The organism is Geodermatophilus bullaregiensis, assembly GCF_016907675.1.
Classification (GTDB): domain Bacteria; phylum Actinomycetota; class Actinomycetes; order Mycobacteriales; family Geodermatophilaceae; genus Geodermatophilus; species Geodermatophilus bullaregiensis.
This window is the reverse complement of the sequence record NZ_JAFBCJ010000001.1, coordinates 4,960,047-5,017,717: the sequence shown is the minus strand read 5'-3', so window position 1 is coordinate 5,017,717 and position 57,671 is coordinate 4,960,047. Positions and strand designations below refer to the sequence as shown.

The 57,671-nt window shown below is 76.4% G+C and carries 47 protein-coding genes and 1 riboswitch (2 of these 48 cut by a window edge); of the genes, 17 read left to right on the top strand and 30 right to left on the bottom strand.

Translation table 11 applies throughout. The annotated features are described in order from the left end of the window. Both JOD57_RS27145 and JOD57_RS27140 read left to right on the top strand, forming a co-directional pair. Window positions 1–838, top strand: partial view of a hypothetical protein gene (locus tag JOD57_RS27145; RefSeq protein WP_204694332.1) — the 3' portion only. The gene continues 686 nt to the left of window position 1, outside the view; only the last 838 of its 1,524 coding nucleotides appear in the window; its start codon lies off the left edge, out of view; the stop codon is at window positions 836–838. Beyond that, window positions 835–1,578 carry an AAA family ATPase gene (locus JOD57_RS27140; protein WP_204694331.1) on the top strand — a complete coding sequence of 248 codons (744 nt, stop codon included), beginning with the start codon at window positions 835–837 and terminating at the stop codon, window positions 1,576–1,578. The genes JOD57_RS27145 and JOD57_RS27140 overlap by 4 nt, the downstream gene beginning before the upstream one ends. A gap of 57 nt (window positions 1,579–1,635) precedes the next feature. Here JOD57_RS27140 and JOD57_RS24055 read toward each other — a convergent pair whose 3' ends face one another. Beyond that, complete coding sequence (locus tag JOD57_RS24055; protein WP_204694330.1) at window positions 1,636–3,414, bottom strand: PKD domain-containing protein; 1,779 nt, start codon at window positions 3,412–3,414, stop codon at window positions 1,636–1,638. Between the two features lie 309 nt (window positions 3,415–3,723). Between JOD57_RS24055 and JOD57_RS24050 the strand changes: the two genes are divergently transcribed. Beyond that, window positions 3,724–4,938, top strand: a complete 1,215-nt coding sequence (locus JOD57_RS24050; protein ID WP_204694329.1) for a glycosyltransferase family 4 protein — start codon at window positions 3,724–3,726, stop codon at window positions 4,936–4,938. On the opposite strand, the gene JOD57_RS24045 is transcribed toward JOD57_RS24050, so the two are convergent. The 9 genes from JOD57_RS24045 to JOD57_RS24005 all read right to left on the bottom strand — a co-directional run bounded on the left by JOD57_RS24045 (window position 4,922) and on the right by JOD57_RS24005 (window position 15,435). Beyond that, a complete protein-coding gene (locus JOD57_RS24045; RefSeq protein ID WP_204694328.1) occupies window positions 4,922–6,400 on the bottom strand; it encodes a flippase in 1,479 nt (492 codons plus the stop codon). The genes JOD57_RS24050 and JOD57_RS24045 overlap by 17 nt on opposite strands. 43 nt (window positions 6,401–6,443) lie before the next feature. Further along, window positions 6,444–7,781, bottom strand: a complete 1,338-nt coding sequence (locus JOD57_RS24040) for an O-antigen ligase family protein (RefSeq protein WP_204694327.1) — start codon at window positions 7,779–7,781, stop codon at window positions 6,444–6,446. Window positions 7,782–7,790: 9 nt separating this feature from the next. Then, a complete protein-coding gene (locus JOD57_RS24035) occupies window positions 7,791–9,065 on the bottom strand; it encodes a GumC domain-containing protein (protein WP_204694326.1) in 1,275 nt (424 codons plus the stop codon). A gap of 76 nt (window positions 9,066–9,141) precedes the next feature. Then, window positions 9,142–10,617 (bottom strand): sugar transferase, encoded by a 1,476-nt coding sequence (locus JOD57_RS24030; protein ID WP_204694325.1) that lies wholly within the window; start codon window positions 10,615–10,617, stop codon window positions 9,142–9,144. Next, window positions 10,614–11,588, bottom strand: coding sequence for an NAD-dependent epimerase/dehydratase family protein (locus tag JOD57_RS24025; RefSeq protein ID WP_204694324.1), 975 nt, complete (start codon window positions 11,586–11,588; stop codon window positions 10,614–10,616). Before JOD57_RS24025 ends, JOD57_RS24030 begins: the two co-directional genes overlap by 4 nt. 210 nt (window positions 11,589–11,798) lie before the next feature. Next, on the bottom strand, window positions 11,799–12,446 hold the full coding sequence (locus tag JOD57_RS27135; protein WP_204694323.1) for a response regulator transcription factor: 648 nt from the start codon (window positions 12,444–12,446) through the stop codon (window positions 11,799–11,801). Then, window positions 12,418–13,158: a response regulator transcription factor gene (locus JOD57_RS24015; protein ID WP_204694322.1), complete on the bottom strand. Its 741-nt coding sequence runs from the start codon at window positions 13,156–13,158 to the stop codon at window positions 12,418–12,420. The genes JOD57_RS27135 and JOD57_RS24015 overlap by 29 nt, the downstream gene beginning before the upstream one ends. Window positions 13,159–13,165: 7 nt before the next feature. After that, window positions 13,166–13,798, bottom strand: a complete 633-nt coding sequence (locus tag JOD57_RS24010) for an ATP-binding protein (protein WP_204694321.1) — start codon at window positions 13,796–13,798, stop codon at window positions 13,166–13,168. 317 nt (window positions 13,799–14,115) lie between these two features. Beyond that, a complete protein-coding gene (locus JOD57_RS24005) occupies window positions 14,116–15,435 on the bottom strand; it encodes a UDP-glucose dehydrogenase family protein (RefSeq protein ID WP_204694320.1) in 1,320 nt (439 codons plus the stop codon). 197 nt (window positions 15,436–15,632) lie between these two features. Between JOD57_RS24005 and JOD57_RS24000 the strand changes: the two genes are divergently transcribed. Continuing rightward, entirely contained in the window at window positions 15,633–16,526 is an 894-nt protein-coding gene (locus tag JOD57_RS24000; protein WP_204694319.1) for a sulfotransferase family protein, read from the top strand. A 53-nt stretch (window positions 16,527–16,579) separates the two neighbouring features. Here the strand turns inward: JOD57_RS24000 and sat are convergent, their stop codons facing one another. Further along, on the bottom strand, window positions 16,580–18,253 hold the full coding sequence (gene sat, locus JOD57_RS23995) for a sulfate adenylyltransferase (protein WP_204694318.1): 1,674 nt from the start codon (window positions 18,251–18,253) through the stop codon (window positions 16,580–16,582). A 38-nt stretch (window positions 18,254–18,291) separates the two neighbouring features. Continuing rightward, window positions 18,292–19,635: a cation:proton antiporter gene (locus JOD57_RS23990; RefSeq protein ID WP_204694317.1), complete on the bottom strand. Its 1,344-nt coding sequence runs from the start codon at window positions 19,633–19,635 to the stop codon at window positions 18,292–18,294. Between the two features lie 409 nt (window positions 19,636–20,044). On the opposite strand from JOD57_RS23990, the gene JOD57_RS23985 reads away from it, so the two are divergent. Further along, window positions 20,045–20,710 carry a histidine phosphatase family protein gene (locus JOD57_RS23985; RefSeq protein WP_204694316.1) on the top strand — a complete coding sequence of 222 codons (666 nt, stop codon included), beginning with the start codon at window positions 20,045–20,047 and terminating at the stop codon, window positions 20,708–20,710. Window positions 20,711–20,801: 91 nt separating this feature from the next. Here JOD57_RS23985 and JOD57_RS23980 read toward each other — a convergent pair whose 3' ends face one another. Then, a complete protein-coding gene (locus tag JOD57_RS23980; RefSeq protein ID WP_204694315.1) occupies window positions 20,802–22,115 on the bottom strand; it encodes a serine/threonine-protein kinase in 1,314 nt (437 codons plus the stop codon). A 302-nt stretch (window positions 22,116–22,417) separates the two neighbouring features. Between JOD57_RS23980 and JOD57_RS23975 the strand changes: the two genes are divergently transcribed. Further along, entirely contained in the window at window positions 22,418–23,503 is a 1,086-nt protein-coding gene (locus JOD57_RS23975; RefSeq protein ID WP_204694314.1) for an FHA domain-containing protein, read from the top strand. A 9-nt stretch (window positions 23,504–23,512) separates the two neighbouring features. Here the strand turns inward: JOD57_RS23975 and JOD57_RS23970 are convergent, their stop codons facing one another. The 3 genes from JOD57_RS23970 to JOD57_RS23960 form a co-directional block, all read right to left on the bottom strand. Further along, window positions 23,513–26,632: an FAD-dependent oxidoreductase gene (locus JOD57_RS23970; protein ID WP_204694313.1), complete on the bottom strand. Its 3,120-nt coding sequence runs from the start codon at window positions 26,630–26,632 to the stop codon at window positions 23,513–23,515. Window positions 26,633–26,714: 82 nt separating this feature from the next. Further along, on the bottom strand, window positions 26,715–27,350 hold the full coding sequence (locus JOD57_RS23965) for a DUF6529 family protein (protein ID WP_204694312.1): 636 nt from the start codon (window positions 27,348–27,350) through the stop codon (window positions 26,715–26,717). Between the two features lie 89 nt (window positions 27,351–27,439). Beyond that, window positions 27,440–28,150, bottom strand: a complete 711-nt coding sequence (locus JOD57_RS23960; RefSeq protein WP_204694311.1) for a hypothetical protein — start codon at window positions 28,148–28,150, stop codon at window positions 27,440–27,442. 209 nt (window positions 28,151–28,359) lie between these two features. Between JOD57_RS23960 and JOD57_RS23955 the strand changes: the two genes are divergently transcribed. The 3 genes from JOD57_RS23955 to JOD57_RS23945 all read left to right on the top strand — a co-directional run bounded on the left by JOD57_RS23955 (window position 28,360) and on the right by JOD57_RS23945 (window position 30,122). After that, window positions 28,360–28,830 (top strand): heme-degrading domain-containing protein, encoded by a 471-nt coding sequence (locus tag JOD57_RS23955; protein ID WP_204694310.1) that lies wholly within the window; start codon window positions 28,360–28,362, stop codon window positions 28,828–28,830. Window positions 28,831–28,899: 69 nt separating this feature from the next. Then, the gene (locus JOD57_RS23950; protein WP_204694309.1) at window positions 28,900–29,382 is read left to right on the top strand and encodes a hypothetical protein; all 483 of its coding nucleotides are present in this window, start codon (window positions 28,900–28,902) and stop codon (window positions 29,380–29,382) included. 89 nt (window positions 29,383–29,471) lie between these two features. After that, window positions 29,472–30,122, top strand: coding sequence for a maleylpyruvate isomerase family mycothiol-dependent enzyme (locus JOD57_RS23945; protein ID WP_204694308.1), 651 nt, complete (start codon window positions 29,472–29,474; stop codon window positions 30,120–30,122). A 19-nt stretch (window positions 30,123–30,141) separates the two neighbouring features. On the opposite strand, the gene JOD57_RS23940 is transcribed toward JOD57_RS23945, so the two are convergent. From JOD57_RS23940 to JOD57_RS23930, 3 genes are read right to left on the bottom strand one after another with little or no spacing between them, the layout of a single operon-like run. Next, window positions 30,142–30,510 (bottom strand): nuclear transport factor 2 family protein, encoded by a 369-nt coding sequence (locus tag JOD57_RS23940; protein WP_204694307.1) that lies wholly within the window; start codon window positions 30,508–30,510, stop codon window positions 30,142–30,144. 13 nt (window positions 30,511–30,523) lie between these two features. Further along, entirely contained in the window at window positions 30,524–31,786 is a 1,263-nt protein-coding gene (locus JOD57_RS23935) for an RNA polymerase sigma factor (RefSeq protein ID WP_204694306.1), read from the bottom strand. Window positions 31,787–31,789: 3 nt separating this feature from the next. Then, window positions 31,790–32,134 carry a YciI family protein gene (locus tag JOD57_RS23930; RefSeq protein WP_204694305.1) on the bottom strand — a complete coding sequence of 115 codons (345 nt, stop codon included), beginning with the start codon at window positions 32,132–32,134 and terminating at the stop codon, window positions 31,790–31,792. Window positions 32,135–32,482: 348 nt separating this feature from the next. On the opposite strand from JOD57_RS23930, the gene JOD57_RS23925 reads away from it, so the two are divergent. Beyond that, a complete protein-coding gene (locus tag JOD57_RS23925; RefSeq protein ID WP_443667591.1) occupies window positions 32,483–32,872 on the top strand; it encodes a WhiB family transcriptional regulator in 390 nt (129 codons plus the stop codon). A gap of 91 nt (window positions 32,873–32,963) precedes the next feature. Continuing rightward, window positions 32,964–33,536, top strand: coding sequence for a dienelactone hydrolase family protein (locus JOD57_RS23920; RefSeq protein ID WP_204694304.1), 573 nt, complete (start codon window positions 32,964–32,966; stop codon window positions 33,534–33,536). Here the strand turns inward: JOD57_RS23920 and JOD57_RS23915 are convergent. The 4 genes from JOD57_RS23915 to gdhA all read right to left on the bottom strand — a co-directional run bounded on the left by JOD57_RS23915 (window position 33,499) and on the right by gdhA (window position 37,588). Further along, complete coding sequence (locus JOD57_RS23915) at window positions 33,499–34,374, bottom strand: DUF6807 domain-containing protein (protein WP_204694303.1); 876 nt, start codon at window positions 34,372–34,374, stop codon at window positions 33,499–33,501. The two genes, JOD57_RS23920 and JOD57_RS23915, sit on opposite strands and share 38 nt — an antisense overlap. After that, the gene (locus tag JOD57_RS23910) at window positions 34,367–34,531 is read right to left on the bottom strand and encodes a hypothetical protein (RefSeq protein WP_204694302.1); all 165 of its coding nucleotides are present in this window, start codon (window positions 34,529–34,531) and stop codon (window positions 34,367–34,369) included. Before JOD57_RS23910 ends, JOD57_RS23915 begins: the two co-directional genes overlap by 8 nt. 112 nt (window positions 34,532–34,643) lie before the next feature. Then, entirely contained in the window at window positions 34,644–35,651 is a 1,008-nt protein-coding gene (locus tag JOD57_RS23905; protein WP_204694301.1) for a VldE C-terminal domain-containing protein, read from the bottom strand. Window positions 35,652–35,929: 278 nt separating this feature from the next. Next, window positions 35,930–36,079, bottom strand: a riboswitch (cyclic di-AMP (ydaO/yuaA leader). A gap of 159 nt (window positions 36,080–36,238) precedes the next feature. Then, on the bottom strand, window positions 36,239–37,588 hold the full coding sequence (gdhA, locus tag JOD57_RS23900) for an NADP-specific glutamate dehydrogenase (protein WP_204694300.1): 1,350 nt from the start codon (window positions 37,586–37,588) through the stop codon (window positions 36,239–36,241). A 163-nt stretch (window positions 37,589–37,751) separates the two neighbouring features. Here gdhA and JOD57_RS23895 point away from each other — a divergent pair, with 163 nt between their 5' ends. After that, complete coding sequence (locus JOD57_RS23895) at window positions 37,752–39,158, top strand: MFS transporter (RefSeq protein ID WP_204694299.1); 1,407 nt, start codon at window positions 37,752–37,754, stop codon at window positions 39,156–39,158. 4 nt (window positions 39,159–39,162) lie between these two features. Here the strand turns inward: JOD57_RS23895 and JOD57_RS23890 are convergent, their stop codons facing one another. Together JOD57_RS23890 and JOD57_RS23885 are read right to left on the bottom strand one after the other, a co-directional pair. Next, window positions 39,163–40,818, bottom strand: a complete 1,656-nt coding sequence (locus JOD57_RS23890) for a bifunctional 3'-5' exonuclease/DNA polymerase (protein WP_204694298.1) — start codon at window positions 40,816–40,818, stop codon at window positions 39,163–39,165. Window positions 40,819–40,883: 65 nt separating this feature from the next. Then, on the bottom strand, window positions 40,884–41,477 hold the full coding sequence (locus JOD57_RS23885) for a helix-hairpin-helix domain-containing protein (protein WP_204694297.1): 594 nt from the start codon (window positions 41,475–41,477) through the stop codon (window positions 40,884–40,886). 184 nt (window positions 41,478–41,661) lie between these two features. On the opposite strand from JOD57_RS23885, the gene JOD57_RS23880 reads away from it, so the two are divergent. After that, a complete protein-coding gene (locus tag JOD57_RS23880; RefSeq protein WP_204694296.1) occupies window positions 41,662–42,669 on the top strand; it encodes an alpha/beta hydrolase in 1,008 nt (335 codons plus the stop codon). Window positions 42,670–42,717: 48 nt separating this feature from the next. Here JOD57_RS23880 and JOD57_RS23875 read toward each other — a convergent pair whose 3' ends face one another. Then, window positions 42,718–44,595, bottom strand: coding sequence for a protein kinase domain-containing protein (locus tag JOD57_RS23875; protein ID WP_307824903.1), 1,878 nt, complete (start codon window positions 44,593–44,595; stop codon window positions 42,718–42,720). A 277-nt stretch (window positions 44,596–44,872) separates the two neighbouring features. Next, a complete protein-coding gene (locus JOD57_RS23870) occupies window positions 44,873–48,247 on the bottom strand; it encodes a pyruvate carboxylase (RefSeq protein ID WP_204694295.1) in 3,375 nt (1,124 codons plus the stop codon). Window positions 48,248–48,359: 112 nt separating this feature from the next. On the opposite strand from JOD57_RS23870, the gene JOD57_RS23865 reads away from it, so the two are divergent. Together JOD57_RS23865 and JOD57_RS23860 are read left to right on the top strand one after the other, a co-directional pair. After that, window positions 48,360–49,328 carry an NADPH:quinone oxidoreductase family protein gene (locus tag JOD57_RS23865; RefSeq protein WP_204694294.1) on the top strand — a complete coding sequence of 323 codons (969 nt, stop codon included), beginning with the start codon at window positions 48,360–48,362 and terminating at the stop codon, window positions 49,326–49,328. Between the two features lie 108 nt (window positions 49,329–49,436). Further along, window positions 49,437–49,580 carry a hypothetical protein gene (locus tag JOD57_RS23860; protein ID WP_204694293.1) on the top strand — a complete coding sequence of 48 codons (144 nt, stop codon included), beginning with the start codon at window positions 49,437–49,439 and terminating at the stop codon, window positions 49,578–49,580. Between the two features lie 213 nt (window positions 49,581–49,793). On the opposite strand, the gene JOD57_RS23855 is transcribed toward JOD57_RS23860, so the two are convergent. Beyond that, window positions 49,794–50,303, bottom strand: a complete 510-nt coding sequence (locus tag JOD57_RS23855; RefSeq protein ID WP_204694292.1) for a GNAT family N-acetyltransferase — start codon at window positions 50,301–50,303, stop codon at window positions 49,794–49,796. A gap of 257 nt (window positions 50,304–50,560) precedes the next feature. On the opposite strand from JOD57_RS23855, the gene JOD57_RS23850 reads away from it, so the two are divergent. Then, window positions 50,561–50,953 carry a nuclear transport factor 2 family protein gene (locus JOD57_RS23850; RefSeq protein WP_204694291.1) on the top strand — a complete coding sequence of 131 codons (393 nt, stop codon included), beginning with the start codon at window positions 50,561–50,563 and terminating at the stop codon, window positions 50,951–50,953. Window positions 50,954–51,219: 266 nt separating this feature from the next. Here JOD57_RS23850 and JOD57_RS23845 read toward each other — a convergent pair whose 3' ends face one another. After that, the gene (locus JOD57_RS23845; protein WP_239568767.1) at window positions 51,220–55,785 is read right to left on the bottom strand and encodes a cation-translocating P-type ATPase; all 4,566 of its coding nucleotides are present in this window, start codon (window positions 55,783–55,785) and stop codon (window positions 51,220–51,222) included. Between the two features lie 80 nt (window positions 55,786–55,865). Then, complete coding sequence (locus JOD57_RS23840; protein WP_307824902.1) at window positions 55,866–57,095, bottom strand: PucR family transcriptional regulator; 1,230 nt, start codon at window positions 57,093–57,095, stop codon at window positions 55,866–55,868. A gap of 117 nt (window positions 57,096–57,212) precedes the next feature. On the opposite strand from JOD57_RS23840, the gene JOD57_RS23835 reads away from it, so the two are divergent. Then, window positions 57,213–57,671, top strand: partial view of a flavin-containing monooxygenase gene (locus JOD57_RS23835; protein WP_204694289.1) — the 5' end (the start) only. 1,050 nt of this gene lie beyond the right edge of the window; 459 of the gene's 1,509 nt are visible here — the first part of the coding sequence; its start codon is at window positions 57,213–57,215; its stop codon lies off the right edge, out of view.

Here is a 57,671-nt window from a genome sequence, read left to right as displayed (position 1 = left end):
CACCCGGCTGGCAGCCGGACGGCGGGTCGTCGCCGCGGTCGCCGACCTCGCGCGCCACCGGCCGGCGGTGGACACCGCGCTGCGCTGCGGGCGACGCGTGCAGTGGGGGTTCCGCCAGGTCGTCCTGCGTCAGCACAGCGTCAAGCGCCCGGTCGGTGGCGGGGCCGTCGTCGCCGTCGTCGGCGGGGACGGCGCCGGCAAGTCCACCGTCGTGAGCGGCCTGGCCGACTGGCTGCAGGGCCCCTTCGACACCCGCGTCGTGCACCTGGGCAAGCCCCCGCGATCCGTCGCGAACGTGGTCGTCAAGGGGGGTGTCACGGTGGCCCGCCGCGCGGGCCTGCTGCCGGGGTGGCTGCCCAACCACCCCACCGCCGCGGAGCACCGGGACGCGGTGCCCGGGACGGCGTGGTTGCTCTGGCAGCTGGTCACGGCCACCGACCGCCGGCGGCTGCACCGGCGGGTCCGCCGGCTGGCCGGTCGCGGCGTGCTGGTCGTCTGCGACCGCTTCCCGCTCGAGCAGGTGACGCTCATGGACGGCGCCCGCACCCGGTGGGTGCCGCTCGAGGCGGCCTCCCCGCTGGCCCGCCGGCTGGTCGCCGCCGAGCAGCGGGCCTACGCCGCGATCGCCCCGCCCGACGTGCTGCTGGTGCTGCGCGTCGACCCGGACACCGCGGTGCTGCGCAAGCACGGCGTCGATCCGGCGGAGTTCGTCCGGCCACGGTCGGCGGAGGTCTTCGCCGCGGACTGGACCGGCTCCGGCGCGCTGGTGCTCGACGCGGCGCAGCCGGCCGCCGACGTGCTCGCCGAGGCGCGGGCCGCCGTGTGGGCGCGGCTGTGACGGTCCCCGTCGGGGGCGGCGGGCGGGGGCTCGGCGTGGAGCTGGCCGGGATCCCCGGCTCCGGGAAGAGTCGCCGGGCGCGGGCCCTGGCCACGCGGCTCACCGAGCGCGGGGTCGTGGTCACCCAGCCCCAGGCGCGGTTCGCCCCGTCCGTGCCGACCGCCCGCCGGGTGGCCCGCAAGGTCCGCGCCGTGGCGGGCGCCGCGGCCGGGGCGCCCGTGGCGACCGCACGGCTGGTCGGTGGCGTCCTCCGCTCCGCCCAGCCCGGGCCCGGCGACCTCGCCGGCCGGGTCGTCCAGGTGACCGTCGCTCAGCGGGTGGCGGCGCGCGCCGCCGGTGAGACGGGGGTCGCCCTGGTCGACGAGGGACTGGTCCAGGCCCTGTGGTCGATCGGCCTGCGGGGCGACGTGGAGCCGGTCCTCGCCGCCCTCGACGCGGGCCCGCGACGCCCGACGGCGGACCTGCTCGTCGTCGTGCGCGTCCCCCCGGAGCTCGCGCTGGACCGGCTGGCGCACCGGTCGTCCCGGCACAGCCGGACCCAACTGCTCGACGAGCGCGAGCGGCTGGCCGAGCTGGCGCGCGGTGCGCGGCTGCTCGACCGCCTGGTCGAGTGGTGGTCCGGGCGTGCGCCCGGCTCCTGCGAGGTGCTGACCCTCGACGGGAGCGCCGACGACGGCGCCGACCACGCGGCGCTCGTCGACCGGATCTGCGACCGCACCACCGCCGGCACCCCGGGGTGAGGAGCCGGCCGGGCCGCCTCGCGACGGGGCTGCCCGGCCGGCGGTCGGCCACCTGGGTCAGACGGTCCACTCGACGTGCAGGACCGGTGCCCTGGCCGCACCGCGCTCGCTCGCCGAGGCGGTGCGGGTGCCGCTCCCGGTGACCACCAGGACGACCGCGTTGCCGCTGGCCCAGCCCGGCCGGGCGACGATCTCCTGGAGCACCGGGACCAGGCCCGGGGTGCGCTGCTCGACCCCGCGGGCACCGGTCGTGGGCCACGCCGCGGGCGCCCAGGACACCTGCGCGGTCGTCCGGGGCCGGGAGGAGACGTTCCTCGACGCCGTGGCGAAGGTCGGCGGGTTGTCGGCGGCCTGCCCGGCCACCACCAGGCTCGCCGCCGCCGTCGTCGCCTCGTCCACCGAGAACTGGACGTAGGCGGCGGTGATCGTGGCCCCCGGCGGCACCAGCAGGCCGGTGAACCGCAGCCCGACGGTCTGCGTCGTCGTGCCGTCGACCACCAGCTCCAGGTCCGTGCCGGTGAGCGAGACGCTCGCCGAGCGCTCCTCCGCGTCGTCGGAACCGGACGCCACCGGCACGTCCTGGACCCCGGATCCCGCCGGGTCCACCACGACCGAGACGTCGTCGGACGCCTGGAGCCCGCCGTCGTCGCCCGTGAGCCGGAGCACGTAGGTGCCCGGCGCGGAGAAGGACGCGGTCGTCGTCGCGGCGCTGGCGTCCGCGAAGGTCACCGTCCCCGGCCCGCTGACCGTCGACCAGGTCAGCGACACCGCCGCCGGCGGGTCGGGCAGGCCGTCGTCGTCAGCAGTCCCGGCGAGCGACGCCGGCGTGGCGAGGGGGACCCTCCGGTCCGGCCCCGCGGACACCCGCGGAGCGGCGTTCGTGGGCGCCTCGCCGACCGGCGGCAGGGTGACCGCCATCTCGTAGAAGCGCCCGTCGTTCTCCTGCGGGTTGCTGTCGTTGTCGACCCCGCGGTCGACGATGTACCAGTTCAGCGCACCGGAGCCGTTGCTCGCCGGCGCGAGCGTGATCCCGGCCGCCTTCCTCGGCTGGGCCGCCCGGATGTCGATGGTGTTGAGCAGCTGTCCCTGCCGGTTCAGCTCGAAGACGCGCTTGCTGGGGCCGTCGAGGGCCAGGATGGTGTTGCGGCCGGCGTGGAAGGCGACCCCCTCCGGGTCGAGGGCGCCGTGCCGGCCGACGTCGATCGCCGTGGACGTGTCGTCCCCACCGTCGGCGGGCTGGCCGTCGAAGACCCCGTTGGGGCCCGGGCCGATGTCGTAGATCTTCTTGGTGCCGCCGTCGATGACCAGCAGGTGGTTGTCGGACGTCAGCTCCATGTCGATGGCCACGTCCTCCGCGTCACCGCTGGCCAGTGAGCGCATGGAGAAGGACGTGACCGCGTCGTCCGGGGTCCCGTGCCGGCCGTCCGCCCCCGCGCGGACCTCGAAGATCCGGTCGGCGTCGTCGTCGGAGACGAACAGGCGGCCGTCGGAGGCCCGGTAGCCCACCCCGGTCGGCTCCCGCGACCAGGGCAGCGTGGTGCCACCGGGGTCGTCGGCCGACTGGGTGCCGTCCAGCGTGGAGCGGAACAGGTTCGTCCCCGCGTAGAGGGGTGTCTCCTCGACCTCGCAGTCGCTGATGACCAGCCGGCCGGCCGCGGGGTCGTAGGTGATCCCCGCCGGATCCGGGCTCGGCCGCCCCCAGGTGTGGGTGGGCCGGGTCGCGACCAGCGTGGCCGAGACCGTGGCCGCCTCGGCCTCCTCGGCGGGCAGGGCCACGACCCCGCCACCCACGAGGACCGCTGTGACGACGAGACCCAGACGGCGCGGTACCGGCATGACGGTCTCCCTTCGGCTGGAGGACGTGCACAGGCAATACGCACCCCGGTGGGCTGTCAACCATTCCGCGGGAGTTCTTGAAGAATTGACGGAACGTGCACGGGAGGCGTCACGCTGTCCGCCGGCGAACTCGTCGGGAATGGCGACGGCACCTCACCTGCACGAGGTCGTCCCGTGCACACGACGGAGACGTCCGACGCCATTCCCGTGGCCGTGCGGAATGGTCGTCGCACGGGTGCCGCGGTACCGCACACTCCGACGGTGCCGGCGGACCACCGATGCCGGCCGGGCCAGCAGCAGGAGGGGCGCGTGGACGGCACGGGGCAGCAGCGGACGGCTGGCGAGGTCGTCCTGCACGTGTGCACGCGCTACCAGCGCGGTGGGTCCGAGCGCCGGCTGCGCGACAGCATCCGGGCCCTGCCGGAGCTGCGGCACCACGTGCTGCTCGGCGCGGAGTCGGACCCGGACCTCGCCCGCGAGCAGACCGGCGCCGACCGGGTGGCGCTGCTGCCCACGCTGGTCCGCGAGGTCGCCCCGGCCCGGGACGCTGCCGCGCTGGTCTCGTTGTGGCGGCTGCTGCGCCGGTCCGCCTACTCGGTCGTCGTCTCCCACCAGTCCAAGGCGGGGGTGCTGGCCCGGCTGGCGGCGGGCGCCGCCGGCGGGCTCCCCACCGTCCACTCGCTGTCCATGGCCAGCTTCGGCCCCGGCTACGGCACGGTGGAGAACGTCCTGTTCCCCCGGCTGGAACGCGCCCTGGGTCCCCGGACCTCCGCCTACTGCGTGGTCGGGCACGACCTCGCCCGGCGCTTCGCCGCCGTCGGTGTCCCGCCGGAGCGGCTGCACGTCGTCCGGTCCGGGATCCCGCTGCCCTCCCGGCTGCGCCGGCGGGACGAGGCGCGGCGCCTCCTGGACGCCCGTCACGGCACCACGCCGGGCCGGCGGCTGGTCTGCTACGTCGGCAGTCTGGAGCCCCGGAAGAACCCGCTGCTGCTGGCCGACCTGCTCCGGGGGCTGCACGACCGCGCGGCCGGTGACGCCCCGGACCTCCTGGTGGTGGGCGACGGCCCGGAGCGGGAGCGGCTCGGGGCGCGGCTCGAGGACCTGGGGGTGGCCCGGCACGCGGTGCTCACCGGGCACCTCCCGGACCCGGACGACGTCGTCGACGCCCTCCGCGGTGCCGACCTGGTCGTCCTGCTCAGCGTGGCCGAGGGCCTCCCCCAGGTGCTCGTGCAGGCCGCCGCGGCGGGAACGCCGTTCGTCGCCCACGACGTGGAGGGCGTCCGCGAGGTGCTCGCGCTGGGCGCCCGCGGTTCCGCCGTCCCGCCGGGGCGTCTCGACGACGTCGTGGCGGCCGTGGCGCGCTGGCTGGCGCAGTCCCCGGCGGGTGACCTGGAGCCGGTGGCCGACCTGTCGAGCTGGTCGGCCGGGTCGATCGCCGCGTCCTGGCGGTCGGTGTTCGAGCAGGTGCTCGGTGCGGTCCCGGCGGACCGGCCGTCCGCCGGCGTGGTCAGCGGGCCGGCGTGACCAGCCCGGCCAGCGCGCGGGCCGGTCGGCGGTCACGCGCCCGGAGCACGGCGAGGACCAGGACGGCGCCCGCGTAGACCGCGGCGCCGGCGGCGGCGGACACCAGGAGCGGCTGTCCCGACGTCCACACCAGCACCGCGGCCATCGGCACGCTGGCCAGCAGGGGCCAGCCGTTCGAGCGCAGTATCTCCGAGGGGCCGGTGGCCCGGCGGAGCAGGACGGCGAAGGCCCCCAGCAGCAGCACCTCGCAGACCACCGAGGTGACCGCGGCGCCGAGGTGGGACCAGCGCGGGATGGCCCAGCAGTTCATCCCGACGTTGAGCACGGCCACCACGGTCACGGCGAGCGTGCGCCCGTTCTGCCGGTCGACCGCCGCGAGCGAGAGGCTCAGCGTGTGGCCCAGCATCCGCAGCGGGATGACCAGGACGAGCAGCTGGTAGGTGAGGACGACCGGGGCGAAGTCGGGGCCGTACAGGAAGGCGATGGTGCGCGGCGCCAGCAGCAGCGACGCGACGGTCACGGGCACACCGACGAGTGCGACCAGCCGCAGGGAGACGTCCCGCAGCCGGCTGAACTCCTCCGGGTGGGCCGGCCAGGCCCGCCCCATGCGGGGGAACAGCGCCCGGTTGATGCTGCGCGGGACCACGGTGAAGTAGAGGACGAGGTTGGTGGCGGCCTGGTAGAGGCCCACCGCTGCCGGGCCCTTCCAGACACCGAGGAGCACCGCGTCGACGCGCGCGTAGGTCAGCATCCAGGTGTCGCTGACGGCGAAGGGCGTGCACCGCCGGACGGTCGACCACAGGGTCCGCCCGCCGGACCGCGGGAGCGGCACCCCGCCCAGGTGGCGCCCGGCGAGCAGCCACGCGCACCCGGCCCCCAGCGCCCGTGACCCGGCGAAGGCCGCGAGCGCGGCGAGCGGCCCCCCGCCCTGCCACAGGGCGACCGCGGTGCCGACGAGGTACACGGTCTCCTGCGCAGCGGTGACCCCGGTCTCGAGGTCCAGCCGCTCCCATGCCCAGAACGCGGCGAACAGCACCCGCGCAACGCCGTCGAACGCCATCCCGGCCGACGCGACGGCCAGGGACAGGGCCGTCTCCGGGGATGCGCCGGCCGCCAGCGCCGCGCCCGGGAGCAGCGCGGTGAACACCACCCCGAGGACCACGGCCAGCAGCAGTCCGGTCTCCACCCACTGCCGTCCGTCCTCCGGCCGGCGGGCGACCTCCCGGGCCAGCAGCGTGGGGATGCCGTAGTAGAAGGGCAGCAGGCCGCTGAGGGTGAGCGCGAACTGCACGACGCCCAGGGCGACGGGTCCCCCCGAACGGGCCAGCAGCACGACGACCCCGACCGAGGCGACGGCACGCGCGGCGAAGGTGAGCAGCTGGGCCGTCGAGTTGGCCGCGACCCTCCGACGCCGCGGGGGACGGTCCACCCGCTCCCCGGCCGTCCGCACCTGGCTGGTCACGGCATCGGCGTCCGGACGACCGGGTCGTGGCCCGCCGGGCGGGTCATCGGGCCGGCCACCGGGACCGGGCACCCGCCTGGTCCGCCGACCGGGCGAGCAGGTGGGTGGCGGCCACGAACCCCAGCAGCGCCCAGAACCAGCGGTAGTGCAGCACCTCGTGGGTCACCGCGGTGAGCGCGAACGCCGCGCACGCCCCGGCCAGCGCCGCGGGGACGGGGACCGCGGCGGCCAGCTGCGGCAGGAGCCGGTGCCGCGTCACCTCCATGAGCCGTGCACCGACGGCAGCGATCAGTGCGAGCACGGCGAGCAGGCCCAGGGGGCCACGCTCGACCAGCGTCGCGAGGTAGTCGTTGTGGGCCTCCTTGTCCAGGCGGGAGAACCCGGTGCCGAGCTCGTGCTTGGTCGCGGCCGGACCGATCCCGAGCAGGCGGCCGCCCTCGAAGAGCTCGTACTGCTGGATGAAGAGCTCCTCCCGCTTGTCCGCGCTCTCCGGGCTGCGCCCGACGGTGTACCGCAGCAGGGGGTCGTCGCTCTGCTCGGCGGCAGCGACCAGCGGCGGCACGACGGTGGTCCAGCCGACACCGAGCACGAGGACCAGCGAGGTGAGCGTCGCTATCGCCGGCATCAGCCCCCTGCGCAGCCGCAGGTTGAGGAACACCATCACGAGCGTCCCGCCGACGAGGGACAGCAGCGCCGCGTTCGAGCCGGTGAAGAACATGGCGGTGAGCAGCAGGAGGCAGGCGCCGGCCCGCACCCAGCGCCGGCGCGGGAAGCCGGACGCCACGACGACGAAGATCGCGATCATGAAGTAGTTACCGGCCATGTTGGGGTGGTCGAAGAACAGCTGCGCCCGCCGCCCCCACTCGCTGGCCCCGGACAGCGCGGGGATCCCGCCCACCACCCCGGCCACCATCACCCCCGCCCAGAGGGTCGCGCTGACGGCCCAGGCGCGGATCGCGACGGCCAGTGCCCGGGGCGTCCGGCAGATGGTGGCCAGCGCCGCGCACCAGAGGAACAGGAAGATCTCCTGACCTGCCGCGATCCCGCCGCGGAACGGGACGGCCGACAGCATGGCCGCGACGAGGCCGGCGACCACGTAGGCGGTCATGGGCACGAAGTAGGGGAAGTTCAACCTGGCCCGGCGCCGGATCGCCCACAGCATCGCGGTGGCGACCCCGATGGCGACGAACAGGTCGATCGGGGCGCCGTTGCCCGGCCCCTTCGGGCTCACCAGCGGGGTGAGCCCGATGCACAGCGCGACCACCGCGAGGACCGCCCGCCCCGGCTCGTGCGGTCCCGTCTCCCAGGGGTAGGCCTCCGACAGCCCCCGCCAGGCCTCGGCCGGTCGTGGAGCGGGTGCGGTCCCCCGGTCGCTCGACATGGCCGCGGATCAGGGCGCCGGGTCGGCGGGCACCCGGTCGGCGGCGGCCTCGTCCGCGGTCAGGGCCAGGTGACGCGGGGCGGACCGGGTGATCCCCCGCCGCCACCGGCCCCGGTAGGTCAGGACGCCGATGACGGGCTGACGGGCCAGCTCCACGTGCCGTTCGAGGCGCTCGAACACCGACGTCCCCTTCACCACGTCGGGCACGACCGCGACGATGCCCGTGCCCGGACGGGACGAGCGCGCGGCGTCCCGGGAGGCATCGCCCTCGAGGTAGAACGACGTGACGCGCAGTCCGCCGTCGTCGTGGCCGTCGAGCTGGCCGGCCAGGCCCGAGACGTCCACCTCGGGACCGACCGGCACCAGCTTCACCGACCGGACGCCCGCGGCGTCGGCGGCGAGGGTCAGGTAGTTGGTCAGCCAGGGGTCCTGCAGCTCGGTGTCGTGCTTGGGAGGCCGCGGCAGCCGGTCGAGCAGGGGCGCGCCGAGGTGGTGCGCGATCCCCGGACCGGTGAGCGTCGGGCGCCACGACTCGAGCGTCGCGGCGAGTGCGACACCGAGGACCAACCCCAGCAGCCCGCCGATCGCCAGCCGGGTGACCAGGGCCGTGGGCACGGGCAGCCCGCTGGTCGCCGAGCCGTCGATGATCCGCGGCGCCTCGGTCGTCGACAGGATCGTGACCAGCTGCTGGCGCTGGTTCTCCAGGCGGGTCCGCTGCTCGACCGCCTCCGCGTGCCGCAGGGCGAGGGCCTCGACGCTGCGCAACCTCGCCACGGTCGCGTCCGCCGTGTCCTCGATCCGGGTGATCTCCTGCGACAGCGCCGCGATCTGCCCGTCGATCCCGGCGATCGCCGCCCGGGTGTCCCCGAGGATCGCCTCGTCCCGGGCGCGGACGACCTCGGCGGCGAGGGCGTTGGTGATCGTCGCGGCCGCGGTCGGGTCGGGGTCGGTCGCGGTCAGCTCGAGCACGCCGGAGGTCCCCACCGGGGCGACCTGCACCACCTCGATGACGGCGACCGGGTCGCGGGCGATGCCGGCCTGCCCGAGGGCCCGGCCCACCGCCTCGGGGCTGGTGGCCAGCGCCAGGGCCGTGTCGGCCAGCCCGCTCGACTCCTGCGCGTCCCGGGTGTCCCAGGAACCGATGGTGAAGCGGGCGCTCGCCTCGTAGCTCGGCTCCTGCATCCGGTGCAGCGCCACCGGTACGGAGACCCCGAGCAGCACGAGCAGCAGGATCACCGCCCAGTGCCGCCGGAGGATCCGCTGTGCGACCAGGTTCAGGTCCACGTCCGTCGTCCCGTCCCTCCGTGCCGGGTCGCGTCTGCGACCCGGGTGCTGCACACCGCCCGCCGGCGTCCGGCCTTCACCGGCCACCCGCCGACAGCACCTGGCCGAGGGTGCGGATCATGATCTTGACGTCGCCCCAGATCGACCAGTTCTCGATGTAGAAGTTGTCGAAGCGCGCCCGGTCCGCGATCGACGTGTTGCCGCGCAGCCCGTGGATCTGCGCCCAGCCGGTCAGCCCCGCGGGCACCCGGTGCCGGGCCATGTACCAGGGGAACTGGCGGGTGAACTCGCCGACGAAGAACGGGCGCTCCGGCCGGGGTCCCACCAGGCTCATGTCCCCCCGCAGGACGTTCCACAGCTGCGGGATCTCGTCGAGGGAGGTCCGGCGCAGGAACCGGCCGACCGGGCCCAGCCGCTCGTCGTCGGCGATGGTCCAGCGGGTCCCGGACTCCGTCTCCCCGACCGGCCGCATCGAGCAGATCTTCAGCAGGGTGAACGGCCGGCCGTCGAGCCCGATCCGGGTCTGCCGGAACAGCACCGTCCCCGTCTCCCAGCGCGCGAGCAGCGCGCACAGCAGCAGCACCGGCAGGAGCAGCACCATCGCGACGGCCGCGAGCACCACGTCGGTCACCCGCTTGAGCGCCCAGGTCGGGCTGCGGAACGGGGCCCGGCGCAGGCGCACCAGCGGCACGCCCCAGAGGACCTCGGTGTCCTTGGTCACCACGTGCAGCTCGTACAGCCGCGGGACGAAGTAGATGTCGCACGCCAGGTGGTCGCAGGCGCGCAGCATGTCCACCATCAGGGGCTCGCGGACCCGGCCGTAGGACACGATGACGACGTCGATGGAGTGCTCGACCAGCACCCGGCTCAGGTCGGCGTAGCCGCCGAGCACCGGCACCGGCCGCTCCTCCAGGCACAGCAGCGGCTCGTCGTCGAGCAGGCCCACGGGCGTCAGCCCGTACTCGGGGTGGTCGAGCAGGTTGCGCCCCAGGGTCCCCGCGACCGCGCCGGCCCCGAGCAGCAGCACCCGCTGCTGCAACCGGCGGTGGCGGCGCGCGTGCCGGATGCCCGCGTAGGCGACGGCGCGCCCGCCGACGCACAGACCGGCGAAGAGGGCCGCCGTCGCCAGTCGGGCCGTGCCCGCCAGGCCGTCCCCGAGCCCGCCGAGCACCATCGCGCCGGCCCCCGCCGCGAGCGACCGCACGACCAGCGCGGGAGCGTCGTCGAGCACCGACAGCGACAGGCCGGGGCGGTAGAGGTCCGCGGTGGAGAAGAGCAGGACGGCCAGCACCAGGACGGTGAGCGTCTTGACGCTGGTCGTCCCCGTCACGACCATCGCCACCCCGAAGGTGGCCACGTCGACGGCGAGCAGCACGGCCCTGGGCAGCCACGGACCGGACCGGTGCGGCCGTGGCGGGCCCGCGGGCTGCGCCACCGCCGGGCCGGGGGCCGGCGCCGGACGGGGCGGGCAGGGGGGCACCGCCTCGCCCAGCGTCGGCGTCTGGGCGGTCCGCGGACGCAGCAGGTGCGGCCGCAGCCGGGCGGTGGTCACGACCGCGCACCCGCCGCGGCCAGCAGGCCGGCGGCAGCCGGGACCGTCGAGCGCTCGGCCTCGACCATGAGCGCGAGCCCCTCGCGCAGTCCCGTGGACGGGACGTAGCCGAAGCCCTGGAACGCCACCCGGGTGTCGGCCGCGGTGTCCCGGACGTCGCCCCGCTGGGTCGGCAGCCGGCGGACCACGGGAGCTCCGGCCAGTTCCGTGACGAGGTCGAGGACCTCCGTCATGGACGTCCGGCTGCCCCCGCCGACGTTGGCCACCCCGGTGAACTCCGATGCGGCGGCATCGGCCATCGCCCGGACGACGTCCCCGACGAACGTGAAGTCCCTGGTCTGGGTGCCGGTGCCGTAGAGCTCGAACTCGCCGCCGCGCACGGCGGCGGAGACGAGTCGTGAGAAGGCCATGTCCGGCCGCTGACGCGGTCCGTAGACGGTGAACAGCCGCAGGGACACCGTCGGCACCCCGAACCCGCTGCGGTAGAGCTCGCACAGGTGCTCGGCGGCGAGCTTCGTCACGCCGTAGGGCGAGACCGGCCGCGGCCGCACCGTCTCGGCGGTCGGGTAGGACTCCGCGTCGCCGTACACGCTGGAGCTGGAGGCGTAGACGAGCTTGGCCGGACCGACCCTCCGCGCCGCCTCGAGGACCGCCTGGGTGGCCAGGACGTTGCGGGACACGTAGGTGGCGAACTCCGCTCCCCAGGACGGCCGCACACCCGGCTGCCCGGCGAGGTGGTAGACCACCTCGGCGCCGTCGAGCACCTGCTCCAGGGGCGCCTCCAGCAGATCGACCCGGTGCAGCCGGAACCGCTCGTGGGCGAGCGCACCGGACAGGTGGGCCTCCTTGAGGCGCGGGTCGTAGTAGTCGGTGAGGCAGTCGATGCCGGTCACCTCGTCCCCCCGCGCGAGCAGGAGTTCGCACAGATGGGAGCCCACGAACCCCGCTGCCCCCGTGACGACGCACCTCATCGTCGGATCCCCCTCTTCCGTCGCACTCGTCGACGGCGGCGACGCTAGGTGCGACGACCACCCGTCCGGATCCGTCACGGAGACGAGAGGGACTACGCAGGGCACCGGAGGGCCGGCCCTGCCCGTCCGGACGGGTCCGCACGCGGGCGCGCCGGCCGACCCGTGGGACCCGGGTCCGGCCGGGGGCCGGGTGCAGCGGGGGGCGCGGGGTCAGCCGACCCCGGCGCGGCGGGCGAGCGTGACGGCCGCCAGCGACGTGTGCACGCCCAGCTTGGTGAGGATGCTCTGGGTGTGCGTGCGGACGGTGTTGCCGGAGATGCACAGCTGGCGGGCGATCTCGTCGCGCGTGGCTCCGCTGGACATCGCGCGCAGGACCTGCTGCTCGCGGGCCGTGAGGGCCGCCAGCGGCTCCTCGGCACGGCGCTTCTGCTCCTGCTCGGTGAGCAGGTGCTCCAGCAGCAGGGTCAGCAGCCCGGGTGGGATCCACGTCTCGCCGCGGCAGACGGCCTGCAGCACGTCGAGCAGGACGCAGATGCCGACGTCCTTAGGGATCCAGGCGCGGAAGCCGGCCTGCACCGCACGGGCCATCGTGGCGGTGTCGTCGGTCCCGGCGACCCCGACGAGCTTCAGCTCGGGGCGGGCCGCGCTCAGCCGTGGGCCGAGGTCGAGGAGGCCGCCGTGCCTGTCGACGGTCAGGACGGCGAGGTCCACCGGCTGCGCACGGACGACGCGCAGCACCTCCTCGGGCCGCGTGACCGCCGCGACGACCCGGATGAAGGGCTCCTGCTCGAGCCGCATCGCCAGTGCCTCGACGAAGGACCGCTGCTCGTCACCGAGGACCACGCGGATCTCGTGCACGTCCCGATGCTCCGGCGACCAGACGAGGCGGTCGACCTGCAGATGTCGCACGGTCGCCTACGCCCTTTGCAGTAGACGGGGTCGGCAGGTCCGCGTCGAGCCCCGAGGAGACGGCGAGGGCCACGGCCTGCAGACGGGTGTGCACCCCGAGCTTGAACAGCACGTTCTGCACGTGGGTGCGCGCGGTGCTCGCCTCGACCCCCAGCGATCGGGCGATCTCGACGGTGTCCTCGGCCCGGATCAGCGCCTGGAGCACCTCCCGCTCCCGGTCGGTGAGGTGGTCGACCAGCCACCGCACCCGCTCGTGGGCGTCCGTCGCGCCGCGCCTGCGGGCCATCGGTGGCGTGGACACGGCCCGTCCGCTGGCCACCCGGTCGAGGGCGTCGATGATCGCCGCCACGGGTTGGTCCTTGCGGAGGAACGCCGCCGCACCGGCCGCGGCGGCAGCGGTGAGGTCGGTGGAGTCCACGGACCCCGACAGGATGACGACGGGGCACGCCGGTCGCCGGTCGCGGAGCTCGACCAGGGTCTCGATGCCGTCGCCGTCCGGGTAGCGGAGGTCGAGGACCACCAGGTCGGGCTGGTGTTCGGCGACCGCCTCGAGGGCGCGCAGCGGAGTGGTGGCGACGACCACGTCGTGGCCGTTGCGGGCGAGGGCGGCGGCGAGCGGCTCGACGAAGAGCCGGTGGTCGTCGCAGATGACCAGGCGCATCGCGGTGCTACGAGGCCCGGCCGGTCATCCGGTGGAGGTCGACCCGCGGTGGCTGCCCACGGACGGGGACGGTCGGCAGGGACAGGGTCACCCGTGCCCCGCTCAGGGTCCGCGACCGGCCGGTCGCGAGGCGGCCTCCGTGCAGGCGCAGCGCTCGACGGGTGGCGGGCAGCCCGATGCCGGTGCCGGGCGGCCCCAGCCCGAACCCCGGCCCGTCGTCCTCGACGACCACCCGGATCGCGTCCTCGCCCGGCACGGTCGTGACCACCACCCGCCCGGTCGGTCCCGCGGCCCGCACGGCGTTGTCGAGCACGTTCACCACGCAACGCCGGACGGTCGCCCGGCAGCCCGCCGTCCACAACGGCCCCCGGGGGCCCGACCGGGTCAGCGTCCCGGCCCAGGTGACCGTGTAGGCGTCCAGGACCGACTCCAGGACCTCCTCAAGGTCCAGCGGCGCCGCCCCGTCCAGGTGGTCGTCGGCCTGCTCGACGAGCACGCTGAACGCCGCGGCCGACACCTCCTGCACCTGGTCGACGATCCGGTCGAGGTACTCGTGTGTCTCGTCCGGTGTGCCCGGCAGCCCCCGTGCGGCCTCCGCCAGGGCCAGCACCACCGCGACCGGCTGGCGGATCTCGTGCATCAGGACCCTCAGCCGGTCCTCGATCTCACGGCCGACCCAGTCCTCCAGGTCGCCGAGCCCTCTCGCGCAAGCCTCACCCACTGGTGCCCCCCTGCTCGACGCACATGTCCCCGTTGCGCTCCGCCGCCACCGGTTCGCTCACGCGATACACCGGTGGGGACGGGGCGTGACCGGACCGTAGAGCAGTTGAAGATTGCGGGACAGGGGTCTCCCCACCTTGCCGTCAACATTCCGTTCGCCCGGCGTTCACCCTCACTACCTGCGCATATGCAGCCACTCATGGTGCGGGGAACGGCCCCCGGACGGCGCCGACGGCCTCAGCCGGCGCGGCGGCCGAGGGCGCGGTAGGTCCAGCCCGCCGCGGTCCACGCCTCCCGGTCCAGGGCGTTGCGCCCGTCGAGCACCCGCCGCTGCGCCACCACCCGCCCGAAGGCGACCGGGTCGAGCTCGCGGTAGGCCCGCCACTCGGTGAGCACCAGCACCGCGTCGGCGCCGGCCGCGGCCTCCTCCGCGGTGGCGGCGTAGTCCAGCTGCGGCCACTGGCGGCGGGAGTTGTCGATCGCGGCGGGATCGGTCACGCACACCACCGCGCCCTGCAGCTGCAGCTGGGCGGCGACGTTGAGCGCCGGGGAGTCCCGGATGTCGTCGCTGTCGGGTTTGAACGCCGCGCCCAGCACCGCCACGTGCTTGCCCAGCAGCGACCCGTCGAGCACCTCCCGGGCCAGCTCCACCATCCGGATCCGCCGGCGCATGTTGATGTTGTCCACCTCGCGCAGGAACGTCAGCGCCTGATCGGCGCCCAGCTCCCCGGCCCGGGCCATGAACGCCCGGATGTCCTTGGGCAGACACCCTCCGCCGAACCCCAGCCCGGCGTTGAGGAACCGCCGCCCGATCCGCTCGTCGTAGCCGATCGCGTCGGCCAGCTGGGCGACGTCGGCGCCGGTGGCCTCGCACAACTCCGCCATCGCGTTGATGAAGGAGATCTTGGTGGCCAGGAAGGAGTTGGCCGCGGTCTTCACCATCTCCGCGGTCGCGTGGTCGGTGCGCACCTTCGGCGTGCCGCGGGCCAGGATCGGGGCGTACACCGCATCGAGCAGCCGCTCGGCCGGCGCGCCGTCGACACCACCGGGCAGGCCGTAGACCAGCCGGTCGGGGTGCAGCGTGTCGGCCACCGCGAACCCCTCGCGCAGGAACTCCGGATTCCACGCCAGCAGCGCCCCGGGCACCTTCTCGGCCACCAGCCCCGCCAGCCGCGCCGCCGTTCCCACCGGCACGGTGGACTTGCCCACCACCAGCTGCCCGGGCTCCAGCACACCCAGCAACGACTCCACCGCCGCCTGCACGAACCGCAGGTCCGCGGCGTACTCCCCGTGCCGCTGCGGCGTGCCCACGCACACGAAGTGCACCCGGGCGCCGGCCGCCTCGGCGACGTCGGCGCTGAACCTCAACCGCCCCGAGGCCAGGGTCCGACCGAGCAACTCCTCGAACCCCGGCTCGTAGAACGGCGCCCGCCCCGCCCGCAGCGCCGCGACCCGCCGCTCGTCGACGTCGATCCCGACCACCTCATGACCCAGCTCCACCATCGAGGCCGCGTGCACCGCACCCAGGTAACCGCACCCGACGACCGAGATCCTCATGCTGTCGCTCCCCTTCGGATCAGCCGGCGGTCCGGGACGGCAGCCGTCCCGGGTGACGCCGGAACGGCACGGCACCGCGGCCGGGGCGCCCGGTCCCGGGTCGCCGGACGACCGCGGGAGCGGGTCCCTTCCACCCGCCCGGCCGCTCGGCCATCATCTGCGGCACTGTCCAGGGCCGGACCGAGGAGGCCGCAGCGGTGACCGACGACGACGGGGACGGCACCGACCACGGCCGCCGGCTGCCGACCTTCCTGCTCATCGGTGCGATGAAGGCCGGGACGACCAGCCTCTACCACTACCTCGGGGCCCACCCCCAGGTCGCCGTCCCGCAGTACAAGGCACCGGAGTTCTTCGTCGAGGAGTCGAACTGGCACCGCGGCATCGACTGGTACCGCAGGCAGTTCCCGGTCACCGGTCCGGAGGTCCTGGCCGTCGGCGAGGCGTCCAACTCCTACGCGAAGCACCCCCGCTACCGGGGCGTCCCGGCGAGGATCGCCGCGCACCTGCCCGACGTCCGGTTGCTGTACGTCGTCCGGGACCCGGTCGCCCGGATCCGCTCGCACTACGAGACCCGGGCCGCGGAGGGCAGCGAGCGGGCGCCGCTCGCCGAGGCGGTGTTCGCCGATCCCATCTACCTGGACTACAGCCGCTACGCCCTGCAGATCGACCAGTACCTCGAGCACTTCCCCCGCGAGCAGCTGCTGGTGATCACGTCCGAGTCCCTCCGGCGCTCCCGCGAGGCGACGATGAGACGGGTCTACGACTTCATCGGCGTCGACCCCGACCACGCACCGGCCGAGCTGGACCGCGACTTCTACCGCACCAGTGACCGCGCCGCCCGCTCCCCCGTGCCGCTGGCACTGCGGAAGTTCCTGAAGCACCGCTTCCCGTCGACGCGGCGGTTCAAGGAGCTCGAGACCAACACGCTCGGCGCGCTGCGGCGGGTGACCGGCCGGACCGACGCGCCGGCCAGGCCGGCCGTGACCGTCCCCGACGACGTCCGGGCCAGGATCGCCGTCGAGCTGGCCGACGACGTCCGCCGGCTCCGCGGCCACCTCGGCGCGGACTTCGACGGGTGGGGCATCGCCTGAGCCGCTCCGCCGGTGCCCGCGGCGGGCCCAGCGGGCGACCGGGCGCACGGAGGTCACCCCGAGCCCACGAGCGCGGCGCGGTCGACCGGGCGCGGACCCCGGTCCGTCGCAGGCGGCTGGGCCGGGTGCCCCAGTGCGCCGAGCCGACGGCACACCAGCTCGGCGACCAGCTCGGCCGACGCCTCCGGTGGGACGGTCAGCGAGTCCCGGTCGCCGTCCGGGAAGGCCTCGTCGCCGGCCTCGGGGGCCGTCTCCCCGGGACGGACGTCGAGCAGGAACCCGGGGGCCGGCGCCACGTCCGGGGCGTCGGCGGTGCGGCCGGTGAGCTGTCGCGCCAGCTCACCCGAGCACACCACCGCGCCGCCGTTGAGCATGATCTCCCCGACGAGTCGCGCCACGAGCCGGGCCGTCGCTCCGCCTCCGGTCCAGACGAGGCTGTCGAGCACGGTGACCGTGCGGCCCGCCTCGCGCAGCTGCGCGGCCACGGCGGCGGCGATCCGGTCCCCGTGCTCCAGGCCGGGGCCGACCAGGACGCCCAGCCCGCGCGCCGACCTGGGCGGGAACGCCCGTCGCAACTCGGCCGCGACCTCCGGCGGGGTGAACCAGGCGGGGAGCTCCTCCCCGCGCGCCAGCCGCCGCCGCTGCTCGGTGCCGGAGATCCGCAGGCAGTGCTGGCCCGGGCGGACCTCGTCCTCGGGGACGTACTCCTGCAGCTCCCGGACGTAGACCATCTGCCGGAACGGGACCACGCCGATCCCGAGCTCCCGCTCGTGACGGCGCACCAGGTCCTGGGCGGCGTAGGGGTCGTAGAACGGCCGGCCCTGCGCGTCCGGGCCGGGGCCGGCGTGGTCCCGCCCGACGATGAAGTGGGTGGCGCCGTGGTTCTTCCGCACGATCGCGTGCCAGAGGGCCTCGCGGGGCCCGGCCATCCGCATCGCCAGCGGGAGCAGGGACAGCATGGCGGTCCCCGGCGGATAGGTCGGCAGGAGGGCGCGGTAGCAGCGGACCCGCACGTACGGGTCGACGTCCCCCGGCTTGGTCACCCCCACGACCGGGTGCAGGAGCAGGTCGGCGTCGAGGTCGCGGGCCGCCCGGACCGTGAGCTGCTGGTGGGCCCGGTGCATCGGGTTGCGGGTCTGGAAGGCCACCACCCTGTCCCACCCGCGGTCGGCGATCTCCCGCCGCACCTCGGCCGGCGTGTGGCGCAGCGAGCGGAACGCCGCGTGGACCGGCAGCGCCAGGACCTCCAGCGGGCCGCTGACACACCAGGGGTTCGTCTCCGACAGCAGGGCGCGGACGCCGGGGTGCGACGGGTCGGTGGTGCCGAGGACGGCCGCCGCCTCGGCCGGCCGGTCGGGTCGCCAGGCCGTCTGCAGCCACAGGACGGCGAGGTCGGCCCCGCGGGCCCGCAGCGTCAGCCCGCCGGCGGCGGTGGCTGCCTCGACGACGTGCTCGGGCAGGTCGAGCGTCACGGGGACCGGCCACAGCTCGCCGGAGGTCAGCCGCATGGAGGCGCAGACCGCGGCGTGGTCGGCCGGCCCCATGAAGGTGCGCAGCGGCGAGAACCCCCCGGTGGCCAGCAGCTCCAGGTCGCAGCGCTGGCGACGGGTGAGCTCCCACCCGGGCAGGAACCGCGCGGCGGTGGCGACCTCCGCGGCGCGGCCGCCGGTGACCCGGAGGTCCACCAGGGTGCCGCCGTGCGCCGGAGGTCCGGGGACGTCGGTCACCGTCGCCTCCGTCCCCGCCGTCCAGCCGGCGCGCGCGATCACTTCGGGCCCGCCGGGACGGCTGCCGACCCGAGCGCCACCGGGCGCCGTTGCACGGGCCCCTCGGCCGCCAGCAGCGGCCAGCCCCGGCGGATCACGAGGTCGAGCCAGAAGCCGCAGGCCTGGGACGTCAGCACGGCCGTCAGCACCAGCGTCGTGAAGAAGGGGGCGCTGATGATCCCCGCGTCGAACGCCACGCTGGCCAGCACGATCCCCGGACCGCCGCGCGCGTTGTGGGTCAGCGCCAGATTGACGACGTCGAGCCCGCGGAAGCCCGCCAGCCACGCGGCGAGCCCGATCGAGACGAGGACCACCAGCGTCGAGCCGACGAGGAACCCGACGAGCATCGCGAGCGAGAAACCCCGGGTGAGGTCCAGGCGGTAGCCCACCACGGCGAAGTAGAGCGGGATGAACACCGCGCCCGACACGTGCCCGATCGCCTCGATCGGCACCCGGAGGGGGTGGTCCCGGCCGGTGTCGACGCCCCCGACGAGGCCGAAGCCGGCCAGGAACGCCGCGAACGCCAGCGTGACGTCGAGCGCGGCGGCGATGCTCACGTAGCCGAGGAGGACGGCCACCACCCACGCGACCGGTGACTGGCTGGCCACGACGTTCCACCGGGCCCGGCCCAGCCGGCGGAGGGCTCCCGGGAGCACGGTCATGCCGAGGACGACGAACGCCGTGTTCACGGTCACGTGGACGGCGACCGTCCCCGCCACCGCGCCACCTCCCGCGGCGACGGTCGCCGACGCGATGGCCGTGGCGAGCGCCAGGAACCCCCACAGCACGATGTCCTCGAGCACGGCGACGCCGAGCATCAGGCTCGCGAAGCGCGTGTGCAGGATGCCCAGATCGGCGAAGATCTTGCTGATCACCGGGATCGAGGTGACCGCTGCCGCGATGGCGAGCACGAGCACGACCGCGGCCTCGCTGCGCGCCGGGCCCAGGAACGCGCCCAGCGGGAGGAACGGGGCGATCCCCAGCGCCGCACAGAACGGCAGCGCCGTGCCCACACCCAGGAGCCAGGCGGTCGGCCTGCGGTTCTCGCGGCCGAGGACGTTCCGCACGCCCGTCCCGGACAGGAACATCAACAGCAGCAGTCCGAGCTGGTAGAGGAACTCCAGGACCACCGAGGTCGGGTCCGCGCCCCCGCTCCCGAAGACCCGGGCGACGACGTCGGGAGCCAGCAGGCCGAGCACGGACGGCCCGAGCAGCACGCCGGCGAGGATCTCGCCGACCACCCTCGGCTGCCGGAGCCGCACGGCGACCTGCCCGAGGAGGTTCGCACCGACGACCAGCAACAACAGTGCCAGCGCCAGCCGTCCCAGGCTCTCGGTCGACATGGGACCCCCACTGGCTGTGACGTGGCGCGCTCCCGACGGTGCGGGCGGCGGTCAACATAGCGACGTCGGAGGATTCCGGGCAGGGGGTGCGCCATTGTTCCCGGAAAGGCGCCGAAATGGTCGGGGAAGCCGCACGGGACAACCGGCGTCTGCACGAGACGTCCTCGTCCTCCTGGTGGAGACGACCATTGTCCGAAATGACGCCGACCACCGGACCGATCACTCACGGAAAGGACGTCGACGCGCGTTGTCCCGCCATTCCGACGATACCGGGAAAGGCGCGGGGACGACCGGCCGGACACCGCCCGACGGCGCCCGCGGGGTCCTACGGTCGCCGGACCAGCCGCCCCCGGCCACGGCTCCGTCCCGGCCGGGCTGCCGGTCCCGCTCGCACCACCCGAGGAGAGCCGTGGACACGTTGCCCGTCACCGCGCCGGTCCTGCACCGGACGGAGACCGTGTCGTCCCAGACCTGCCGGCTGTTCGTCGTCCGGCACGGCACCACCACCATGAACGTCGAGAACAGGTACCGCGGTCGCTGCGACGTGCCGCTCGACGCGCAGGGCTACCAGGACGCCGTGGACGCCGCCCGTCTGCTCTCCGGGGTCGGGCTCACGGCGGTCTACTGCGGACCGCTGCGGCGCACCATCGCGACCGCGCAGATCATCGCCGACGAGGCCAGGGTGCCCGACCTGCGCATCGTGCACGGGCTGAACAACGTCGACTACGGCGCCTGGGAGGCGATGACCTCGACCGAGGCCGCGGTGTACGACCCGGAGGCCTTCGAGCTCTACCGCACCTCGCCGAGTCGCGCCGCCTGCCCGATGGGCGAGCGGCTCAGCGACGCCCAGACCCGCATGGTGCAGGCGCTGCAGCTGATCGGCAGCCGCCACCCCGGGGAGGCGGTCGTCGCGGTCACCCACGCGGTCATGATCCGGCTGGCGGTCGCCCGGCTGACCGGTGTGGAGGGCGAGGACTGGCGGATCCCGGTCGGCCGCGGATCGCTGACCCGCTTCCACGTCCGCGACGGCGAGATCTCGCTCGCCGAGCTGCCCACGGGCGACGACGTCGACTAGCGGCCGACGTCCCCGACCGGGTCGGGGGTCCGCCGCGGGCGCCGGGCACCGCCGCCGTGCGGTCGTCCCGTGCGGCTACGGTCTCGCGCGGCTACGAGGAGCTGCCCGTGGGGCTCCCCCCGCAGACCGTCGCGGTCGGCTGACCGCACGCCGCCCCGTCGGCCGGCGCGCCGTAGACGGTGAGCACCCGCGGCAGCAGCCACACCGCGAGCACCGCCAGCAGCAGGACCAGCAGGACGACGACGGCGACCACCGCGGGACGGCGGCGTGGCAGGACCGCGTCGTCGTCCTCGTCGTCAAAGCGGTCGTCGTGCCCGGGGTCCCCCTGGTCGCCGGCCGTCGCGGGGACGGGCGTCGCCGGGCCGGCCGGGGACGGCGTCGCGGGACCGGGACCGGGACCGGGACCCAGCGTGGCCGCGGGCAGCGGCGTACCGCCGGCCGGCCGGCCGGCCGCCGTCGCCCGCGCCCCGCCCGGCGTCAGCCCGGTCCCGCGGGTCGGGGCGACGATGCGCTCGGCGCCCAGCACGACCGGCATGCCGTCCGCGGACAGCCAGTGGGCGCCCCAGGCCCGGGTGCCGGCCTCGGCCAGCGCCACCCCGAAGGCCTCCGCCGTCCCGTAGCGCTCCGCGGGGTCGGTGGCCAGGCCGCGCATCACGACCGCGGCGACCCCGGCCGGGACGTCCGGGGCCACGTCGGGCAGCGGGATCGGCGCCTCGTAGGCGTGCTTGAACAGCAGGGACATGACGTCGCCGTCGGCGGTGAACGGCAGCCGGCCGGCCAGCAGCTCGTAGAGCATCGTCGCCAGCCCGTACACGTCGGTCGCCGGCGACAGCTCCCCGCCCCGCACCTGCTCGGGCGCGACGTAGGACGGCGTGCCGACGACGTCGCCGGCGCGGGTGAGCATGGTGTCGGGCCCGCCGAGGACCTTCGCGATGCCGAAGTCGGTCACCTTCACCGTCCCGCTCGCGGCGAAGAGCATGTTCTCCGGCTTGACGTCGCGGTGCAGCACACCGCGCACGTGGGCGGCGTTGAGCCCCGCCGCGCAGGCCAGGCACACCGCCACCGCCCCCGTGGCCGGGAAGCCGGTGGTGGTGGCGCGGTCGCGCACCGTCCCCCCGGGCAGCTGCTCCATCACCAGCAGGCAGAGGTCCTCCCGCTCGACGAAGTCGTAGACCGGGACGACGTGCGGGTGGTCGAGCGAGGCGAGCACCCGCGCCTCCGCGGTGAACCGCTTGCGGACCGCGACGTCGGCGGCGGTGGCCGTGGGCAGCTGCTTGATCGCCACGCTGCGGTCGAGCTGGCGGTGGTGGCCGGCGAGCACCACGCCCCAGCCGCCCTGCCCGAGCACCTCGCCGATGTCGTACGCCGGGAGCGCGTCGGCGATCCGCTGTCGTTCGGCCTGCATCGGTCAGTGCACCGCGCGGCCGGGCGGGCCACCGCGCGGGGTGGGCACGGGCTGTCTGTGGGCCACGGGACTCCTCGGACCACCCCGGCCGGCGGTGCCTCCGACGGGTCGGGCTGGCCATGACTCCGGCATCGCTGGCACCGGGATCGTACTGGCCGCCGGCCCCTCCACGGGGTGTCTCGCGCGCCCTCCGTCGGCGGGTCCGGCGTCCTGTTCCGCGGCGCCGTCCGGCCCTAGCCTGGGCGCGCCGACCACGGGGGCGCGGAGGCGCGGCACGGTCCACACGGTCGAGAGGAACTGCCATGCCAGACGGCACGACACGGGTCGGGCTGGCCCCGGGGGACGGCCTGGTGGCGCGCTTCGGCGACGTCGTCCTCCTGGTCCGCGACGACGGCGCGGACGGCGGCGCCGCCACCGAGGAGCTGCTCGGCCTGGTCGAGGCCGCCGCGGCGGAGGACCCGCCGGGCAGCGCGGTCGCCGCGCGGCTGAGCGGCTGGGTGGGCGGCCGGCCGGCCGCCGACGGCACCGCGTTCGGAGTGGTCGCCCCGGTCCCCGACGGCGTGGTCGTGCTGCTGCGGGGCGCGGTGTCGGCGCAGGTGGAGGGCCCCTCGGGGACCACGCGGCTCTCCGGGCGGCAGGCGCTGACCTGGGTCGACCACGTCGTCGTGCGGCCCTTCGCGCGGGTGACCGTCGAGGACGGGGCCGGGGCACCGGCCGCGGTGCACCCCCGGTCGGCGCTGCGGGACGGCGTGGTGCCCGCGCGCGGGTTCGTGCTCAGCCCGGCGGAGGCCGACGGTCCCCCGGCCGCGGCACCGGCCGGAGCCGCAGCGGGCGCCGCACCACCCGGCGGGGACCCGCTCCCGGGGCCCGCGCCGCTGCGGGACACCCTCACCGACGCCCGGCCCCCGGACGTCCCCGCCGACCGGAGGACCGAGCCGGCCCTGACGGCGCACCGGCACGAGGCGCCGGAGTCGCAGGACCCGGTGCACCCGCAGGAACCGGCGCAGCTGCAGGAGACGATGCTGGCGCCGGCGCCGGTGGGCGCGCTGGTCTGCGACGGCGGTCCCACGGTCCTGCTCGACCGGGACTACGTCCTCGGCCGCGAGCCGCACAACGACCCGGACGTGCGCAGCGCGGTGGCCTCCCCGGTCGTGATCCGCGACCCGGGCAACCTCGTCTCCCGCGTGCACGCCCGCGTCTCGGTCGACGGCGGACGGGTCTACGTCCGGGACGCGCCCTCGGTCAGCGGCACCTACGTCGCCGACCCGGGAGCGCGGGAGTGGACCCGCATCGGTACCGAGCCCACCCCGCTGCCGCCCGACGGGAGCCTGCGCGTCGGCACGCAGGTGTTCACCTTCCGCGCGACGAAGGCGGCCGACGCCGGCTGACCCCGGGGATCAGGCCGGCGCCGGCTGCGACTGCGGCCGGCGCCGGCCGGCGTCGCGCAGCGCCCGCCAGTCGCCGGCCCGCAGCCCGGCGAGGACGGCGTCGTCGAGCTCCAGCCGCCGCTTGACCGCCGCGGTCACCGCGGTGACGTCCTCGGGGTGGTGCCCGAGGACGACGCCGCCGGCGACCGTCCGCCCGGCGAGGACCAGCCGCCGGTAGGAGGGCAGCGACGCGTCCTCGTCGACCACCACCTCCTCGCCCGGTTGCGGCTCCACGCGGCCGACCGCGAACAGGTCGAGCCCGACGCCCTTGAGCAGGGTGGGGGGCACCTCGGAGCTCAGCGTCTCGTTGCCGCCGAGCGCGTTGACCGCGGCGACCTCGCCCTGCTTGGCCGCGACGGGCCACAGGCCCCAGACTCGCCCGGCCTGCTCGGCGACGTCGCCGGCCGCGAAGACGCCCGGCACCGCGGTGGCCATCCGGTCGTCGACCAGCACCCCCTTGCCCACCGGGATGCCGGCCGCACGGGCCAGGTCGACGTCCGGGCGGATGCCGACGGCGGCCAGGAAGACGTCGCAGCGCAGCGCCCGGCGGTCGGCGAGCCGGACGCCGGTGACCCGGGACTCGCCGGTGAGCGCCTGGGCCTCGGCGCGGTAGAGCACCTGCAGCCCGATCCGGCGGAACCAGGCGTCGACCAGCTCGCTGGCGCGCGGGTCGATCTGACGCGAGAGCAGTCGGGACCCGCGCTCCAGGACGGTGACCCGCAGGCCCAGCTCGAGCAGCGCGTGCGCGGCCTCCAGGCCCAGCAGCCCGCCGCCGGCGACGACGGCGTCGCGGCCGCCGTGGCGCTGGACGTGGCTGCGCAGCGCGGCGGCGTCGGCCGCCGAGCGCAGCACGCTGCTGCCGGGCAGGCCGAACCCCTCGACGGGCGGCTCGACGCTCCTGCTGCCCATGGCCAGGATCAGCCGGTCGTAGGGCAGCACGTCGCCGGTGCCGAGGAACACCCGCCGGGTCTCCAGGTCGATCCGGGTGGCGACGGTGTTGAGCCAGGCGGTGACCTGGTGGTCGTCGTACCAGGTGTCGGGCAGCAGGTAGAGACCCTGCATGGCCGACCGGCCGTAGACCAGCCGGGAGATGCCCATCCGGTTGTAGAGCGCGTGCGGCTCCTGCCCGACCACGTGGATCTCGCACTCGGGGTGGCCGCGCCGGAGGAAGTCCGCGGCGGTCACCCCGGCGATGCCGTTGCCGAGGACGACGCAGCTGACGATCGACCGGTCGAACTCGAGGGGGACGTCGCCGTCGACCGGGCCGCCGGGCTCGGGGGTCAGCGAGACCGTCACCGGCCCCGACCGGATCCGCGCCGAGCAGGCCATGCGGGTGTTCGGGGCCAGTCCCAGCCGGCGCAGCGTGGACAGCTCCTCGTCCTCCGGCTCGGACAGGCAGGAGGCCCCCTCGAGGACGGCGACCGGGTCGGAGCCGCACACGCCCATCCGGCAGCCGGCCTCGATCGGCAGGCCCGCCTTCTCCGCGGTCTCCAGCAGGCTGGTCCCGACCTCGCCCTCGACGACGGTGTCGCTGCCGGGGAAGCGCACCTCGGCGGTGTCCGCCTCCTCCTCCGCGGGCGCCTGCGCAGCCGCCTCCGGCGCCGGCCGGCTGACCGGGACCACCGGCAGCAGCTCCGGGTGGAACTGCTGCAGGTACTGGCGCTCCTTGACCGCGGTGCGCGCGATCCACAGCAGCGACAGCACGAGCACCAGCGCCGAGACCGGCCACCGCAGCCACGGCGCCTCGACGCCGGTGACCGTGGCGAAGGAGTCCGCGAGGACCGGGCCGGCGAACCAGTAGAAGAGGTTGATCGCGGCGGCGGCCCACAGGGCGACGACCACCGACGCGCTCAGCGGCAGCAGCGCCTGCACGGCGTAGAACAGCCCGACGCTGCCGAGGAAGAACAGGGCCAGCTCGCCGTAGGTCGTCGTCAGTGCCCGGTCGCCGGCGCCGGCGAGGACGAAGAAGCCGAGCACGAAACCGGGCAGCGCGCCGACGAAGAGCCTGCGCGGTCCGGTCCACACGGGGTCGTCCTCGTGCAGGTCGGCCTGGTAGGCGCCGATCGGGGCGAAGTCGTAGCAGTTGGTGGTGCAGGCGACGCAGGGCCGGCAGTGGCTGTTGGGCACCCGGACGAACGGCGTCTGCCCGTACACGCGCTGCAGCGGCAGCAGCGGGCAGATCTGGCTGCACCAGCCGCTCTTGCCCTTGAACAGCAGGCCGCCGAGGAAGGCCGCGGTGATGACGACGGAGAGCAGGACGCCGGTCGCCGTCCCGCTGTCGTTGAACACCGCCAGCCGGGCGCCGGCGAGGCCGAAGAACAGCACCATCGCGACGACGAAGGCACGGCGGCGGAAGCCCTCGGGCAGGGTGCGCCCCAGGCTGAACCCGAGGACGCGCGGCGTCTGGTTGGCCGACGCCAGCGGGCAGACGTTCCGCCACACGCCGGGCGCCACGAAGAACAGCAGCGGCAGCAGCGGCACGACGATCCCGAAGAAGACGAACAACCCGCCCGCCGGCCGCACGAACAGCGCCACGCACAGCGCGACGTAGGCCAGCACGCTGACCACCCTGATCGCCCGCCACACCCACAGCGGGACGCGGGTGCGCATCTCGGTGTAGACGGGGAAGAGGTCCTCGCCCGGCCGGTTGGTGCGGCCCAGGACCCGGTCCCAGGTCGCCGCCACGCGCGACGGGGCGGCCGGGGGCGCCGGCGGGGGCGGCGGGGGCGGCAGGGCCACCCCGGCGCCGCCGGCGAGCACCGTCTCCCGCGAGCCCGCGGGCACCGGGATGCGCTCGGGCCGGCCGATGACGACGATCTCGGTGTCGCCGAGGCGGACGACGTCGCCGGCCTCCAGGGTGACCCGGCCGGTGACCGGCAGCCCGTTGACCAGGGTGCCGTTGCGGCTGCCGAGGTCGACCAGCGACAGGGCGACCGGGCTGGGCACCAGCCGCAGGTGGCGGCGCGAGACCCGGTCGTCGGCGAGGGCGAGCCCCTCGGGGTCGCGGCCGACCTCCAGCGCGCGGGTCAGCGCGATCCGGCGCGGCTCGCGGCCGCGCTCCCGGAGCTCGATGACCGGCGGGCTGCTCACCGCTCGGCCCGCCGGGTCGGGGTGGTGGACGCGGGCATGGGTCGCTCCCTCCGGGAGGGTCGCGCCGCCGTCGGGCGGCGCGTCAGAGGCGGAAGCCGCTGCTGGTGAAGACCCACAGCGACGAGGTGAGCCACAGCCCGATCAGGCCGGTGAAGACCGCCCCGCCGAGCACCGGGACGACCCAGCGCGGCAGGCCGCGGCGGGTGAGCGCCAGCATCTTGGTGACGAAGACGCCGTAGAAGAAGCACCCCAGGGCGGAGTGGACCAGGGCCCGCGTCGAGCCGGCCTGGAAGCCGAGCGCGTACACGCAGTGCACGACGACCGGGACGGTGAGCACCACGGCCAGCCGGCCCGACCACCGGTGCGCGGTGCGCGTCCAGGGCGGGGCCCCGGCGTCGTGCATGCGGGCCGCCGTGAGCAGCTGCACCACGCCGGCCACGGCGGCCGCGGTGGTGAGCCACGCCTTGACGTAGAGCGGCGAGGAGAACCCCGGGACGTCGAGCGAGTAGCCGGCCGGCTCGTGCTCGGCGGCGTAGACGCCCAGCACGAGCGCGACGGCGCAGCCGGCGAGCAGGAAGGTCAGCAGGGGCAGCCGGAACGCGTCGCGCGGCTCGGCGCGCAGCCGGGGACGCGGGGCGACCGCCCCGGCCGGAGGCTCGGGAGCCGGAGCCCCCGGAGGCGGTGCCGGGGTGTCGACCGGCGGTCGGGTGTGGGTCATGACGGTGGTCTCCTCGCGTGCGCGACGGCCGGTGGGACCAGCAGGGTGTCGGGACGGTCGGGCGTCGGGGCGGTCGTCGGGGCGCGGTCTCAGCCGCCGACGACGGTGTCGGAGCCGTCGACGGGCTCGGCGGTGCCCGGGGACCCGTCGATCTCGAAGCTGCCGTCGGTCAGGTCCAGGGGCGGCGCCTCGCGCTTGGTGTCGCCGACGGTCGCGACGCCGACCTGCGTCCCGTCGGGCAGCACCGCCCAGCCGATCCGCGTCGCCAGCCCGTCGAGGGTCGTGCGGGACTCGTACACGCCCGCGGGCGGCTGGGACTCCGCCGCGGAGAACGGCAGCGTCAGCCCGGAGCTCGTGGTGACGGTGCCGAAGACGGCCCCGTCGGTGACCGACCCGGAGAGCCCGGCGCCGTTGCGGCCGGTCAGCGTGACGGTGTCGCCGTCCACGGTGCCCTGCAGCCACGCCTCGATGGCGGCGCCGTCGCAGAGGTAGGCCGCGACCTGGTCGTCGTCGACGGCCATCGCGATGGTCGCCTCCCCGCCGCTGGTCACGCCGGCGTACACGGCCTGCAGCGCCGCCGGCGGGCTCGGCGCCGGTGTCGGCTCCGCGGGCGGCTCCGGGGTCGGCTCGGCGGACGGGGGCGCCGTCGACGTCTCCGCACCGCCGGTCCCCGGGTACGCCGGCGCCGTGCTCGCCGCGGGGTCGACGCGGCTGTTGGCCGCGAAGAGCACCACGGTCAGCAGGACGACGGCCCCCAGCGTGGCCAGAGGACTGGCTGCACGCCTGGATCGTGCGCTCATGGGTCACCGTCCGGTCCACGTCACCGCTGTGTTCTCCCCCGCGGCCCCGGCCAGCGGCCGGGGTGGAACGCGGCGCCCACCGTGCCAGAGTCGCCGGGAGGGCGGAACCGGTTTCGGCGCCCCTCCCGGCGTCCGGTCGCGACGGGTCCTCCCCAGCGGTCGCCCCGCCCGGGCGTGCCCGGCGGCGACCGGGGACGCCAGGATGACCCATGGCCATCCCCTTCCCCTCCGTGGCCGAGCTCGCCGCGGAGGAGGACGACCTGCAGGTCACCTCGTTCACCAACGACGACGCCTGGGCGCTCGGATCGGCGCTCGTGGCCACCGCCCGCGAGGCCGGCGCGCCGGTCGCGATCGAGATCAGCCGCAACGGGCAGCGGCTCTTCCACGTCGCCCTGGCGGGCGCGACCCCGGACAACGCGTCGTGGATCGAGCGCAAGACCCGGGTGGTGGACCGCTTCGGGCACAGCTCGCTGTACGTCCGGCAGTCGTGGGTCGAGCGCGGGACGACGTTCGAGGAGGGATCGGGCCTGGACCCGCAGGTGTACGCCGCGCACGGCGGCGCGTTCCCGGTCGTCGTCCGCGACGTGGGCCCGGTCGGCGTCGTCGTCGTGTCGGGGCTGCCCCAGCTCGACGACCACCGGATGGTCGTCGCGGCGCTGCGGGCCCACCTCGGGCGCTGACCCCTGGTCAGCGGGGCCGGCCCGGCGGACCCTCGGGACGGTCAGTCCCACCGCCCCCGGGAGGCCGCCGTGACCCGAAGCCCGATCCCGTGCCGAGCCGGGGTGGCCGCAGCGGCCGCCGTCGTCCTGCTGGCCGCCTGCGGCGGGGACGACGGGGACTCCGGCGACGCGACGGGGACCGCGAGCGCCGCGGCGACCACGACGGCGGGGTCGGCCACCGCCTCCGGCGAGGAGGACTTCTGCGCCCAGGCCGCCGGGCTCGACGAGCGGGTCGACGAGGCGCTGTCCGGCGTCGGGGACGACGACCCCTCGGTCACCGACGCCTTCCGCCAGACCGCCGAGGAGCTGCGCGCGGTGGAGGCGCCGGAGCCGATCGCCGCCGACTGGGAGGCACTGGCCGGCGGCCTGGACCGGATGGCCGACGCGTTCGCCGACCTCGACGTCACCGATCCCGACTCGCTCGCCGCGCTGGAGGACGTCGAGGGCCAGCTGTCCACGGCCGGCGACAACGTGGACGCCTACCTCCGCGACGAGTGCGGCATCGGCGACTGAGCCACCCCGGGCGGACCGCCGGGCACCGATGACCCCGCGGGTCGCGCACGGTCCTCCTCCTGTCAGTCGCAACCCGACCGGAGGTACCCGTGCCCCACTCCCCTGCCCGCCGGACCCTCTGGTCGCTCGCCCACGCCGAGCGCACCGCCCTCGCCGACGACCTCGCCGGCCTGGACGACGCGCAGTGGGCCCGGCCGTCGCTGTGCGGGCGGTGGACGGTCGAGGAGGTCCTCGCCCACCTCACCGCGGCGGCGAGCGTCGGCCGCGCGCGCTGGATCGCCAGCACGGCCGGCGCCCGGTTCGACCCCGCCGTGCACAACGAGCGGCGCCTGGCCGAGCACCGGGGCGCCACGCCGGCGGAGACGCTCGACCGGTTCCGCCGGGTCCTCGGCAGCACGACGGCGCCGTCCGGGCACACCGCGGCCTGGCTGGGTGAGGTCGTCGTGCACGCCCAGGACGTCCGCCGTCCGCTGGGGCTGGCGCGCACGCCCTCGGTGGAGGCCGCCACCGAGGTCGCCCGCTTCTTCGCCCGGCGCGACTTCACGGTGCACAGCCGCCGCGCGGTCGAGGGGCTGCGCCTCGAGGCGACCGACGGCCCCTTCACCGCGGGGCGGGGCCTCCCGGTGCGCGGCACGACCGTGGCGCTGACCATGGCGATGGCCGGCCGCGGCGCCTACTGCGAGGACCTGACCGGCCCCGGCGTGGCCACCCTGCGCGACCGCTGCGCGCCCGGTCGATGACCGTGCTCAGCGACCGCGCTCAGCCGCCGCCCGCGCGCGCGGGCGGCGGCTGGTCACCGCCGACGGTCACCCAGTACTCGACGCCGTCGTGCAGCAGTCCGTCACGGACCGTCCAGAACGCCGCGCAGCGGAAGACCTCGCCCGGGCCGACGATCTCGTTCTCGGCCGCCGTGACGGCGCCGTCGGACAGAACGCGCAGCACGCGGAGCTCACCCCACGGCTCGGGGTAGTCCCGCTGGAAGGCCATGACCTGCTCGCGCCCGGCGAACCGCTCGTCGGTGGCGGGCATGCGCAGCCGCACGTCGGGGTGCAGGAGCGCGGCGGCCGCGTCCCAGTCCCGCGCCTGGAAGTGCTCGTACAGGTCCCTCACCAGCCGGTCGCCACGCACACGGCGACCGTAGTCAGCCGCCGGTCCCGCGCAGCCGGCCCTCGAGGAAGGCCCGCTCGACGGCGTTCTGCGTGAGCAGCAGCGCCTCGGTGTAGGCCTCCCGCGCCTCGGCGACCCGGCCCAGCCGCCGGAGCAGGTCCGCCCGCGCCGCGGGCAGGTAGCCGTACCCGGCGAGCTGGGGCTCGGCGGACAGGGCGTCGAGCGCGGCCAGCCCGGCGGCGGGCCCGGATGCGAAGCCGACGGCCACCGCCCGGTTGAGCGCCACCACCGGCGAGGGCCACAGCCGGACGAGGACGTCGTAGAGGGCGACGACCTCCCGCCAGTCGGTGTCCTCCCACCTCGGCGACTCGGCGTGGACGGCGGCGATCGCGGCCTGCAGCGCGTACCGCGAGGGCGGCCGGGCGCGCAGCGCCTCGCGGACGAGGGACACGCCCTCGGCGATCGCCGCGCGGTCCCACCGGGCCCGGTCCTGCTCCTCGAGCAGCAGCAGCCGCCCGTCGGGCGCCGTCCGGGTCTCCCGCCGCGCGTCGGTGAGCAGCAGCAGCGCCAGCAGGCCCGCCACGGCCGGGTCCCGCGGCAGCAGCCGGCGCAGCATGCGGCACAGCTCCACCGACCGCTCCACCAGGTCGCGGCGCACCAGCTCGTCCCCCACCGGCGTCGTGTGCCCGGTGGTGAACAGCAGGTGCACCACCGACAGGACGGCGTCGACCCGCTCGGGCAGCTCCGCGGCCGGCGGCACCCGGTACGGGATGCGCGCCACGGCGATCTTCTTCTTCGCCCGGGTGATCCGCGCGGCCATCGTCGGCTCGCTGACGAGGAAGGCGCGGGCCACCTCCGCCGTGGACAGGCCGCACAGCAGCCGCAGCGTCAGGGCCACCTGGGCCGGCCGGTCGAGCGCGGGGTGGCAGCAGGTCACCACCAGCCGGAGCCGGTCGTCGGGGATCGGTGCGCCCTCGTCGTCGAGTGCGTCACCGGGCCCCGGGAGGGTCTCCTCCTCGACGAGCAGCGGCAGGTACCGGGACTCCACGCCCCGGTGGCGGACGACGTTGAGCGCGCGGCGCCGGGCCGCCGTCGTCAGCCAGGCCCCGGGCCGGGTGGGGACGCCGGACCTGCGCCAGTCGGTGAGCGCCGCCGCGAACGCCTCCTGCACGCACTCCTCGGCGACGTCGAGGTCGCGCGTGACGCGCACCGTCGCGGCGAGCACGAAGGCCCACTCGCGACGGTGCGCGTCGGCGACCGCGGCCGCGACGGCGGAGGCGCCGGCCGGGTCGGACACGGCTCAGTCGAAGGTCATGACCGGGCGGACCTCGACGCCGCCGAAGCGCGCCGGGACGGTCCGGGCGACGGCGAGCGCGGTGTCGAGGTCGGGCGCGTCGACCAGGTAGTAGCCGCCCAGCGCCTCCTTGGTCTCGACGAAGGGGCCGTCGGTCACCTCGGACCCGCCGCGCACGCTGGTCGCCGTCCCGGTCGGCTGCAGGGCCTCGCCGCCGAGCAGCTTCGCGCCGTGCGCCTCGACCCCGGCCGCGAAGGCCTCGTGCTCGGCCGTGATCTCGGCCGTCACCTCGGGCGACGCCGTCTCGTAGCGGGTCTCGTCCTCGTAGATCAGGATCAGGTACTGGGACATCTCGCTCCCTCTCGGTCGGGGCCCGCCTCCCGGGCCCTCGTCTGTCCGACACGCACCACCGGGCCGGATCGACAGGCTCCCGGCGAGGAATCGGGATGATCTCGTCCAGCGGCGGGTCGTGGTGCCGCCCCCCGCGCGCCACCGGGGGACCGGCCGCACGCGACCGCCGCCCACCCGACACGGGAGCCGGCGGACGCCAGGTCACGATTCGACAACCGGGCGGCGTGGTTTCGGCTAGTTCCTGCCAGTGCGCGACGCCTCACGGACTCCGTAACGTGACGGACAGCAGCCAGCCCGTACCGGTCCGTCACTGCCGGTGCGATCGCCCACCGATCCGAGGAGCTTCCCGTGTCCGCCTCCCGCCCCCACCTCAGCCTGCTCACCGAGTCGTCGGCCGCCTACGAGCCCGCTCCCGAGCCCTCCTACGCGCCGGCCTACCAGCCCACGACGTCCTGGAACGAGATGTCCTGGTCGGAGATCGCCATGGGCGGGAACCCCGTCGGCGAGGAGGGCTGGCGGCTCGACGCGCTGTGCGCCGAGACCGACCCCGAGGCGTTCTTCCCGGAGAAGGGCGGCTCCACCCGCGAGGCCAAGCGGGTGTGCTCCGGCTGCTCCGTGCGCGCCGAGTGCCTGGAGTTCGCCCTCGCCAACGACGAGCGCTTCGGCATCTGGGGCGGCCTGTCCGAGCGGGAGCGGCGCCGGGTGCGCCTGCAGCGCCGGTCCCCGCTCAGCGCCTGACGCCCGCCGTCCGCGCCCCGGCACGAGGACCGTCGGTGGCGGGCCCTACCGTCCCGTCCGTCCGCACACCGCCGGGGAGGAGCCGCCCGGGATGGCCGAGGTCGTCGTCTTCCACCACGTGCAGGGCCTGACGCCCGGCGTCGTCGCCCTCGCCGACGAGCTGCGCGCCGCCGGGCACCGCGTGCACACACCCGACCTGTTCGAGGGCCGCACGTTCGCCTCGATCGACGAGGGCACGGCGCACGTGCAGCAGATCGGCACCCGGGAGGTGGTCGAGCGCGGCACCCGCGCGGTCGAGGGCCTGCCCGCGGAACTCGTCTACGCCGGTTTCTCCCTCGGCGTGCTGCCGGCGCAGGACCTGGCGCAGAACCGTCCCGGCGCCCGTGCGGCAGTGCTGTGCCACGCCTGCGTGCCGGCGTCGGTGTTCGGCTCGTGGCCGGCCGGCGTCCCCGTGCAGGTGCACGGCATGGACGCCGACCCGTACTTCGTCGGCGAGGGCGACGTCGACGCCGCCCGGGCGCTGGTCGCCGGGGCCGACGACGGGGAGCTGTTCCTCTACCCCGGCGACCGGCACTGCTTCGCCGACAGCTCGCTGCCGTCCCACGACCCGGCCGCTGCCGCGCTGCTCATCGGCCGGGTGCTCGACCTGCTCGCCCGCTGCTGAGCCCCGCGCCCGCCCACTCCCCCACCGCGGCGTCGCCGAGCACGCCGTCGGCGACGAGGGCGCGGAAGCCCCGCGTCACGGTGCCGCCGGGCGAGAGCACCAGCGGGTGCCGCGCGGCCAGCTGCGAGCCGATGCCGGGGTAGTCCCCGACCCGGACGAACCACGGGTCGGCGCGGGTGGCGTCGTCGGCTCCGGCGAGGGCCACGGTGAACCCCGCCGCGCGGTCGGTCCAGGCCAGCCAGGGGGCCACCGAGCCGTGCGCGCGCTGCTCCCCCGCGGCCACGGGCGTGCGCACCCACGGCCCGGGCGCCGCCGGCAGCCGCCAGGAGAACCCGCCGTAGCCCGCGCCCGCCCGCCCGTTGGTGGCCGGGCTGCCGAGCGACAGCTCCCCGCCGGTCGCGTTGGTGAGCGCGGTCGTGAGCCCCAGCTCCCAGCCGGCGGGGACCGGCCGCGCCCGCACCCGGCGGTGCTCACCGAGCAGCAACCGGCCGTCGGGGCCCAGCCACCGCAGCGCCTCGTGGAAGCCGTCGTCCTCCCGGGCCGGGAAGCCGGCGTGCTCGATCCGGCCGTGGTCGGCCCGCGCGGTGTAGCCGTGGCCGCGCACGTAGGTCGGGCCACCCCACAGGTTCGCGCCGCCGACGTCCTGGACCCCGATCGAGACACCGAGGTGCCAGGGGTGGTCGGGGGGCTGCGCGTCGGTCACCGTCCGGCCGTCGAGGGTGCGGACCGGGTGCAGGTACGGCCGTGGCGCCAGCGCCGGGTCGAGCCCCCCGCCGTCGGCGTACCCGGCCACCACCACGCCGCCGAGCCGCAACAGGGTGAGCGCGGGCTCAGCCACGGACGACCGCGGCACCCGCCCGCGCCCACGGCAGGCCGGGTCCCGGGGGCAGGGCGCGCTGCTCGTCGGTCAGCGGCCGCGGGGCGCAGGTGCCGGCCGGGTGCCACCGGCCGTGGACGCCCGTCGGCACGGTGGGGACGGAGCTCGGTGGCGCCATGCCGGCGTCCTCCTGGGGTCGGTCCGGACGTCGACCGTATCGTCGGCCGGACCACCCGACAGCGGCGGCCCGACCGGTCCCGGGGGTCGGTCGGGCCCGGCCCGCCGTGGGGTCAGCCCACGTAGTTGACGTGCACGTGGTCGAAGTGGTTGGCCGTGGCGCTGCCGCGGTCGGCCATCTGCGACCAGCTGCCCCCCGGCGAGCTGAGCATCTTCTGCTGGTAGATCAGGTAGTCGACACCGAGCTCGTCCCAGTGCGCGACGTGGTACTGCACGATCGCGTTCCCGAGCGCGGTGTTGGACATGACCATGTAGTCCAGCGCCAGGCCCGACGGGTGGCCGTTCGGGTCGGCGGCACTGGCCCGGGTGCCGCCGAGGGTGATCCCGCCGGCGCCGGCCACGTTGCTGACCACGGCGTTCGCCGCCGCCTGGACCACGGCCTGCACCGGGCCCGCGGTGTTGCTGATGCGCGCGGTCGCCGTGGTCGCCGTCCCCGAGCCGGCGGCCGACGAGCTCGCGGACGACGGCGCGGCCGACGAGGCGGGGGCCTCGGCGGCCTCCTCGGCGGCCTCCTCCGCGGCGACCTCGGCGGCGGCGGCCTCCTCGGCGGCGACCTGGTCGGCGGCCGCCTCCGCGGCTGCCTCGGCAGCGGCGGCCTGGGCGGCGGCCTCCTCGGCGGCGGCCTGCTCCGCGGCGCGCTGGGCAGCGGCGGCGGCCTCGGCCTCGGCGCGCTGCCGGTCGAGCGCGGCCTGGTCGGCGGCGGCCTGCGCCTGCTGTGCGCTGGCCTCCTCGGCCTCGCGACTGCCGCGGCTGGCGGCCAGGTCCTCCAGCGGCTGGAGGTCCGCGGCCACGTCGCCTCCGCCGGCGTCGGCGGACCCGGAGGCGTCGGCGGTCCCGGAGGTCAGGCCCAGCTCCTGGGCGACGCTGGCCGACTCCGCGCTGCCGGCGCCGGCCTGCGCGGCAGGGTCCGCGCCGACGACGACGTTGACCAGCAGGGCGCCTGCGGCGGCGGCGCCGAGCAGCAGGCCGGGACGGCGGGCGGGGAGCAGACGGCGGCGGGAGCCGGCGGCGCGGGCGCGGCGCTCGGCGGATCGGCCGGACGTGGTCGTGCGGGGGTCCATGGGGCGGGGTGCTCCGGAGGTGTGGGGGCGCAGCGGCGCGGGAGGCCGCGGCGGGGCGGACGGCGGGTGCGCGGGCAGCGCGCCGGGCCGGCGCGGGCCCACCAGGGAGAAGCGGCGCGGGGCCGGTCGAGCGGAGGGTGCTCGGGCTGGTGGGCTCGCGGACGGCGTCCGGGGCGGACGGCCGCGGACGGTCAGGTGCGCGGGCGCGCCGGGGTCCGGGAGAGCCGGGGTGGAGGGAGTGGTGCAGCGGTGCAGGCGCACGCCATCCGGCGGCTCTCCGTTCTTCCGTGAGCCGCCTGCCGAGTTAGCTGACGGGTTCGGGCGGGAAGCAGCCCTACCTGCCCGGACGGATGCCCGGTGCGGGATTCACCCCAGTACTGCGGTGGGTCCCCGGCTCGCCCCAGCGGGCGACTCGGCGGCGTCCGTCCGGCCTCCCCCGACGGGGGACACGACGACCGGTCGGACGCGGCCACGGTACCGGCGTCGTGAAGTCGTGACAACGAGTCGACAGCGGTTTCGTGGGGTGATCGCCGTCGCAGACCTCCCGATCGACGGCCGGAGGGTGTAGGCGGCGGTGGTCCGGGCGCTCAGACGAGGCCGTGGGCGTGCACCGCCTCGGCCACGTCGAGGAACCCCGCCACGTTCGCGCCGAGGACGAGGTCGCCGGGCGAGCCGTACTCCTCCGCGGTGGCCGAGCAACGCGCGTGGATGCCGCGCATGATCTCCTCCAGCCGCGCCTCGGTGTGCTCGAAGGTCCAGCGGTCGCGCGAGGCGTTCTGCTGCATCTCCAGGGCCGAGGTGGCCACGCCGCCGGCGTTGGCGGCCTTGCCCGGGGCGAAGGCGATCCCGGCCTCCCGGAACACCCGGACGGCGTCGGGGGTGCACGGCATGTTCGCGCCCTCGACCACGTACCGGCAGCCGTTGCGGGCGAGGACGGCGGCGGCGGCGCCGTCCAGCTCGTTCTGCGTGGCGCTGGGGACGGCGACGTCGCACGGGACGTCCCAGATGCTGCCGCCCTCGACGAAGGACGCCGACGGCACCCGGTCGGCGTAGGCCTCGATCCGCGCCCGCTCGACCTCCTTGACCTGCTTGAGGACGTCGAGGTCGATGCCCTTCTCGTCGACGACGTGGCCGCTGGAGTCCGAGCACGCCACCACGGTGCCGCCGAGCTGGTGCACCTTCTCGATGCCGTACACGGCGACGTTGCCCGAGCCGCTGACGGTGACCCGCTTGCCGTCGAGGGACTCCCCGGCCTCCTCCATCATCGCCTCGGCGAAGAACGCCGCGCCGTAGCCGGTGGCCTCGGTGCGCACCAGCGCCCCGCCCCAGCCCAGCCCCTTGCCGGTGATGACGCCGGACTCGTAGCGGTTGGTGATCCGCTTGTACTGGCCGAACAGGTAGCCGATCTCGCGGGCACCCACGCCGATGTCGCCGGCCGGGACGTCGGTGTACTCGCCGAGGTGGCGGTAGAGCTCGGTCATGAACGACTGGCAGAAGCGCATGACCTCCGCGTCGGAGCGCCCCTTGGGGTCGAAGTCCGAGCCGCCCTTGCCCCCGCCGATCGGCATCCCGGTGAGCGCGTTCTTGAACACCTGCTCGAAACCGAGGAACTTCACGATGCCCAGGTCGACCGAGGGGTGGAACCGCAGGCCGCCCTTGTAGGGCCCGAGCGCGGAGTTGAACTCCACCCGGAAGCCCCGGTCGATGTGCACCTCACCGCGGTCGTCCTGCCAGGGCACGCGGAAGATGACCTGCCGCTCGGGCTCGCAGATCCGCTCGACGGTCTTCATCTCCAGGAACTCGCGGTGGCGGGCCAGGACGATGGCCAGGGAGTCGAGGACCTCGCGCACCGCCTGGTGGAACTCCGTCTCGCCCCGGTTCCGCCGGAGGACGTCGCCGTAGATCCGCTCCACCACCGCCGAGACGTCGGTGTTCATCCGCGCTCTCCCCTCGGTCGCACCCGGCCCGCGGTTCCGGGCCACCCGGTTCCGCTGTGCCGACGGTCGCAGACTCCCCGGCGGCTCTCCACCCGACGGTCACGGCAGCGGTTCGACGCGGCTCACTGCTTGGTGTGTGCAACGACCTGGGACGCTGGGGGTCATGGCGGTCCCCCGGTCCCCCCGCGCCCTCGTGGCGGTGCTCGTCTTCGTCGGGACGGTCGTGGCCGTCATCAGCAGCCTCGGCGCGCCGCTGGTCCCGGCGGTCGCGTCGGCCACCGGCGCCTCGCTGCCGGACGCGCAGTGGTCGCTGACGGCCACGCTGCTGGTCGGCGCGGTGGCCACCCCGGTGGTCGGCCGGCTCGGTGACGGCCCGCACCGGCGCCGCGTGGTCCTCGCCGTGCTCGCCGTGGTGACCCTCGGCGGCGCGCTGGCCGCCCTGCCGCTCGGGCTCGGGTGGCTGGTCGCCGGGCGGGCGCTGCAGGGCTTCGGGCTGGGGCTGACCCCGCTGGCCATCGCCACCGCCCGCGAGGCCCTGACCGGGGACCGCTCGCGCTCGACGATCGCCGCGCTGTCGGTCACCGTCGTCACCGGTGTCGGCCTCGGCTACCCGCTGGCCGGCCTGGTGGCCGAGCTCGGCGGGGTGCACGCCGCCTTCTGGGCCGGCGCCGCGGTCAGCGCCGCCGCGCTGGTCGCCGCCGCCGTGGTCCTCCCGCCGCCGGCCGCGGCACCGCGGCGCCGTCTCGACGTCGTCGGTGCGCTGCTGCTCGGCGCCGGGGTGGGCGGGCTGCTGCTCGCCCTGGGCGAGGCCGGGACGTGGGGCTGGACCTCACCGCTGCTGTGGGGGCTGGCCGGCGCGGCGGTGGTGGCCCTGGTGCTCTGGGTGCTGTGGGAGTCGCGGACGCCGGAGCCGCTGGTCGACCTGCGGCTGGCCCGCGGCCGGACCGCGCTGACCGCCCACTCGGCGGCGCTGCTGGTCGGGCTGTCGAACTACCTGCTGCTCGCCGCGGTGCCGGTGCTCGCGCAGGCGCCGCCGGCCGACGGCGCGGGCTTCGGCACGTCGATCGTCGTCGCGGGCCTGGTCCTGCTGCCCTTCTCGGCGGCGAGCGTGGCCGGCGGCCGGCTCGCGCGGCTGCTCGCCGACCGCGCCGGACACGCCCGGGTGCTGCCGGTCGCGGCCGTGGTGCAGGGCGTCGCCTTCGTGCTCTTCGCCGTCCTGCGCACCGACCTGTGGCAGCTGTTCGCCGTCATGGCGGTGGCCGGCCTCGGCGTCGGTGCGGCGTTCGCGGCGTTCCCGGCGCTGCTGGTCTCCGCCGTGCCGCCGTCGGAGACCGGCAGCGCGACGAGCCTCAACCAGGTGCTGCGCTACGTGGGCTTCGCGGTGGGCAGCGCGCTCACCGCCACGCTGCTCGCCGCGGCCACGCCCGGCTCCGGCGGGTCCCCGGGTGCGGCCGGCTACACGACGATCGCGGTGGTCGGTGCCGGCGTCTGCGTGCTCACCGCCGTCGTCACCGGGCTGACCGGCCGCCCGGCCGCGGCACCCGCCCGCGCGCCCGCCGCCGTCCGCTGACGGGTCAGCCGGCCTCGGCCCAGGAGCGGACGACGGCGACGTCGAGCGGGAAGTCGACGGGGAAGGCGCCGAACAGCAGCCGCCCGGCCGTGACCGCGGCGGCCCGGACCTCGCGGGCGACGTCGGCGGCCAGGTGCTCCGGCGTGTGCACGACGACCTCGTCGTGCAGGAAGAAGACCAGGTGCGGCCGCTGCGCCGGCGTCCCGTCGCCCAGCCGCCACAGCCGGTTGCGCAGGTCGGCCAGCCAGCACAGCGCCCACTCGGCGCCGGTGCCCTGGACGACGAAGTTGCGGGTGAACCGGCCCCACGCGCGGCGGGCCCGGTCGCGGTCCTCGCGCGGGCCGTCGTCGTCGGGCGGCTCGCCGAGGTCGGCCCCGCGCTGCGCCCACGCGCCGGCCGGCAGGGGTGACCCGCGGCCGAGCAGGGTGGCCACCACGGCGCCGCGCTCCCCCGCCCGGGCGGCCTCCTCGACCAGCCCGATCGCCCGGGGGTAGCGGCGGGCCAGCCGCGGCAGCATCCGGCCACTCTCCCCGCGGGTACCGCCGTACATCGCCCCGAGCATCCCGAGCTTGGCCTCGGCGCGGGTCGCGACGGCCCCGCCGGCCACCATGCCCTGGTAGAGGTCGGCCGACCGCGCCGCCTCGGCCATCGCCGCGTCACCGCTCATGCCGGCGAGCACCCGCGGCTCGAGCTGCGCGACGTCGGCGACCACCAGCTGCCAGCCGTCGTCGGCGACCGCGGCCGGGCGCACCTGCACCGGCACCGACAGCGCGCCCCCGCCCTGCGCCGACCACCGGCCGGTCACCACCCCGCCGGGGAGGAACGCCGAGCGGAACCGGCCGTCGCGCACCCAGGTCTCCAGCCAGCTCCAGCCGTGCGCCGACAGCAGCCGCGCGAGCTTCTTGTACTCGAGCAGCGGTGCGACGACCGGGTGGTCGACCTGCTCGAGCGTCCACTGGCGGGTGTCGTCGACCGGCAGCCCGGCGGCCTGCAGCGCCCGGAGCAGCTCGACCGCCGAGTCGGGGTTGAGGCCGGGCGCGCCGAGGGCCGTGCGGACCTCGCCGGCCAGCCGCTCGAGCACCGGCGGCCGGACGCCGGCCGGCGGGCGCGGGCCGAGGGCGTCGGTGAGCAGCCGCTCGTGGACGTCGGCCCGCCACGGCATCCCGGCGGCGGTCATCTCCGCGGCGACCAGGGCGCCGGAGGACTCCGCGGCCAGCAGCAGCGCGAGCCGGCCGCGCCCGGCCGACGCGGCCAGCGCCGCCTGCTGCCGGTCGTGCTCGGCGACCGGGTCGAGCCGGTCGGCCGGGTCCGCGAGCGGGAAGAGCGCGTGCTCGGCCGTCGTCACCGGCTGCAGGTCGTCCCAGCCCGGGGTGTCCTCACCGGCGAGCGCCCGCTGGCCGGCGAACGGCGAGCGGCGGAGGACGGCGTGGGTCAGCCGCAGGTCGGTGCAGCGCTCGACCCGGACGCCGGCGTCCAGCAGCGCCGGGTACCAGCGGGTGGTGTCGTCCCACACCCAGCGGACCGGCGTGCGCTCCCGCTCCCGCACCCAGCCGGGCAGCTCGTCGGACGGCAGCCGGGTCACCTCGGCCGCCGCCGCGTCGCCGGTGCACCGCCGCGCCTCGACGACGTCCCCGCGGCGGCGGAGGACGATCCGCTCCACCCCTGCAGTGTCGCCGACGGGTACGACGTCCCCGTGCGTCCGCGCCGGGCGCGCGGGGAGCGGCCTCAGCCGAGGAGGCGGCGCAGGGTCCGGAGCGGCTGGTGGACCCACCACGACGCGACGCGCAGGCCGAACCGCCACAGGTCCCCCCACTCCGCCGGCCGCGGTGCCCCGACCGGGGCGGCGGACGTCGCCGGCGCGGCGGGCGGTCCCACGGGCGGTGACCCCACGGTCGGTGCCGCCGGGGTCGGCGGCTCCACGGGCGGGGGCCCGGCGGGCGGCTCCCCCGGCACCAGGAGGTCGACCGGGGTGCGCCGCCGCGGATCGCGCAGCGAGGCGAACGACGGGATCGACGGCGCGGCCGGGGACTCCTCCTCCGCCGGGGCCGTGCCCGCCTCGGGCGGCGTCACCGGCCGGTCCCCGCCCTCGGTCCCGCCGGGACGGGGCAGGCGCGCGGGCGGCTCGGGGACGACGGCCCGGATCGCGGCGATCGTGCTGGGCCCCAGGCCGGGGACGGCGGAGAGCTCCCGCCGGGTGAGCACCGCGAGGTCGGCGACCTCGGTGATGCCGGCCCGGGTCAGCGCGGCGACCGCCCGCCCGGGCAGACGCAGCTCACCGACGCTCTTGCCGGGCTGGTTCCCCGGCGACCTGATCGCCATGGCCACCGACCCTAGTCCGTCCGGTCGCCCCGCTCGGCCGGCCGAGGTCCCGCGGACGACGCCGGCGAGCCGGGTGGGCGCTCCGCCGACCCGTCCCGGGGTGCGAGGGTGGTCGGCGCCCGGTCGGGGCGGTCCGCGTGCCGCCGGTCCGGCCGGTGCGTCGACGACCGACGACGGAGGACCCATGGGCAGCAGGTACCGCAGGGCAGCACTCGCCGGGACGGTGGCACTCGCCGCACGGGCGCTCGCCCGCCGCGCCCGGCACGTCCGGGCCGTCCCGCCCGCGCTCCGGACACCGGACCTGTGGCTGCCGCTGTCGATCGGCAGCGGCGCGGAGCTGCGGATCGGACGGCGGCTGTTCCCGCGGCCCACCGAGCCGGTCGCCGGCGTCGAGGTCACGCGGCACGACGTCCCCGGCGGGCAGGACGTCTTCGTGTACGAGCCGGCCGGCCGGGCACGTCCGACCGGGGCGCTGCTGTGGGTCCACGGCGGGGGGACGGTCATCGGCCGGCCCGAGGGCGACCACGACCTGTGCAGCCGGATGGCCCGCGACCTCGGCATCGTCGTGGTCAGCGCCCGGTACCGGCTGGCGCCCGAGCACCCGTTCCCGGCCGCGCTCGACGACCTCACGGCCGCGCTGCGCCGGCTGCGCGACGAGGCCGGCGCGCTCGGCGTGGACCCGGCGCGGATCGCCGTCGGCGGCGCCAGCGCCGGGGGCGGCCTGGCCGCCGCTGTGGTGCAGCGGGCGCACGACGAGGGCGTGCCGGTGGCCTTCCAGCTGCTCGTCTACCCGATGCTCGACGACCGCACGGTGCTGCGCCGCTCCCCCGCCGGGCGCGGCCACCTGGTCTGGACGCCGCGGTCGAACGCCTACGCCTGGACGGCCTACCTCGGCCACCCGCCGCGCGCCGACGAGCTCCGCCCGTACGCCGCACCCGCCCGGCGGCTGGACCTCGCAGGCCTGCCGCCGGCGTGGATCGGCGTCGGCGACCTCGACCTCTTCCACGACGAGGACGTCGCCTACGCCCGCCGGCTCGAGGCGGCCGGGGTCCCGGTCGAGCTGCACGTCGAGCGGGGGATGTACCACGCCGCCGAGCTGGAGCTGCAGGCGACGGTGGCGCCGATGCGCGCCTTCCAGCAGCGGGTGTTCGACGCGCTCGCCGCGGGCCTGGCCACCACGCGCCCGGCCTGACGCAGACGCCGGGACGGCCCCGCGCCCGGTTCCGTCCCGGGGCGTCGCTCAGCCGGTGGCGCCGGCCGACCCGGGTGCGGCGCTCGGGTCGCCGGCGCCCGCGCTCCCGGGAGCTGCCGGGCTCTCCGGCGTGCCGCCGTTCCCGGCGCCGGCGTCCCCGCTCCCCGTGGCGGGGGTGCTGCTCGGGGCGGTGCTGCTCGGGGCGGTGCTCTCCGCCTCGCTCCCCGCCGACGGCGACGGCTCCGTGTCACCCGCCGGCTCGCTCGGCGCGCCCGTGGACGGCTCGGCCGTCGCGCTCGTGGACGGCTCGGCCGAGGGCTCGGGAGTCACCTCGGGAGCGGGCTCGGGAGTCACCTCGGGAGCGGGCTCGGGAGTCACCTCGGGAGCGGGCTCGGGAGTCGCCTCGGCCGCGGGCTCCCCGGTCGGGTCGGTCGTCGGGTCGGGAACCGTCCCCCCGTCACCTGCCGGGGCGGATCCCCCGGTCGTCGGCTCGGGAGCCGGGACGCTCGCCGGCGGCTCGGGTGCGGTCCCCTCCGGCGTCCCGGGCGCCGCGTCCTCGGCGGCGGAGGACGGGGCCTGCCCGGCGGGCGCGGGGGCCGGGTCGTCGTCCGCGACGGCCGGCGGGGCGGCCGCGACGAACAGGCGCACGCGGTCACCGGCGTCGACCTCGGTGCCGGCCGGGTCGAGCCGGGTCACCGTCCCGGGAACGACGTCGGGGGTCACCGTCGTCTGCTGACCCACGGTCAGACCCAGGTCGGTGAGCTCGGGGACGACCTCCTCCACCGGGCGGCCGACGTAGTCGTCGGAGGCCAGGACGATGCCGTCCTCGACGGCGCCGTCCTCCGACGCCGCGGCGGCGGCCGGCCGGTCGCCGTCCGGCAGGCCGCCCACGAGTGCGGCCGCCCCGCCGCCGAGCAGCACGACGGCCAGCACCGCGAGGGCGAGCAGCAGCCGCCGGCGGCGCCCGTCCTCCGCGGCGGGCCGATCGGCGACAGCGGGCGGCGCGGCCCGGAGGGGTGGCTGCCCGGCCGGCGCGACCGGCCGGGTGGCCGGGACGGCCGCCATCCGCGGCGAGGTGGCCGGGTGCGGGTGGACGGCGTCCTCGATGGCGTGGAGGAAGGCGTCGCCGTCGACCGGGCGCTGCCCGGGGTCCTTGGTCAGGGCGGCGCCGATGAGGTGCCGGACGTCCGGCGGCACGTCCTCGGGCAGGGGCTCGGGGTCCTCGCGGACCTGCTTGAGCGCCACGGTCACCGGGTTGGTGCCGGTGAAGGCGGCCCGCCCGGTGAGGGACTCGTAGCCGACCAGGCCGAGGGCGTAGACGTCGCTGGCCGGGCCGACCCGCTCGCCGGCGGCCTGCTCGGGCGACATGTACTGGGCGGTGCCGATGACCTGGCCGGTGCCGGTGAGCGGCACGCTCTCGGCCGACCAGGCGATGCCGAAGTCGGTCAGCTTCACCCCGCCGTCGGGGCGGACCAGGATGTTGCCGGGCTTGACGTCGCGGTGGACGACCCCGGCGCGGTGCGCCTCGGCCAGCCCCGCGGCGGCCTGCTGCAGCACCGACAGGGCGGCGTCCGGCTCGAGCGGGCCGCCCTCGGTGAGCAGCGTCGACAGCGGCGCGCCGTCGACCAGCTCCATCACCAGGTAGGCGAGGTGCTCGCCGGTGTCGGCGGCCGTGCCCTCGCCGTAGTCGAGGACGGCGGCGATGTTCGGGTGGCTCAGCGCCGCGGCGTGCCGGGCCTCGGCGCGGAACCGGGCGAGGAAGGTCGGGTCGTCGGCGTACTCGCTGCGCAGGACCTTCACCGCCACGGACCGGTCGAGCAGCGTGTCCCGCCCCCGCCAGACCTGCCCCATGCCGCCCCTGGCGATGAGCTCCTGCAGCTCGTAGCGGCCCCCCAGGGTCTGCCGACCCCTCTCGACCGTGGTCACACCGCGCTCCGTCCCGTGCTCCTGCGCGGGGGGGCTCCCCGCTGCCTGCCGCCCCCCGTCCGGGGCACACCGCGGGCAGCACGCGCGCGGAGCGTCGACGTACCGCCCTCGCGGTTCCGCAGCGCGGCCGCACCCCTCGGGCGCCGCGCGGCTGCCCGGAGGGCATGCCCGTCACCGACCGGGCCGAACCACGGCGTCCCGGACGACGGCGACACCCCGGCGCAGGTCTCACGCAGGGTCGCGGCCCCGCGACGCGGCGGGGCAGGAGGGTCCTTCCTCAGGCCAGGACGACGAGCAGGTCGCCCCCCTCGACCTGCTGCACCGGGCCGATGGCCAGCCGCTCGACGGTCCCGCCGACCGGGGCGGTGATCGCGGCCTCCATCTTCATCGCCTCGATGGTGGCGATCGGCTGCCCGGCCTCGACGGCGTCGCCCTCGCCGACCTGGAGGGTGACGACGCCGGCGAACGGCGCGGCGACCTGGCCGGGCTGGCTGCGGTCGGCCTTCTCGGCCGCCTTGACCTGCGCGTCGACGGAGCGGTCGCGCACCGACACCGGGCGCAGCTGCCCGTTGAGCGCGCACATCACCGTGCGCATGCCGCGCTCGTCGGGGTCGGAGACGGCCTCCACGCCCATGAGCAGGGTGACGCCGGGCTCGAGGTCGACGGCGTGCTCGTCGCCGGGCCGCAGTCCGTAGAGGAACTCCTTGGTCGGCAGTACCGAGACGTCGCCGTAGGTCTCCGTGTGCGCCAGGTACTCCCGCGTGGGGCCGGGGAACAACAGCCGGTTGAGCGTCTCCCGCGGCTGCTGCGCCAGGCCCAGGACGTCGTCGTCGGAGAGCTCGGCCGGCGGCTCGGCGGGACGGCGGCCCTCCAGCGCCTGGGTGCGGAACGGCTCGGGCCAGCCGCCGGGCGGGTCGCCGAGCTCGCCGCGGAGGAACCCGATGACCGAGTCGGGCAGGTCGTACTTGCCGGGGTCGGTCGCGAAGTCGTCGACCGAGACGCCGGAGCCGACCAGCTGCAGCGCGAGGTCGCCGACCACCTTCGACGACGGCGTCACCTTCACCAGCCGGCCGAGCAGCCGGTCGGCGGCGGCGTAGGCGTCCTCGACCTCCTCGAACCGCTGTCCCAGCCCCAGCGCGATCGCCTGCTGGCGCAGGTTGGACAGCTGCCCGCCCGGGATCTCGTGGGTGTAGACCCGCCCGGTCGGTGCCGGCAGCCCGGACTCGAACGGCGCGTACACCCGCCGGACGGCCTCCCAGTAGGGCTCCAGGTCGTTGACCGCGGCCAGGTCCAGGCCGGTGGCCCGCTCGGTCGCGTCGGTGGCGGCCACGATCGCCGACAGCGGCGGCTGGCTGGTGGTGCCGGCCATGGAGGCGACCGCGCCGTCGACGGCGTCCACCCCGGCCGACCAGGCCGCCAGCAGGGTGGCCAGCTGCCCGCCGGCGGTGTCGTGGGTGTGCAGGTGCACCGGCAGGTCGAAGCGCTCCCTCAGCGCGGTCACCAGCCGGGCGGCCGCCGGCGGGCGCAGCAGGCCGGCCATGTCCTTGATCGCCAGCACGTGCGCGCCGGCGTCGACGATCTGCTCGGCCAGACGCAGGTAGTAGTCGAGCGTGTAGAGCGTCTCGCCGGGGTCGGAGAGGTCGCCGGTGTAGCAGAGCGCGACCTCGGCGACCGCCGTCCCGGTCCCGCGGACGGCGTCGACCGCCGGGCGCATCTGCGCGACGTCGTTGAGCGCGTCGAACACCCGGAAGACGTCGATGCCGGTGGTCGCGGCCTCGCGGACGAAGGCCTCGGTGACCTGCTCGGGGTAGGCGGTGTAGCCGACGGTGTTGCGGCCCCGCAGCAGCATCTGCAGGCAGATGTTCGGGACGGCCGCGCGCAGCTCCCCCAGCCGCTCCCACGGGTCCTCGTGCAGGAACCGCAGCGCGACGTCGTAGGTGGCCCCGCCCCACGCCTCGAGCGAGAGCAGCTGCGGGGTGGTGCGGGCGACGTGCCCGGCGACGGCGAGCAGGTCCTTGGTGCGCACCCGGGTGGCCAGCAGCGACTGGTGGGCGTCGCGGAAGGTCGTGTCGGTGACCGCCAGCGCCGTCTGCGACCGCAGGTCGGCGGCGAAGGCCTCGGGGCCGAGCTCCTGCAGCCGCTGGCGGGAGCCGTCGGGGGCGGGCCTGCGCAGGTCGGCCGGGGGGAGCTTGGTGACCGGGTCGACCAGGTGCGGCCGCTCGCCGTGCGGCTTGTTGACCGTCACGTCGGCGAGGTAGCTGAGCAGGCGCGTGCCGCGGTCGGCGGAGCTGCGGGCGGTGAGCAGGTGCGGCCGCTCCTCGATGAAGGAGGTGGTGACCCGGCCGGCCTGGAAGTCGGGGTCGTCGAGCAGCGCCTGCAGGAACGGGATGTTGGTGGCCACCCCGCGGATGCGGAACTCGGCGACGGCGCGGCGGGCGCGGGCCACGGCGATGCCGAAGTCGCGGCCGCGGCAGGTGAGCTTGACCAGCATCGAGTCGAAGTGCGCGCCCACCTCCGCGCCCAGCGACGAGCCGCCGTCGAGCCGGATGCCCGCGCCGCCGGGCGAGCGGTAGGCGGTGATCCGGCCGGTGTCGGGGCGGAAGCCGTTGGCCGGGTCCTCGGTGGTGATCCGGCACTGCAGCGCCGCGCCGCGCAGCACGATCGTGTCCTGGCTCAGCCCCAGGTCGGCCAGCGTCTCCCCCGCCGCGATCCGCAGCTGCGACTGCACCAGGTCGACGTCGGTGACCTCCTCGGTGACCGTGTGCTCCACCTGGATGCGCGGGTTCATCTCGATGAACACGTGCCGGCCCTCGCGGTCGAGGAGGAACTCCACCGTGCCGGCGTTCACGTAGCCGATGGCCCGGGCGAAGGCGACCGCGTCGGCACAGATCCGCTCCCGCAGCTCCGGGTCCAGGTTCGGCGCCGGGGCGAGCTCGACCACCTTCTGGTGGCGGCGCTGCACCGAGCAGTCGCGCTCGAAGAGGTGCACGACGTTCCCCTGCCCGTCGGCGAGGACCTGCACCTCGATGTGCCGCGGGTCGACGACGGCCTGCTCGAGGAAGACCGTCGCGTCGCCGAACGCCGACTCCGCCTCCCGCATGGCCGCCTGCACGGCGGCGGAGAGCTCCTCGGGCCGCTCGACCCGGCGCATGCCGCGCCCGCCGCCGCCGGCGACGGCCTTGACGAACACCGGGAACGGCAGGTCGTCGGCCGCGGCCAGCAGCGTGTCGACGTCGTCGCTGGGCTCGCTGGAGGCGAGCACCGGCAGCCCGGCGTCCCGGGCGGCGGCGATGGCGCGCGCCTTGTTGCCGGTCAGCTCCAGCACCGACGACGGCGGGCCGACGAAGGTGATGCCGGCGTTGGCGCACGACTCGGCCAGCTCCGGGTTCTCCGACAGGAAGCCGTAGCCGGGGTAGACGGCGTCCGCGCCGGCCCGCCGCGCGGCACCGACCACCTCCTCGACCGACAGGTAGGCGCGGACCGGGTGCCCCTCCTGGCCGATCTGGTAGCTCTCGTCGGCCTTCAGCCGGTGCACGGAGTTGCGGTCCTCCCACGGGAAGACGGCGACCGTGCCGATGCCGAGCTCGTAGGCGGCGCGGAAGGCCCGCACCGCGATCTCCCCGCGGTTGGCGACCAGGACCTTGGTGAACACGGGACTCCTCCGGGGTCGGCTGGGTGGGCGTCCGGTGCGCACTCTCCCAGAGCCGTGTGTCGGGCGTCTGACATCCTCGCGGTCCCGGTCCACCGCCCGTGCAGGAGGCCCCGTGCGCGCCGCCCAGATCGCCACCCTCGACGGCCCGTCGGCCATCTCGGTCGTCGACGTCCCCGAGCCCGACGCCGGCGGGAAGGTCGTCGTCGACGTCCACGTCGCCGGCGTGACCTTCCCCGAGGTGCTGCTCAGCCGGGGCGAGTACCAGCTCAAGCCCCCGGTGCCGTTCGTGCCCGGCAGCGAGGTCGCCGGCGTCGTGCGCAGCGCCCCGGAGGGCAGCGGGTTCACCGCCGGTCAGCGGGTGGCCGCCTTCCCGGGGTTCGGCGGCTTCGCCGAGGTGGCCGCCGCCGACCCGGGGTTCGTCTTCCCGCTCCCCGACGGCGTGAGCCTCGAGCAGGGCGCCGCGCTGCCGATGAACTACCTGACCATACACTTCGCGCTGCGCCGCCGCGGCCGGCTGCAGGAGGGCGAGACGGTGCTCGTGCACGGTGCCGCGGGTGGTCTCGGGACGGCAGGCATCCAGCTGGCGAGCGCCTACGGCGCCCGCGTGCTCGCGGTGGTGTCCAGCGAGGCCAAGGGCGAGGCCGCCCGGGCCGCCGGCGCCGACGAGGTCGTGCTCGCCGACGGCTTCCGCGAGCGCGTGAAGGAGCTGACCGGCGGCCGCGGCGTCGACGTCGTCGCCGACCCGGTGGGCGGCGACCGGTTCACCGACTCGGTGCGGAGCCTCGCCCGCGAGGGGCGGCTGCTGGTCCTCGGCTTCACCGGTGGCGAGATCCCCACGGTCAAGGTCAACCGGCTGCTGCTCAACAACGTCTCGGTCGTCGGCGTCGGCTGGGGCGCCTTCTGGAGCGGCGAGCCCGGCTACGTGCAGGAGCAGTGGCGCGACCTGCTGCCACTGCTCGAGCAGGGCCGGCTGCGGCCGGTGATCGGCTCGGTGCACGACCTGGCCGACGCCGCGGCGGCGGTCACCGAGCTCGACGAGCGCCGCGCCACCGGCAAGGTGCTGCTGCGGGTGCGGAGCTGAGCGTCCGCGGCCGGCGCACCCCGGTGTGACTCGATCGGCAGCCCGTCCTGCCGCTCCCGCGCTGCTCCCCGCAGGACACTGAAGGGGACACCGACGGGAGGAGGAGCCGTGCACGCAGAGCTGACCGAGCTGCACGAGAGCTACGTGTGGCGGGTCAACGCCGCCGTCGCCGAGGACCGCCTGGACCTCGTCCGGGAGCTGCACGAGGAGTACGTCGAGGCGGCGCTGCAGCGCATCCTCGCGACCGCCTGACGTCCGGTCTCGCGCAGGCCAGGACTGCCCAGGTCCCTGGGCGGCCCGCCACGGCGGGCCCGCGGCCGTCGTCGGACGGCAGGTTCTCGGTCGTCGTCCGTCCTCCGGGGTAGCGGTGCGGTCGTGTTCCCCTGCAGCCGCCCGGTGTGCTCGGGTGGCCGCTGCAGGAGCGCTCCCGCAGCAGCTGCGTCGACAACTCGCCGCTCCCCGGCGCTACGGGTGCCTCGTGTCGGCCGTGCGCTCCCAGCGCCAGACGGCGCCGACCTCGGGGTCGACGAGCTCGCCGGTGCGTCGGAAGCCCAGACGCCGGAGGACCGCTGTCGAGGGGTTCTCCTCAGCGAGGGTGTGGGCACACACCAGCGCCACCCCACGGGCGGTCGCGATGTCGACCAGGCGGCGGGCGGCGTCGGTGGCGTGGCCGCGTCCCCGGTGGGCCGGAGCGATGCTGTAGCCGATCTCGACGGACCCGTCGGTCGGTGGACCCTTGAAGCCGCCGAGACCGATGACCGTGGCCGTCGTGGGGTCGATGATCAGGTGACTGGACCAGTCGGGTTCCCCACCGTCCCGGAGCGCCTGGACGGTTGCGGGGAGGGCCTCCGGGAACTCCAGGTAGCCGTCGGCCACCCGGTGGCCGAACCGGCGTGTGAAGGCGTCGTCTCCCTCGAGCAGCGCCTCGGCGCGGTCACGCGTCAGCGGTTCGACGACGGTGTGCTGCGCATGCATGATCTCGTCCGGTCCCCGGGTGGGCGTTCGTCGGCGGGTGCGGTGGAACGCCGCCATCCTCGTCCGGCAGCGGTGCCCCTGAGCAGCCCCCACAGAGGGACACCTCGTCGGCGTCCGTCCAGGACCTCGGACGGTCGTTCCACCGGACGGTCCCCGCGAGGGGAATCCACCCCGCCTGCCCGCTGTTGGCGCGGCCAGCAGTGTCTCGGCGAACGCGCCGTCTCAGCTCCCCTGCCGTCTCGTCGAAGGAGCCGACCGTGACCACCTCCGACCAGATGCAGCGCAACAAGGACACGGTGCGGTCCTTCTACGACCTCATGTTCAACCAGTGCCGTCCGGCCGAGGCCCTGGAGCGCTTTGCAGGGGACACCTACATCCAGCACAACCCGCACGTCGGGGACGGCAAGAGCGCCTTCGTCGAGTACTTCGAGCGAATGGCCCGCGACCACCCGGGCAAGCAGGTGCGGTTCGTCCGCGTGATCGCCGAGGGCGACCACGTCGTCCTGCACTGCCACCAGACCTGGCCCGGCGACCACGACTACGCCGGCATCGACATCTTCCGCCTCGACCCGAACGGCAAGGTCGTCGAGCACTGGGATGTCCTGCAGGTCATCCCCGACCACTCCGCCAACGACAACGGGATGTTCTGATGACCGAGCCCGAGGGGCTGCGTCGTGTGTGCTGCTGGACGGGCACGCCCGGGCAGGACTGGCGCCAGCGAACGCTGACGTTGCTGCGCGTTCGCGCCCGTCGCTGACGTCACAACCACGATCGTCACAAGGCCCGACGCGTCCCACAGGCCGCCTCGAGGGACACGAGCGACGGCGCACGCGACCCGTGCGACCGCCCAGGACCTCGACCCCGGTGGTGTGCGGTGGCGGCGCGTCCACGGCCGCGAACGCCCCGCAGACGCACATCACCCCGGGCCGGACGCCGTCCCGCGGTTCCCAGCCGCACGCTTGAGGACCCGCGGCAGCACCTCGGCGCCGGCGGTGCCGGCGGCGGCCCAGGCGAGGACGACCAGCCACGACAGCGGGTCCAGCGGCGTGCAGCCGAAGAACCGGCTCACCCCGGGCGTCTGGACGACGGCGACCAGCGCGAGCAGCGACCCGGCTGCCGTGGCCAGGACCAGCGGGCTGCGCCGCCCGGACCACGCGGTCTGCCCGAGCTGGGTGGCGATGAGCGCGGCCAGCCCCATGGTGCCGGCCCGCCGCGGGCCGGTCGGCCGCCCCGTCGCCCAGGCGCCGGTGGCGCCGGCCGCCGTCGCCACCCCGCGGACGGCGACCAGCTCCCGCACCGAGGCGGTGAACCCGCGCTGCGGACCGGCGAGCAGCACCGCCTCCAGCGGGTGCCCGGCCAGCGGCCCGCCGTCGGACGAGGGAGCCGCGGCCCGCGGCGCGGCGACGGCGACGGCCAGCGCCGGGAACATGTCGGTGAGCAGGTTGACCAGCAGCAGCTGACGGGTGCCCAGCGGCGCCCGCCCGCCGAACGCGGTGCCCAGCACGGTGAAGGCCACCTCCCCCGCGTTGCCGCCGACGAGGATGGCGACGGCGTCGCGCACCCGCGACCACAGCGCCCGCCCCTCGGCGACGGCGTCGACCAGCCGGGTGAGGTCGCAGTCGGTGACCACCAGGTCCGCGGCGCTGCGGGCCGCGGGGGACTCCGCGCCGGCCACGCCCACCCCGACGTCGGCCAGCCGGATCGCCGCGGCGTCGTTGACCCCGTCGCCGGTCATGGCCAGCGTCGCCCCGGCGCGGCGCAGCGCGCCGACCAGCAGCACCTTCTGCTCCGGCGAGAGCCGCGCGAACACCGCCGCGTCGGCCACCAGCCGCGCCCGCTCCGCCGTCGAGGCGCGCGCCAGCTGCGCGCCGGTCACCACCCGGTCGGCGCCGGGGACCCCGGCCTGCGCGGCGATCGCCGCGGCGGTCTCCGGGTGGTCGCCGGTGGCCACCAGCACCCGCACCCCGGCCGCGCGCAGCTGCTCGACCGCCGCCGCCGACGACGGCCGCACCGTGTCGGCCAGCCCCACCAGCCCGCGGAGGGTGAGCCCGTCGGCGGCCGCCTCGAGGTCGTCGGGCCGGCCCTCGACGGCGCGGTCGGCGACGGCGAGCACCCGCAGTCCCTCGCAGGCCAGCTCCCGCACCCGGCGGGCCGCGTCCCCGGGATCGGTGCACCGGCGCAGCACCACCTCCGGCGCGCCCTTGACCACCAGCAGCCCGTCGCGCAGCGCGGCGGAGAAGCCGCGGCCCGTGGCGAACGGCACCGACGCCTCGGCCTCCCCGTCGGCCGCGACGCCGCGGTCGGCGGCGGCGGCCACCACGGCGCGGTCGGTCTCGTGCGCCTCGTCGTCGCCGGCGCCGACGGCCGCCGCGGCCAGCCGCAGCAGCTCCTCGTCGGCGGGTCCGTCGGAGTCGCCGGCCGCCAGCGGGACCAGCCGGACCACCTGCAGCCGGTTCTCGGTGAGCGTGCCGGTCTTGTCGAAGCAGACCGTGTCGACCCGGCCCAGCGCCTCCAGCACCCGCGCGCTGCGCACGACGGCGCCCCGCGTCGACAGCCGCCGGGCCGCGGCCTGCTGGGCGACGGTGGCCACGAGCGGCAGCCCCTCCGGCACTGCGGCGACCGCGACGGCGACCCCGGACCCCACCGCCTCGCGCAGCGGACGGCGCCACAGCACGCCCAGCGCGGTGACCGCGGTGCCGCCGGCCAGCGTCAGCGGCAGCACCGACCGGGTCAGCTCGGCCAGCCGGGCCTGCACCCCCGCCGGCGGGGCCGCCCGGCCGGCCGCGCGCGCCGCCCGCCCGGCCTGCGTCGCCGTCCCGACCGCGACGACGACGGCCCGGCCGGTGCCGGCCACCACCGTCGTGCCGTCGAGGAGCATGCAGCGGCGGTCGGCCACCTCCGCGCCCGGCGTGGCCGCCACCGACTTGGCCACGGCCAGCGACTCGCCGGTCAGGCTCGACTCGTCGACCTCCAGGTCGGCCACCTCGAGCAGCCGGGCGTCGGCGGCCACCACGTCGCCGGAGGAGACCGCGACGACGTCGCCGACCCGCAGCTGCCCGGCCGGCACCTCCTCCAGGCCGCCGTCGGTCTCGCGGTGCGCGAGGACGTCCTGCTCGAGCAGCAGCGACTCCAGCGCCGTCTCCGCGCGCATCCGCTGCAGCGCGCCGAGCAGCGCGTTGCCGACCGTCACGCTGCCGACCAGGATCGCGTCGGCGCTCTCGCCGAGCACCGCGGTGGCGCCCGCGCCGGCGCCGAGGACCGGGGTCAGCGGGTCGGCCAGCTCCGCGGCCACGGTCCGCCCGAACCGGAGCGGCCCCCGCAGCAGCGCGGCGCCGGGGACGCGCCGGCGGGACCGCGGCCCGGGCGCGTCGGGCAGCGCGGCCAGCCGGCGGAGGACGTCGTCGGGGTCGAGCGCGTGCCAGGGCGTGTGCACCGACACGGCGGGGTCCGGACGGCGGGCGACCCGGACCGCCGTCCACGCGCCGTCGGCGATCGCCACCAGGGTGGCCGTCTTGCCCGGCGTGGTCGCCTTCCGCTGCCCGTACAGCGCCGAGCCGACCGCGGCGAGCAGCGCGCCGAGGACGTTGGCGGTCACGGCGCCCTGCACCGACCGGCGACTCACCGCCCGGGCGTCGGCCGTCGCGGACACCACCCGGCAGACCGGGGCCAGCCCGGGCCCGGTGAGCAGGTCGGCCCCCCAGGCCGGCGAGTGCTCCGGCCCGACCGGGGCCACGCCGACGTCGGCGGCGAGCAGCGCGGCGGCGTCGGTGGCCGTGACCAGCAGGACGCCGTGCCCCTCGCCCTGCAGCCGGCGCACGGTCCGCGCGAGCGGCTCGTCGGCCGGCGCGACCTGCCCGGCCATGCCGGCGACGTCGCGGGCGCCGGCGTGCGCGGTGAGCACGACCAGGTGCCCGGCCGAGCCGGCCGCGCCCAGCAGTGCCTCCGCGTGCGGGTCGAGCTCCCGGGCGACGACGACCGTCCCGACCCGGCGCCGGCCGTGCAGCAGGGTCCGCACCTGCGCGCCCGGCGCCTCCGGCGTCTCCCGCGGCGGCCCGAGACGGGTGCCGTCCGGGCCCCGCCCCCCGTCCGCGCCGGCGTCGCCGTCCAGCAGCCGCGACGCCGCCGTCCACACGCGGGCGTCGTCCCAGTCCTGACCACCGGCCTCGCCTTCGGAGGTGGCCTCCAGCACCACCGGCGGGCCGGTGCACAGCGCGGCGCCGTCGACGACCACGCAGTCGACGCGGTCCAGGCGGCGGTAGACCGACCCGTCCATCGGCACCACGCCGGACCGGCACATCAGCAGGTCCAGCGTCGCGGCGAAGGACTCCCGCCCCTGCAGCGCGGCCTTGGGGCTCAGCGCCTTGACCAGGTCGGCCGAGCGGCCGGGCCGGCGGGTCAGCGCCAACACGAGCAGCGCGACGGCGGTGGTCGCCGGCCCCAGCCGCGCGGTGTAGCGCTCGACGGTGCCCGGGGGCAGCGGCACCGGCCGCCCGCCGTCGTCGGACACCGGACCGCCCACCCGGTCGCCGGGCCGGGGGCGGCACAGGTCCTCCTCGCGACGGCGCCACACCTGGCGGCGGGCGCGCGCCTCCAGCGCCTGCTGCACCGAGCCGATGGCGTTGAGGGCCGGCACCGTCGGGCTCTGGGTCAGCGAGTGCAGGAGTGCCGAGAGCCCGTCGAAGGCCAGGCCGGTGCCGACGCCACCGATCCGCCGGGTCAGCGCGCGGGTGAGCCAGTCCTGCGAGTCGAGCAGCGGCAGGGCCAGGGTCACGTGCCGGGACAGCGGCGGGACCGGCAGCGCCCGGCCGGCGGCGGCCACCCCGACGGCGAGGAGGTCGACGGCCGCCGAGGCCAACGCCGCCAGCACCGGCTCGAGGTCGGCGGGGTGGTCCTCGCGCTCGGGCAGCCCGTCGTCGCCGGCCGCCGTCCGGTGCAGGGCGCCGACCGTCTCGACCACGTCGTCGACGCCGACCCGCCGCTGGTCGACGGCGACCAGCACCCGGCCGACCACCTCGTTGACCGCCGCCCACCGCACGCCCTCGAGCCGCTCGAGCCGTTCGCGCAGGACACGGCCGGCGTCCGGTGGGGCGTCCGGCGCCGGCTCCGGGACCTCGACCTGCACGAAGCCGGAGTCGGCCCACGTGCGCGGCGTGCGCCGCTGGTCCGGCGGCTCGAACAGGCCCCGGGCGGCGACGGCGAGGTCGCGGACCCGGCCGGTGGGCAGCGGGTCGGCCCCGGTCACCAGCGTGCCGACCGCGCGGACGCCGGAGACCGCGGCCGTCCGCGCCCGGTCGACGGAGCGGTCGGTGAGCCCGGCGGCCGCCCGCACCGCACGGGCCGACGTGCGCGTCGAGGCCCCGAGCAGGTCGGCGGTGACGAGGGCGGGCACGGCGGCCAGGCTCGCGCCGGTCACGGCCACGCGGGCCGTGACGGTCAGCGCGGCACGGGCCACGCCGTAGCGCGGCAGGAGGGTCATCGCCATCGTCGACCTCCACCGTCCCCTGCGCCCATCGTGGACGGGATCGTCCGGATCCGCACCCCGGTGCCGACTCGCGGCTCCGGTCAGCCGGCGGCTCCGCGCCACCGCAGGACCTCCAGTGCCGCGGCGACGCCGAGGACGTCGTCGGCGAGGGGCCGCGGCAGCAGCTCGTCGGCGCGGGCCAGCCGGCGCAGCACGGTGTTGCGGTGGGTGTACAGCCGGGCGGCCGTCCGCGAGGCGTTGCCCAGCTCGCGCACGTAGGTCAGGACGGTCCCGCGGGTGTCGGCGTCCGCGGTGAGCAGGCCGCCGAGGGTGTCGGCGAGGAACTCGTCGACCGCGGTGGGCTCGCTGGTGAGCAGCGCGACGAGCTGCACGTCCTCGTAGCGGGCCACCTGCTGCGGCGAGGTGAGGCGGGTGAGCATCCGCTGGGTGGTGGCGGCGTCGAGGTGGCTGCGCCGGAAGCCCTCGACGCCGCGGCCCGGCCGGCCCACGGCCACGCGGACGTCGGGGGCGCCCGCCAGCTCGGCGGCGAGGTCGCCCGTCCGGGGCGCGGTGCCGACCGGCAGCCACACCCACAGCGCCGCGGCGCTGGCCACGACGGTGAGCCGGTGCGGGGCGCCACTCGCCCGGACCGCTGCCTCCGCCGCGGCCTCGAGCTGCTCGGGGGCCGCGCGGCCGGAGCCGCTCCAGACGATGGCCGCGGTGTGCGGTCCGGCCAGGCCGTAGCCGAGCTGCGCCTCGGCGCGGGCCCGGCCGAGCGGCGCGCCCTCCAGCAGCAGGGTCACCGCGGCCCGCCGGTCGGCGTGCGCGCCGCGGGTGAGCTCGGCCCGCTCGGCGAGCATCCGCTCCGAGACCGCGGCCACGGTGTCGTCGACGAAGGTGGTGATCGACAGCGCCGAGACGTCGAGCAGCTCGCGCAGCTCGGCGGGGTCGCCGGTCAGCTCGAAGCAGATCTCCATCCAGCGGCGCCAGGCCACGCCCTGCGCCGTCCGGTAGGCGTCCAGGCCGCTCTGGTCGAGTCCGCGGCGCACCAGGTCCCGCGCGGCCTCGAGCACCTCCGGTCCGAGGTCCACCGGCACCCGCGCCCCGGGGTGCTGGACGTTGGCCGCGGCCCAGTGCAGGAGGTTGGCCAGCGTGGAGCGCCGGGTCGCCGCGGCGAGCACGGGGTCCTCGGCGACCGGCCGCATGCGGCTGCCGCCCAGGGCCGCGGCGTGCATCTCCTCCACCCAGGCCGCCCGCGGGTCCAGCGCGACCTCCGCGCCCCGCCGGAACAGGTCGCGCACCCGCGGGGAGACGGCCGGCCAGTCGGTCACCCGGGCAGTGTGCACCACCTGCGGAGGATCCTGGTGCACGTCGTCCTGGTGTCGACCGCGACGGGCACGGATCGTGGGACGGAGCGCCCCCCTGCAGTCCCCGACCCTGGAGCCTCCGTGACCTCTCCCGCGACGCCGGTCGAGCACCTCGACGTCGTCATCGTCGGTGCCGGCATCTCCGGCATCGGCGCCGCGTACTACCTGCAGCGCGACCACCCGCGGCGCTCCGTCGCGCTGCTCGAGGCCCGCGGCGCGACCGGCGGCACGTGGGACCTGTTCCGCTACCCGGGCATCCGGTCGGACTCCGACCTGCACACCTTCGGCTACGAGTTCAAGCCGTGGCGCGACGCCCGCTCGATCGCCGACGCCGACCGCATCCTCGCCTACCTGCGCGAGACCGCGGCCGAGCACGGCATCGACGAGAAGGTGCGCTTCCACACGAAGGTGCTGGCGGCGTCCTGGTCGTCGGAGGACGCCCGCTGGACGGTCGAGGTCGAGCGCACCGACACCGGGGAGCGCAGCACGCTCACCGCCGGCTGGGTGTTCGCCGCCGGTGGCTACTACCGCTACGACGAG

Excerpts from the sequence above, each read along its gene's own strand:
- JOD57_RS23880 (WP_204694296.1), top strand. The coding sequence starts at position 41,662 with ATGGGCAGCAGGTACCGCAGGGCAGCACTCGCCGGGACGGTGGCACTC.
- JOD57_RS23955 (WP_204694310.1), top strand. The coding sequence starts at position 28,360 with ATGGCCATCCCCTTCCCCTCCGTGGCCGAGCTCGCCGCGGAGGAGGAC.
- JOD57_RS23980 (WP_204694315.1), bottom strand. The coding sequence starts at position 22,115 with ATGCAGGCCGAACGACAGCGGATCGCCGACGCGCTCCCGGCGTACGAC.
- JOD57_RS23885 (WP_204694297.1), bottom strand. The coding sequence starts at position 41,477 with ATGGCGATCAGGTCGCCGGGGAACCAGCCCGGCAAGAGCGTCGGTGAG.
- JOD57_RS24040 (WP_204694327.1), bottom strand. The coding sequence starts at position 7,781 with ATGTCGAGCGACCGGGGGACCGCACCCGCTCCACGACCGGCCGAGGCC.
- JOD57_RS24055 (WP_204694330.1), bottom strand. The coding sequence starts at position 3,414 with ATGCCGGTACCGCGCCGTCTGGGTCTCGTCGTCACAGCGGTCCTCGTG.
- gdhA (WP_204694300.1), bottom strand. The coding sequence starts at position 37,588 with ATGAACACCGACGTCTCGGCGGTGGTGGAGCGGATCTACGGCGACGTC.
- JOD57_RS23895 (WP_204694299.1), top strand. The coding sequence starts at position 37,752 with ATGGCGGTCCCCCGGTCCCCCCGCGCCCTCGTGGCGGTGCTCGTCTTC.
- JOD57_RS23905 (WP_204694301.1), bottom strand. The coding sequence starts at position 35,651 with ATGGACCCCCGCACGACCACGTCCGGCCGATCCGCCGAGCGCCGCGCC.
- JOD57_RS23930 (WP_204694305.1), bottom strand. The coding sequence starts at position 32,134 with ATGTCCCAGTACCTGATCCTGATCTACGAGGACGAGACCCGCTACGAG.
- JOD57_RS23990 (WP_204694317.1), bottom strand. The coding sequence starts at position 19,635 with ATGTCGACCGAGAGCCTGGGACGGCTGGCGCTGGCACTGTTGTTGCTG.
- JOD57_RS23910 (WP_204694302.1), bottom strand. The coding sequence starts at position 34,531 with ATGGCGCCACCGAGCTCCGTCCCCACCGTGCCGACGGGCGTCCACGGC.
- JOD57_RS24005 (WP_204694320.1), bottom strand. The coding sequence starts at position 15,435 with ATGAGGATCTCGGTCGTCGGGTGCGGTTACCTGGGTGCGGTGCACGCG.
- JOD57_RS23960 (WP_204694311.1), bottom strand. The coding sequence starts at position 28,150 with ATGAGCGCACGATCCAGGCGTGCAGCCAGTCCTCTGGCCACGCTGGGG.
- JOD57_RS23975 (WP_204694314.1), top strand. The coding sequence starts at position 22,418 with ATGCCAGACGGCACGACACGGGTCGGGCTGGCCCCGGGGGACGGCCTG.
- JOD57_RS24015 (WP_204694322.1), bottom strand. The coding sequence starts at position 13,158 with ATGCGCCTGGTCATCTGCGACGACCACCGGCTCTTCGTCGAGCCGCTC.
- JOD57_RS23920 (WP_204694304.1), top strand. The coding sequence starts at position 32,964 with ATGGCCGAGGTCGTCGTCTTCCACCACGTGCAGGGCCTGACGCCCGGC.
- JOD57_RS23965 (WP_204694312.1), bottom strand. The coding sequence starts at position 27,350 with ATGACCCACACCCGACCGCCGGTCGACACCCCGGCACCGCCTCCGGGG.
- JOD57_RS23845 (WP_239568767.1), bottom strand. The coding sequence starts at position 55,785 with ATGGCGATGACCCTCCTGCCGCGCTACGGCGTGGCCCGTGCCGCGCTG.
- JOD57_RS24010 (WP_204694321.1), bottom strand. The coding sequence starts at position 13,798 with ATGCACGAGATCCGCCAGCCGGTCGCGGTGGTGCTGGCCCTGGCGGAG.
- JOD57_RS24025 (WP_204694324.1), bottom strand. The coding sequence starts at position 11,588 with ATGAGGTGCGTCGTCACGGGGGCAGCGGGGTTCGTGGGCTCCCATCTG.
- JOD57_RS23855 (WP_204694292.1), bottom strand. The coding sequence starts at position 50,303 with ATGCATGCGCAGCACACCGTCGTCGAACCGCTGACGCGTGACCGCGCC.